General features: G+C 65.7%; 55 protein-coding genes, 1 tRNA gene and 2 riboswitches (1 of these 58 cut by a window edge). Of the genes, 17 read left to right on the top strand and 39 right to left on the bottom strand.

Going from position 1 to position 55772, the window contains the following annotated elements; all coding sequences use genetic code 11:
- Positions 1-112: 112 nt before the first annotated feature.
- Positions 113-186 (bottom strand) — tRNA-Gly (locus QX048_RS19155).
- Positions 187-416: 230 nt separating this feature from the next.
- On the opposite strand from QX048_RS19155, the gene QX048_RS19150 reads away from it, so the two are divergent.
- From QX048_RS19150 to QX048_RS19130, 5 genes are all read left to right on the top strand, one after another.
- Positions 417-836 carry an SPW repeat protein gene (locus tag QX048_RS19150; RefSeq protein ID WP_315827966.1) on the top strand — a complete coding sequence of 140 codons (420 nt, stop codon included), beginning with the start codon at positions 417-419 and terminating at the stop codon, positions 834-836.
- A gap of 222 nt (positions 837-1058) precedes the next feature.
- Positions 1059-1631, top strand: coding sequence for a methylated-DNA--[protein]-cysteine S-methyltransferase (locus QX048_RS19145; RefSeq protein WP_315827965.1), 573 nt, complete (start codon positions 1059-1061; stop codon positions 1629-1631).
- Between the two features lie 77 nt (positions 1632-1708).
- Positions 1709-2548 carry an AraC family transcriptional regulator gene (locus QX048_RS19140; protein WP_315827964.1) on the top strand — a complete coding sequence of 280 codons (840 nt, stop codon included), beginning with the start codon at positions 1709-1711 and terminating at the stop codon, positions 2546-2548.
- Positions 2549-2600: 52 nt separating this feature from the next.
- Entirely contained in the window at positions 2601-2960 is a 360-nt protein-coding gene (locus QX048_RS19135; RefSeq protein ID WP_315751247.1) for a VOC family protein, read from the top strand.
- 10 nt (positions 2961-2970) lie between these two features.
- A complete protein-coding gene (locus tag QX048_RS19130; RefSeq protein WP_315827963.1) occupies positions 2971-3372 on the top strand; it encodes an SRPBCC family protein in 402 nt (133 codons plus the stop codon).
- Between the two features lie 4 nt (positions 3373-3376).
- Here the strand turns inward: QX048_RS19130 and QX048_RS19125 are convergent, their stop codons facing one another.
- Positions 3377-4855 carry an MATE family efflux transporter gene (locus QX048_RS19125; protein WP_315827962.1) on the bottom strand — a complete coding sequence of 493 codons (1479 nt, stop codon included), beginning with the start codon at positions 4853-4855 and terminating at the stop codon, positions 3377-3379.
- A gap of 130 nt (positions 4856-4985) precedes the next feature.
- Complete coding sequence (locus QX048_RS19120) at positions 4986-6092, bottom strand: 2'-deoxycytidine 5'-triphosphate deaminase (RefSeq protein WP_315827961.1); 1107 nt, start codon at positions 6090-6092, stop codon at positions 4986-4988.
- Between the two features lie 112 nt (positions 6093-6204).
- Positions 6205-6284: riboswitch (SAM riboswitch) on the top strand.
- A 76-nt stretch (positions 6285-6360) separates the two neighbouring features.
- Between QX048_RS19120 and QX048_RS19115 the strand changes: the two genes are divergently transcribed.
- Positions 6361-7569, top strand: coding sequence for an O-succinylhomoserine sulfhydrylase (locus QX048_RS19115; RefSeq protein WP_315827960.1), 1209 nt, complete (start codon positions 6361-6363; stop codon positions 7567-7569).
- A 77-nt stretch (positions 7570-7646) separates the two neighbouring features.
- Here QX048_RS19115 and QX048_RS19110 read toward each other — a convergent pair whose 3' ends face one another.
- From QX048_RS19110 to QX048_RS19100, 3 genes are read right to left on the bottom strand one after another with little or no spacing between them, the layout of a single operon-like run.
- Complete coding sequence (locus QX048_RS19110) at positions 7647-8807, bottom strand: GDSL-type esterase/lipase family protein (RefSeq protein ID WP_315827959.1); 1161 nt, start codon at positions 8805-8807, stop codon at positions 7647-7649.
- Positions 8808-8820: 13 nt separating this feature from the next.
- The gene (locus QX048_RS19105) at positions 8821-9579 is read right to left on the bottom strand and encodes an SGNH/GDSL hydrolase family protein (RefSeq protein ID WP_315717147.1); all 759 of its coding nucleotides are present in this window, start codon (positions 9577-9579) and stop codon (positions 8821-8823) included.
- Positions 9579-10907 (bottom strand): OpgC domain-containing protein, encoded by a 1329-nt coding sequence (locus QX048_RS19100; RefSeq protein WP_315827958.1) that lies wholly within the window; start codon positions 10905-10907, stop codon positions 9579-9581. Before QX048_RS19100 ends, QX048_RS19105 begins: the two co-directional genes overlap by 1 nt.
- A gap of 324 nt (positions 10908-11231) precedes the next feature.
- On the opposite strand from QX048_RS19100, the gene apaG reads away from it, so the two are divergent.
- Complete coding sequence (apaG, locus tag QX048_RS19095; RefSeq protein ID WP_315717145.1) at positions 11232-11624, top strand: Co2+/Mg2+ efflux protein ApaG; 393 nt, start codon at positions 11232-11234, stop codon at positions 11622-11624.
- An 840-nt stretch (positions 11625-12464) separates the two neighbouring features.
- Here the strand turns inward: apaG and QX048_RS19090 are convergent.
- From QX048_RS19090 to QX048_RS19080, 3 genes are all read right to left on the bottom strand, one after another.
- Positions 12465-13460: an Hsp33 family molecular chaperone gene (locus tag QX048_RS19090; RefSeq protein ID WP_315717144.1), complete on the bottom strand. Its 996-nt coding sequence runs from the start codon at positions 13458-13460 to the stop codon at positions 12465-12467.
- A gap of 252 nt (positions 13461-13712) precedes the next feature.
- Positions 13713-14639: an ornithine carbamoyltransferase gene (gene argF, locus QX048_RS19085; protein ID WP_315717175.1), complete on the bottom strand. Its 927-nt coding sequence runs from the start codon at positions 14637-14639 to the stop codon at positions 13713-13715.
- A gap of 8 nt (positions 14640-14647) precedes the next feature.
- Positions 14648-15859, bottom strand: coding sequence for an aspartate aminotransferase family protein (locus tag QX048_RS19080; protein WP_315751238.1), 1212 nt, complete (start codon positions 15857-15859; stop codon positions 14648-14650).
- Between the two features lie 477 nt (positions 15860-16336).
- On the opposite strand from QX048_RS19080, the gene QX048_RS19075 reads away from it, so the two are divergent.
- Positions 16337-16852 carry a GcrA family cell cycle regulator gene (locus QX048_RS19075; protein ID WP_315717142.1) on the top strand — a complete coding sequence of 172 codons (516 nt, stop codon included), beginning with the start codon at positions 16337-16339 and terminating at the stop codon, positions 16850-16852.
- Between the two features lie 122 nt (positions 16853-16974).
- Here QX048_RS19075 and QX048_RS19070 read toward each other — a convergent pair whose 3' ends face one another.
- From QX048_RS19070 to QX048_RS19055, 4 genes are all read right to left on the bottom strand, one after another.
- Positions 16975-18282 carry an ATP-binding protein gene (locus tag QX048_RS19070; protein WP_315717141.1) on the bottom strand — a complete coding sequence of 436 codons (1308 nt, stop codon included), beginning with the start codon at positions 18280-18282 and terminating at the stop codon, positions 16975-16977.
- Positions 18283-18310: 28 nt separating this feature from the next.
- Positions 18311-19366 (bottom strand): lysylphosphatidylglycerol synthase domain-containing protein, encoded by a 1056-nt coding sequence (locus QX048_RS19065; protein ID WP_315751236.1) that lies wholly within the window; start codon positions 19364-19366, stop codon positions 18311-18313.
- A 502-nt stretch (positions 19367-19868) separates the two neighbouring features.
- Positions 19869-20174 carry a hypothetical protein gene (locus QX048_RS19060; RefSeq protein ID WP_315717139.1) on the bottom strand — a complete coding sequence of 102 codons (306 nt, stop codon included), beginning with the start codon at positions 20172-20174 and terminating at the stop codon, positions 19869-19871.
- 4 nt (positions 20175-20178) lie between these two features.
- Complete coding sequence (locus QX048_RS19055; RefSeq protein WP_315827957.1) at positions 20179-21573, bottom strand: OmpA family protein; 1395 nt, start codon at positions 21571-21573, stop codon at positions 20179-20181.
- 164 nt (positions 21574-21737) lie between these two features.
- Here QX048_RS19055 and QX048_RS19050 point away from each other — a divergent pair, with 164 nt between their 5' ends.
- Together QX048_RS19050 and QX048_RS19045 are read left to right on the top strand one after the other, a co-directional pair.
- Positions 21738-22796, top strand: coding sequence for a polysaccharide deacetylase family protein (locus QX048_RS19050; RefSeq protein WP_315751232.1), 1059 nt, complete (start codon positions 21738-21740; stop codon positions 22794-22796).
- A gap of 117 nt (positions 22797-22913) precedes the next feature.
- Positions 22914-23723 carry an SDR family oxidoreductase gene (locus QX048_RS19045; protein ID WP_315827956.1) on the top strand — a complete coding sequence of 270 codons (810 nt, stop codon included), beginning with the start codon at positions 22914-22916 and terminating at the stop codon, positions 23721-23723.
- Positions 23724-23837: 114 nt separating this feature from the next.
- Here the strand turns inward: QX048_RS19045 and boxB are convergent, their stop codons facing one another.
- From boxB to QX048_RS19025, 4 genes are all read right to left on the bottom strand, one after another.
- Positions 23838-25289 carry a benzoyl-CoA 2,3-epoxidase subunit BoxB gene (boxB, locus tag QX048_RS19040; protein WP_315751230.1) on the bottom strand — a complete coding sequence of 484 codons (1452 nt, stop codon included), beginning with the start codon at positions 25287-25289 and terminating at the stop codon, positions 23838-23840.
- A 118-nt stretch (positions 25290-25407) separates the two neighbouring features.
- The gene (gene boxC / locus QX048_RS19035; RefSeq protein ID WP_316200613.1) at positions 25408-27096 is read right to left on the bottom strand and encodes a 2,3-epoxybenzoyl-CoA dihydrolase; all 1689 of its coding nucleotides are present in this window, start codon (positions 27094-27096) and stop codon (positions 25408-25410) included.
- Positions 27097-27191: 95 nt separating this feature from the next.
- Positions 27192-27995 carry an alpha/beta hydrolase gene (locus QX048_RS19030; protein ID WP_316200612.1) on the bottom strand — a complete coding sequence of 268 codons (804 nt, stop codon included), beginning with the start codon at positions 27993-27995 and terminating at the stop codon, positions 27192-27194.
- Between the two features lie 136 nt (positions 27996-28131).
- Entirely contained in the window at positions 28132-29670 is a 1539-nt protein-coding gene (locus QX048_RS19025; protein ID WP_315751214.1) for a benzoate-CoA ligase family protein, read from the bottom strand.
- A 109-nt stretch (positions 29671-29779) separates the two neighbouring features.
- Between QX048_RS19025 and QX048_RS19020 the strand changes: the two genes are divergently transcribed.
- From QX048_RS19020 to QX048_RS19010, 3 genes are all read left to right on the top strand, one after another.
- On the top strand, positions 29780-30700 hold the full coding sequence (locus tag QX048_RS19020; protein WP_315751213.1) for a helix-turn-helix transcriptional regulator: 921 nt from the start codon (positions 29780-29782) through the stop codon (positions 30698-30700).
- 129 nt (positions 30701-30829) lie between these two features.
- Positions 30830-31180 (top strand): PilZ domain-containing protein, encoded by a 351-nt coding sequence (locus QX048_RS19015; protein ID WP_315751212.1) that lies wholly within the window; start codon positions 30830-30832, stop codon positions 31178-31180.
- Between the two features lie 4 nt (positions 31181-31184).
- Positions 31185-31442 carry a hypothetical protein gene (locus tag QX048_RS19010; RefSeq protein WP_316200611.1) on the top strand — a complete coding sequence of 86 codons (258 nt, stop codon included), beginning with the start codon at positions 31185-31187 and terminating at the stop codon, positions 31440-31442.
- A 2-nt stretch (positions 31443-31444) separates the two neighbouring features.
- Here the strand turns inward: QX048_RS19010 and QX048_RS19005 are convergent, their stop codons facing one another.
- The 5 genes from QX048_RS19005 to QX048_RS18985 form a co-directional block, all read right to left on the bottom strand.
- On the bottom strand, positions 31445-31813 hold the full coding sequence (locus tag QX048_RS19005; RefSeq protein ID WP_316200628.1) for a hypothetical protein: 369 nt from the start codon (positions 31811-31813) through the stop codon (positions 31445-31447).
- Positions 31814-31917: 104 nt separating this feature from the next.
- Entirely contained in the window at positions 31918-33123 is a 1206-nt protein-coding gene (locus QX048_RS19000; protein WP_316165610.1) for an agmatinase family protein, read from the bottom strand.
- 41 nt (positions 33124-33164) lie between these two features.
- On the bottom strand, positions 33165-33938 hold the full coding sequence (locus QX048_RS18995; protein ID WP_315827952.1) for an ABC transporter ATP-binding protein: 774 nt from the start codon (positions 33936-33938) through the stop codon (positions 33165-33167).
- Entirely contained in the window at positions 33938-34759 is an 822-nt protein-coding gene (locus QX048_RS18990; protein ID WP_315717126.1) for an ABC transporter permease, read from the bottom strand. Before QX048_RS18990 ends, QX048_RS18995 begins: the two co-directional genes overlap by 1 nt.
- Before the next feature lie 150 nt (positions 34760-34909).
- Positions 34910-35980 carry a putative urea ABC transporter substrate-binding protein gene (locus tag QX048_RS18985; protein ID WP_315717125.1) on the bottom strand — a complete coding sequence of 357 codons (1071 nt, stop codon included), beginning with the start codon at positions 35978-35980 and terminating at the stop codon, positions 34910-34912.
- Positions 35981-36054: 74 nt separating this feature from the next.
- A riboswitch (guanidine-I (ykkC/yxkD leader) is annotated at positions 36055-36156 on the bottom strand.
- 220 nt (positions 36157-36376) lie between these two features.
- Between QX048_RS18985 and QX048_RS18980 the strand changes: the two genes are divergently transcribed.
- A complete protein-coding gene (locus QX048_RS18980; RefSeq protein WP_315827951.1) occupies positions 36377-36712 on the top strand; it encodes a hypothetical protein in 336 nt (111 codons plus the stop codon).
- 341 nt (positions 36713-37053) lie between these two features.
- Here the strand turns inward: QX048_RS18980 and QX048_RS18975 are convergent, their stop codons facing one another.
- The 8 genes from QX048_RS18975 to QX048_RS18940 all read right to left on the bottom strand — a co-directional run bounded on the left by QX048_RS18975 (position 37054) and on the right by QX048_RS18940 (position 44976).
- Positions 37054-37758, bottom strand: coding sequence for an ABC transporter ATP-binding protein (locus QX048_RS18975; RefSeq protein WP_315751202.1), 705 nt, complete (start codon positions 37756-37758; stop codon positions 37054-37056).
- A 16-nt stretch (positions 37759-37774) separates the two neighbouring features.
- On the bottom strand, positions 37775-38545 hold the full coding sequence (locus QX048_RS18970; protein WP_315717123.1) for an ABC transporter ATP-binding protein: 771 nt from the start codon (positions 38543-38545) through the stop codon (positions 37775-37777).
- Complete coding sequence (locus QX048_RS18965) at positions 38538-39485, bottom strand: branched-chain amino acid ABC transporter permease (RefSeq protein WP_315827950.1); 948 nt, start codon at positions 39483-39485, stop codon at positions 38538-38540. Before QX048_RS18965 ends, QX048_RS18970 begins: the two co-directional genes overlap by 8 nt.
- A complete protein-coding gene (locus tag QX048_RS18960) occupies positions 39482-40399 on the bottom strand; it encodes a branched-chain amino acid ABC transporter permease (RefSeq protein ID WP_315801618.1) in 918 nt (305 codons plus the stop codon). Before QX048_RS18960 ends, QX048_RS18965 begins: the two co-directional genes overlap by 4 nt.
- Positions 40400-40543: 144 nt before the next feature.
- Positions 40544-41713: an ABC transporter substrate-binding protein gene (locus QX048_RS18955; protein WP_315827949.1), complete on the bottom strand. Its 1170-nt coding sequence runs from the start codon at positions 41711-41713 to the stop codon at positions 40544-40546.
- A gap of 416 nt (positions 41714-42129) precedes the next feature.
- Complete coding sequence (locus tag QX048_RS18950) at positions 42130-43350, bottom strand: ABC transporter substrate-binding protein (protein ID WP_315717119.1); 1221 nt, start codon at positions 43348-43350, stop codon at positions 42130-42132.
- Between the two features lie 70 nt (positions 43351-43420).
- Positions 43421-43744, bottom strand: coding sequence for a 2Fe-2S iron-sulfur cluster-binding protein (locus QX048_RS18945; protein WP_315717118.1), 324 nt, complete (start codon positions 43742-43744; stop codon positions 43421-43423).
- Between the two features lie 8 nt (positions 43745-43752).
- The gene (locus QX048_RS18940) at positions 43753-44976 is read right to left on the bottom strand and encodes a cytochrome P450 (protein WP_315827948.1); all 1224 of its coding nucleotides are present in this window, start codon (positions 44974-44976) and stop codon (positions 43753-43755) included.
- Between the two features lie 77 nt (positions 44977-45053).
- Between QX048_RS18940 and QX048_RS18935 the strand changes: the two genes are divergently transcribed.
- From QX048_RS18935 to atzF, 3 genes are all read left to right on the top strand, one after another.
- Positions 45054-45560 (top strand): MarR family winged helix-turn-helix transcriptional regulator, encoded by a 507-nt coding sequence (locus QX048_RS18935; protein WP_315717116.1) that lies wholly within the window; start codon positions 45054-45056, stop codon positions 45558-45560.
- A 349-nt stretch (positions 45561-45909) separates the two neighbouring features.
- Complete coding sequence (locus QX048_RS18930) at positions 45910-46449, top strand: DUF805 domain-containing protein (protein ID WP_409999279.1); 540 nt, start codon at positions 45910-45912, stop codon at positions 46447-46449.
- A gap of 246 nt (positions 46450-46695) precedes the next feature.
- Positions 46696-48483: an allophanate hydrolase gene (gene atzF / locus QX048_RS18925; protein ID WP_315827946.1), complete on the top strand. Its 1788-nt coding sequence runs from the start codon at positions 46696-46698 to the stop codon at positions 48481-48483.
- Between the two features lie 111 nt (positions 48484-48594).
- Here atzF and QX048_RS18920 read toward each other — a convergent pair whose 3' ends face one another.
- From QX048_RS18920 to QX048_RS18880, 9 genes are all read right to left on the bottom strand, one after another.
- Positions 48595-49326, bottom strand: a complete 732-nt coding sequence (locus QX048_RS18920) for a GntR family transcriptional regulator (RefSeq protein WP_315827945.1) — start codon at positions 49324-49326, stop codon at positions 48595-48597.
- A gap of 2 nt (positions 49327-49328) precedes the next feature.
- Positions 49329-49721 carry an oxalurate catabolism protein HpxZ gene (gene hpxZ / locus QX048_RS18915; RefSeq protein WP_315827944.1) on the bottom strand — a complete coding sequence of 131 codons (393 nt, stop codon included), beginning with the start codon at positions 49719-49721 and terminating at the stop codon, positions 49329-49331.
- Positions 49702-51102: an AtzE family amidohydrolase gene (locus QX048_RS18910; protein WP_315828018.1), complete on the bottom strand. Its 1401-nt coding sequence runs from the start codon at positions 51100-51102 to the stop codon at positions 49702-49704. The genes hpxZ and QX048_RS18910 overlap by 20 nt, the downstream gene beginning before the upstream one ends.
- Before the next feature lie 10 nt (positions 51103-51112).
- Positions 51113-51292 carry a DUF4089 domain-containing protein gene (locus tag QX048_RS18905; protein ID WP_315717108.1) on the bottom strand — a complete coding sequence of 60 codons (180 nt, stop codon included), beginning with the start codon at positions 51290-51292 and terminating at the stop codon, positions 51113-51115.
- Positions 51293-51318: 26 nt separating this feature from the next.
- Entirely contained in the window at positions 51319-53133 is a 1815-nt protein-coding gene (locus QX048_RS18900) for an ABC transporter ATP-binding protein (RefSeq protein WP_315717107.1), read from the bottom strand.
- Positions 53130-53306: a hypothetical protein gene (locus QX048_RS18895; protein ID WP_315751188.1), complete on the bottom strand. Its 177-nt coding sequence runs from the start codon at positions 53304-53306 to the stop codon at positions 53130-53132. The genes QX048_RS18900 and QX048_RS18895 overlap by 4 nt, the downstream gene beginning before the upstream one ends.
- A gap of 4 nt (positions 53307-53310) precedes the next feature.
- Entirely contained in the window at positions 53311-54213 is a 903-nt protein-coding gene (locus QX048_RS18890) for an ABC transporter permease (RefSeq protein WP_315827943.1), read from the bottom strand.
- A complete protein-coding gene (locus QX048_RS18885; protein WP_315773716.1) occupies positions 54210-55223 on the bottom strand; it encodes an ABC transporter permease in 1014 nt (337 codons plus the stop codon). The genes QX048_RS18890 and QX048_RS18885 overlap by 4 nt, the downstream gene beginning before the upstream one ends.
- Before the next feature lie 195 nt (positions 55224-55418).
- On the bottom strand, positions 55419-55772 hold the 3' portion of the coding sequence (locus QX048_RS18880) for an ABC transporter substrate-binding protein (RefSeq protein WP_315827942.1). The gene runs 1269 nt beyond the window's last position; only the last 354 of its 1623 coding nucleotides appear in the window; its start codon lies off the right edge, out of view; its stop codon occupies positions 55419-55421.

The raw sequence follows: 55772 nt of genomic DNA, 5'->3' as shown, positions 1-55772 counted from the left end.
CATCCCAGGATGATCTCTTAGCCTCGCTAACTGTCCTTCCCTGGACAGCAAAGAATCGGAAAACAGCGGTGCCTATTGATGCCTGGCAGTTCTCGTCTTTTTGGCTAGGCATTGGAGCGGGCGAAGGGAATCGAACCCTCGTATGCAGCTTGGGAAGCTGCCGTTCTACCATTGAACTACGCCCGCGCTCGCCAATGCTTAGCCGAGACCATGCGTTTCGCCAAGCGGCTTGTTGCCGCGAGACCGCCAAGGCCGCGGGGGGCAGACGCAAGAGTTCGACCACCGGCCTGATCTCCCGATCGTGATCGGCCGCAACCGCGGGCTCCGGAACGGATCGGGCCGATCGCGCTTTTGCCCGTTGGAAGCGGCGCCTCTCCCTGTTTCGCCACGCCGTGAAGGTCCTGGGAGCTCACACCATGCAAAGCCACAGCCCCGCGTCTCAGACCGCCCCCTCGAAAGCCCTCGCCGTCATGTCGGGTCCGTCGGCGCTCGACCTTTACACCCTCGGCTGCGGTCTGTTCCTGGCCGTCGCGCCCTGGCTGTTCGGCTTCGTCGGCAGCGTCGGCCGCATCAACGCTGAGTTGGCGGGGGCTGCCGTCATCGTGCTCTCGCTCGGCGGCCTTCTTGCGTTTGCCGATTGGGAGGAGTGGCTGAAGGTCGCGCTTGGCGTGTGGCTGATAGCAGCGCCCTGGCTGCTCGGGTTCGTGCATACGTCGGCGATGCATGTCAGCATCGCCATCGGGATCGCCGTGACCTTCCTGAGCCTGCTCGAACTGTGGCTCGCGCATGATCCTGATTTTGCTGGCGATGGCCCTGCATTGGTGAGCCGGCCGTAGCGGCTTGGCCGATCGCGCGTCGCCCGCGCGCAGCGCCTCCTCCCGCGATCGCGTTGCGATGACAGAGATCGCAGACGCGGGATCGCAACGCAACGCTTGACAACCATCACCCAAATCAGGGCAAACCCGCCCCGGTCAGGTCACGCTGTTAACACTTTGTAAACAAAGTTGATGCGGGCGATCGTGACGATGATATGATGTGGTGTGGGTTGGGGTGGCGTCATGGGGCGTGGGTATACGATCTTTGATACGGCCCTCGGCCGTTGCGGCATTGCGTGGAGCGATGTCGGAATCACCGGCGTACAATTGCCGGAAGCACGGGAAATCGAGACGCGGCGGCGCCTGTTTCGCCAGTTTCCCGACGCACGGGAGCAGCGCCCGTGTTCGAATACTGAACTCGCCATCGAAGGCATCGCGGCCATGCTGCGCGGGCAGGACGTCGACTTCTCCGACGTTGCGCTCGACCTCGACGGCGTCACGCCCTTCAACCAGCGCGTCTATGATTGCATTCGCGCCATTCCGCGCGGCGAGACGCGCACCGCCGACGCGATCGCAGACGAACTGCACGTTCCCAAGGCGCTAAATTCGATCGCGCAGGCGCTGAGTAGGAATGCGCTCGTGCTGATCGTTCCCTGTCACCGCGTGCGTGACATCGGCAACGGACTCGACAAGCCGTCGCCCAACAGCGGCATCGTCTCCAAGCGTCGGCTGCTGTCGCTCGAAGGCGCAAAGCCTCATGCGGGCCTGACGTTGTTCGACGCGTTTCTCGCCATCGACAGGCCGCGCGCATTGTAAGCCCGCCTTCGCGCGTCGCGCGATATTATCTCGCACGACGCCCTCCTCTTTCCGCCGCAATGCGCTAGATTTACAGGATGACCACCACCATCCTGTTCGAAAGCCGCGACGTCACCGTGTCCGAGTTCCGCTGTGCAGCGGTCCCTGGCGAGCGTCCCTATGTCGAGCAGTATGCCGGCTACTCGCTGTCCTATGTGCGCAAGGGCAGCTTCGGCTGCCGGCACCGCGGCCGCTTCTTCGAGCTGGTCACCGGCTCGCTGCTGGTGGGCCATCCCGGCGATGAGTTCATGTGCACGCACGATCACGTCTGCGGCGACGAATGCCTGTCATTCTTCTTCGATGATGCGCTCATCGACGAGATCGGCTGCGACAGCCAGGCCTGGCGGGCTGGCGCGATGCCGCCGCTGCCGGAGCTCATGGTCCTCGGTGAGCTCGCGCAGGCCGTCGCCGCGCGCGAGCAGGACCTCGGTCTGGACGAGGTTGGACAGATCATCGCCAGCCGCTTCGTCGCGACCGCCACGGGCCGGCAGGAACGGGCGGCGACGCCGAGCCTGCGCGATCGCCGGCGCGCGGTGGAGAGCGCATTGTGGATCGACGACAATGCGGAGCGCGACATCGACCTGGCGGCTGCGGCGCACGAAGCCGGCGTCAGCCCGTTCCATTTCCTGCGGCTGTTCGCGGCGACGATCGGCGTGACGCCGCATCAATATTTGATCCGCTCCCGCTTGCGGCGCGCCGCGCGGCGTCTCAGCGAGGAGGACACGCCGGTCACCACCATCGCCTATGATTCGGGCTTTGCCGATCTGTCGAATTTCACCCGCACCTTCGCGCGCGCTGCCGGCGTGTCGCCGGCGAAGTTTCGCAAGGCCTCGCGCGGCGAGCGCAAGATTCTCCAAGACCATCTGAGCCGCCATTGATTGGATGATCCCAGCGCGTGCGGCAGCCGCATGCGAAGCATGGAGATCATCGATGTACGATCATATCGGCCTCAAGGTCGGCAATCTGGACGCCAGCGTCCGCTTCTACACATCGGCGCTGGCGCCGCTCGGCCACATCCTCTGCTCCAAGGACGAGGCGTCGGCGGGCATCGGCCCGAAGGGGGAGCCGGCGCTGTGGCTGTATGTCGACAAGGGCGCCAGCAAGGGCGCCGCTCATATCGCGTTCCGCGCCCAGGACCACGCGGCCGTCGCCAGATTCCACAGCGAGGGGCTGAAGGCCGGCGGCAGCGACAATGGCGGCGCCGGGCCGCGCGCGGACTACAGTCCGACCTACTACGCCGCCTTCCTGATCGATCCCGACGGCAACAACATCGAAGCCGTGTGTCCGTGAGGTCGGCGCCATGGCATCCATCCAGAAGGACATTCCGATCGCAGCCCCGGCGGGTGCAGTGTGGGACGCAGTGCGGGATTTCGGCGCTGTTCATACCAGGGTGGCGCCCGGCTTCGTCACCGGCACCACGCTCGACGGCGACGTCCGCATTGTCAGCTTCGCCAACGGCAGCGTGGTGCGCGAGCAGCTGGTCGACTGCAACGATCAACGCCGGCGCCTCGTCTATGCCATCAAGAACGAACGCATCAGCCAGCACAGTGCGTCGTTTCAGATCATCCCGGAAGGAGAGGAGCGCTGCCGGGTGATCTGGACCACCGACGTGCTGCCGCACGAGATCGCGCCCTATATCGATCAGCAGATGGAGCTCGGCGCGCGCGCGATGCAGGACACGTTGGGCAGGCTGCGCGGATAGCGGCTCAGCCGATACGCGCCGGCGGCGGCCCGCGCGAGTCAAGGCCGCGTCCGGCCGTCAGCACGGCCGGGCGCAGCTCCAGCGCTGCGGCCGGCTTCGGGCCCCAGCGGGTGAGCATGAAGCTGGCGAGCGTCAGCACCCCGAGCAGGACCATCGAGGACGCCGCCAGCATGAAGAAGTCGCCCTCGGTCGCGGCACGGCTCAGCAGATAGCTGCCACCCGCAGCGATGAACACCAGCCGCACCGTCTGTGCCAGCACCGGACCGAGCACCCTGGCGGCGCCCTGCGAGGAGAAATACATCGAGATCGCCAGGCCGATGAAGGCATACATCGGCGCCGCGACCTGGAGATAGTGCCGGCCCGCGCTGCGCGCGCTCTCGTCCTGGGTGAAGATGTCGACCCACAATTGCGGGACGATCGCGATCAGCGTCGACAGCGCGCCCACCGACGCGAACGACACCAGTCCCGCCGTCCAGGCGATGCGGCGGGCGCGCGCGATTCTCCCCGCACCGATCGCCATGCCGACCATCGGCACCGAGGCCATGCCGACGGAGAATGCGACCGTGGTCATCATGAACTCGAGCCGCGCGCCGATGCCGTAGCCGGCGAGCACGGCGGTGCCGAACGACGCCAGCATATGCGTGAAGATCGCGATCGACAGCACGGATTGCAGCGGCGAGAAGCAGGCGACGGCGCCGACCTTGAGAATGTCGGCGAACATCGCGCCGCTGATCTTCAGGCCCCGCAGCTTCGGCCGCACGCGCGCGCGGCCGGAGAACAGGTACCAGCCCATCACCGAGATGCTGACGCAGAACGCCAGCAGCGCGCCGGCGGCGACGCCGCGCATGCCGAGCCCGAGGACCAGGCTGAGCGTGCCGCCCAATACGATCTGCAGCAGCGCCGAGCTGAGGATCATGAACGACGGCAGCTTCATGTTGCCGGTGCCGCGCAGGATGCCAGCCATCGAGTTCATCAGCCAGGGCAGGATCGCGCCGCCGAAGAAGATCTGCAGATAGGCCGTGGCATGGCTCAGCACCGCGCCGCGGCCGCCGAGCACCTCCAGCAAGGCAGGGCCGAACGCCAGCATGCCGATCATGAAGGTCGCGCCGAACAATAGCGCGATCAGCAGCGCGTGCGTGGCGAGCGTCGAGGCCCGCTCGGCGTCGCCGGCGCCGAGCGAGCGCGCGATCGCCGAGGCCACGCCGCCGCCCATCGCGCCGCCGGACATCGTCATGGTCAGGATCACCAGCGGAAACACCAGCGCCATCGCCGCCAGCGCCTCGATACCGAGCCGGCCGATATAGGAGGTCTCGGCGATGACGACGCAGGTGCCGGCCGTGTTCGCGATGATGTTGGGCCAGGCCAGCGACAGCAGGGTGCGCAGGATGGGTCCGTCGACGAGCTTATTCCGGACCGGCTTCTCGGGGGGCGGCAACGCACGCCCCTCGCCGACCGGATTGTCGGCCAGGCCGATCTCGGACATCTCAGCTCCCCGCTCGGCCGCGCAGGCCGCGGCCGTGTTATCGTTCGATTGCTCTCGCTTTCCTAGCACGGCGCTGGCGCGCGCCCTGTGCGGCAGGCGCATTGGGGGTGCGCGGCAGACGCAGCCGCGCTCAGAGACGGAAATGCTTGGAGAGCTTCAGGCCCTGGGCCTGGTAGTTGGAGCCGATGCGGCTGCCATACATCGCATTCGGCCGCGCCAGCATCTTCTCGTAGACGAGACGGCCGACGATCTGGCCGTGCTCGAGGATGAACGGCACCTCGCGCGAGCGCACCTCTAGCACCGCGCGCGAGCCCTGCCCGCCGGCGCCGGCATAGCCGAAGCCGGGATCGAAGAAGCCGGCGTAATGAACACGGAATTCACCGACCAGCGGATCGAACGGCACCATCTCCGCGGCATAGTCCGGCGGCACCTGCACGGCCTCCTTGGAGGCCAGGATGTAGAACTCGCCGGGATCGAGAATGAGGCTGCCGTCGGGACGTGCCTTGATCGGCTCCCAGAACTCCTCGACCGGATAGCCGGCGCGGCGGTCGACGTCGACGACGCCGGTGTGGCGCTTGGCGCGATAGCCGACATTGCCGTTCGCATTGCTGCCGGACAGGTCGACGGAAAGCGCGACGCCGCCGGTGAGATCGGCATCGTCGCGATCCACCAGTCGCTCGGCCTGGTGCAGCGCGATCAGTTCGTCCTCCGACAGGACCGCGTCGCGATAGCGGAAGCGAACCTGGGACAGGCGCGAGCCCTCGCGCAGCAGGACCGGGAACGTCTTCGGGCTGATCTCGGCATAGAGCGGGCCGTGATAGCCCGCGCCGATCATGTCGAAGCGTCGCGTGCCGTCGGCGATCACGCGGGTGAACACGTCGAGCCGCCCGGTCGAGCTTTTCGGATTGGCGGCCGCGACGATGTCCTTGGGCAGCGCCAGGCTCTCCAACAGCGGTACGATGTAGACGCAGTTGGTCTCCAGCACCGCGCCGTCGGCAAGTGCGAATTCGTGCAGCTTGAGCTCGTCGATGCGCTCGGCGACCGTCGCGCCCGGCCCGGGCAGGAAGCTCGCACGCACGCGATAGGCGACGTCGCCGAGCCGCAGATCGAGGCTCGCCGGCTGGATCTGGCTCTCGACGAAATCATATTCGGGGATGATCAGGCCAGCCTCCGTCATCGCCACGATCATGCGATCGGGGAGGATGCCGTGGGCGTCGGGGCTGAGCGAAAACGGCAAGACCTGATCCTTTGCAGGCGCCGGAACGGCGGCTTATGGAGCCAATATAGGGTCTTTTGACCGGTTATCCGATGGCTGGCTTGACGGAAAGGCCGGTTGCGACTATGAGCACGACTTATCCCGTGGTGATTTGAGCCGGCCGGCTTGCAGCCACGTTAAATAAGTCGCTAAACAGGCCGGGGACGATTGTGATCCCGGCCGTGAGGAGTTTTCCCAGGCCGGTTTTTTTGTGCCCATCGCCCGAGGCGGTGGCCACGATGGAGGTCACATGTCGAAGTCCCCCGCGAAGGCGCCGGCGTCGTTCGCCCACTATCGTCCCGAAACGAGGCTGGTGCATTCCGGCACCTTGCGCTCCGAATTCGGCGAGACCGCCGAGGCGCTCTATCTCACCCAAGGGTTCGTCTACGCCACCGCCGAGGAATGCGAGGCGCGCTTCAAGGGCGAGGATCCCGGCTTCATCTATTCGCGCTTCTCCAATCCCACCACGGCGATGTTCGAGCGCCGCATGATCGAGCTCGAGGGCGCCGAGGCCTGCCGCTCGGCCGCAACCGGCATGGCCGCGGTCACCACGGCAATCCTGGCTCCCCTCCGTGCCGGCGACCACGTTGTCGCGGCCAAGGCGCTGTTCGGCTCGTGCCGCTACGTGGTCGAGGATCTCTTGCCGCGCTACGGCATCGAGTCGACCCTGGTCGATGGGCTCGACCTCGACCAATGGCAGAAGGCGGTCAGACCCAACACCAAGTCGTTCTTCCTGGAGAGCCCGACCAATCCGACGCTCGACGTGATGGACATCCCCGCCATCGCCGAGATCGCGCACGCCCATGGCGCGCGGCTGATCGTCGACAACGTGTTCGCCACCCCGATCTGGCAGAGCCCGCTCGCGCTCGGCGCTGACGTCGTGGTGTATTCCGCGACCAAGCACATCGACGGCCAAGGCCGCTGCCTCGGCGGTGTGATCCTGTCGTCGGAGGCGTTCATCGCCGAGCACATCCACAATTTCATGCGCCAGACCGGCCCGTCGATCTCGCCGTTCAACGCCTGGGTCCTGCTCAAGGGCCTGGAGACCCTGGCGGTGCGCGTGCGCGCGCAGACCGAGACGGCGGCGAAGGTGGCCGACTTCCTCGCCGCGCATCGGAAGATCTCGCGGCTGATCTATCCGGGCCGCGAGGACCATCCGCAGGCGGCAACCGTCCGCAAGCAGATGCGCGCCGGCTCGACCCTGGTCGGCTTCGAGGTCAAGGGCGGCAAGGCGGCTGCGTTCCGTACGCTCAACGGCCTGAAGCTCGCGCGCATCTCCAACAATCTCGGCGACGCCAAGACGCTGGTCACGCACCCGGCGACGACGACGCATCAGCGGCTGACGCCGGAGGCGCGCGCCGAGCTCGGCATCAGCGAGGGCTTCATCCGCTTCTCCGCCGGACTCGAGCATGCCGACGATCTGATCGAGGATCTCGACGCCGCCCTCAGCGCGGCGTAGCGAATGGCGAATAGAGAGTAGCGAGTAGTAGGATCTCTTTCCCTATTCGCTACTCGCTGTTTCCCACTCGCGCTCGATCACATCGGCCGATAGGTCGGCACCTCGGCCGGTGCGTTGATGCCGAGCTTGACCTGGCCGACCGAGCGGATGATGTCGTCGCCGAGCAACTGGGCGAAGCAGGCATAGCCCCAATCGCTCATGTGCAGGCCGTCCGAGATCACGAACTCGTTGATCGGGATCGCCTGGCGCTCGTGCCAGTCGCGCATCACCTCGAAGCGCGGGAAGATGCCGGCGTGATGCAGCTCGGCAATACGCCCGAGCAGCTTGTTCATGCGGCTGGCGTTCTCCGAGCGCTCGTTGACGCGCGGCGAATATTGCAGGTCGACCAGCACGACATCGGAGGCCGCCGCCTGGATCTTGGCGACGCCATCCTCGACCAGCCTGGCGGTCTCGGCCGGATCGAGATCGCGCAGCACGGCATTGGTGCCGACCTGCCAGATCACGAGATCCGGACGCCGGTCGATCACCGACGTCTCCAGTCGCTTCATCATCTCCGGCGCATCCTCGCCGCCGACGCCGGCATTGATGACGCTGATGTCGACCATGGGATATTGCCGGCGCAACTGCGCGGCGAGCCGGTTCGGATAGGTGTAGTCCGGCGCGCTCGCGCCAAAGCCCTGCGTCGACGATGAGCCGAAGGCGACGATCACGACCGGCAGGCCGGAGGCGAGCTTGTTGGCGACGTGCGGCAGCGAAATGAAGTTCTTCTTGGCGACACCCTTCGGCGGCAGGCACGGCACGCGGTTGAAGATGTCGGTGGCCGATTTGGCGACCTGCTTGACCTTGTCGATCGCCCGCTCGGTGATGCTGCGCGATTGCGGCGGCGTGGCCGCGACGGCCTGCCCGGCTGCAGCCGGCGGCTGTGCATCGGTCATGGCCGGCGCGGTCGTCGCCGCGGGCGGCGAGGTCGTGGCCGCCGGGCGCACCGCGGCGATCGGCCCGCGCATCTGATCGTTCGCCTGCGCCAATGTGATGTGACCGATGCTCGGTCGCAGCTCGCTGATCAACGGAGGCTTCGGACCGGAGCTCTCCACATCGGAAAGCGCGGCGGGTGCAGCCGGCGCTGCGCTCTGCGCCCGTACCTTCTGCGGGCTCAGCGCGAGGGCGATGGCAATGACCGCAACGGCCGAAAGCTTCTCCCATGTCCCGGATACGCGGTGACACTCATTCGACGTCATGAACGACATAATCCTAGTTCTGCTGCGCCGGCCCGATATGCGCCGCGTCGATGATGAACTTCGACAGCGCCCGGCCGATGCAGTCATGAACCTGCCTGGCCAGCTCGACCCCGTGCGTCGGATTGAACAGGTCGAAATCGCCCTGCTCGTTCCACTGCCGCATGATGGCAAACCGATCGAACAGCGGGATGTCGCGCTGCTGCGCCACCACACGCATGTTGTCGACATAGGGCGGCACGGAGATCAATGTTTCCGTCCGCGGACTGTATTGCAGGTTCATCAAGACGACGTCAGCTCCCGCCTTCTGCAGCGTCGCCACACCGTCGTCGACCGCCTGCCGGAACTCATCAGGATCGATCGACCGCATGGCGTCGACCGTGCCGGTCTGCCAGATGACCAAATTAGGCCGTTTTCCTTCCACCAGTTTAACGAGATTGCCCGCGACCTCCTCGGCCGTCTTCTTGGGCTGCAGCTCGACGCTGAGATTGACGGTGACGGCCGGCAGCTTGTCCTTCAGCGCCGCCTGCAGACGGGCGGGGTAGGCATTTGCGTCGGAGGTGCTGACAATGGAGGATGAGCGGCTTCCGACGACGAGAATATCCAGCGTGCGGCCATTCTTGACGGCGTCTGCAACCTTCGGGAGCGGGCTCTCGGTTGTCAGCAGGTAGGCCGGCACCTCGCAGTTCTGCGGCGCGTCTTCCGCGCGCGCGGAGGCCGCCAGCGAAACAGCCAGCGCTGCGATACCCAACCTTAACCACGAGACGGACTTCATCAGCCCCCTCCCGCCAGATCGGCGTTGCTGCGCGCACCTTTTCGCGCGGCCCCCTTATCGGCCTCACGCTTGTACCACGAAATCAACGACGCCACCCCCCACATGATGAGGATGCCGCAAAGGCTGATCACCGCGTGCATCATGGCGCCGCCGGACACTTCGGCAAGGACGAAGTGGCCCGCAAACGCCAGAAACACGCCAAGACAGAAGATCTCGAGCGAGTGTTGCCCACAAACAATCAGCGGACGCAGCCACGGCGACTTCAAGAGCGGCCAATCCTTGCGCAAATAGTGCACGGTGAGTGCTGCGAGTGCGAGAAAATGCGCGAAACGCAACACGTCAAGGTCGGTCTTGTCGATCGGATACATCCACTGCTCGATTCGGCGCGGCATCAGATGGCCGAGCTGCGGAATGTACCAGGTCAGGGTCACGCAGAAGGCCGCGACCAGATAGGCGACGCAGAGCCCGAGCGTGATCGGTGAGTTGATGATGCGCGACATGCGCTGGGCGCCCCCGAGCGCGCACCAGGCCCCGAACACGAACAGGAGCTGCCAGGCGAACGGGTTGAACGCCCAGAAGCCGTTCGGATAGGCCGTCAGATAGAGATCGAGCTCCCAGGTGAGTGCGTAGAGAACGACCGAGAGCCCGAGCGTGACGTCAGGACGCCAGCGCATCAGCCACAGGATCAGCGGCAGGAACAGCATCAGCACGATGTAGAGCGGCAGCACGTCCATGTTGACGGGGCGGAAGCGCAGGATCAGCGCCTGCACGATCGTCACGTCCGGCTGCTTGAGAAAGTCCATGATCCCCATCTCTTCGGTGTAGAGCGGGTTCTCGAAGCTGGTCGCGACGTAGGAGATCTCGGCAAGGAAGATCGTGAACAGGAAGACGTGGGCGACGTAGATCTGCCAGACGCGGCGCAGGATGCGCGCGGTGGCGACGATGAAGCCGGCATCCTGCATCGCCCGGCCATAGACGAATGCCGCCGTGTAGCCGGAGATGAAGATGAAGATCTCGGTGGCGTCGGAGAAGCCGTAGTTGCGGATCGTGAACCAGGTCAGCAGGTTCGGCGGCAGGTGGTCGATGAAGATCAGCCAGAGCGCCAGCCCGCGAAACAGGTCGAGCCGCAGCTCGCGCTCGCCGACCGCCGGGAAGGTGATCGCAGGAGCAGCGGTGGTGCCGGGTGCAGCGGTGACGGCCGGCGCCGCCGCGACGGCAGATGCAGATGCAGCCGCGCTCGCCGCGGCGGCAGTCTCCGCAGCCGGCGCGGGTGCGGCGCTGGCGGCGGGGGCGGACGGTCCGGCAGGGCGATCGACAATCGACGTCATCAGGCACCGCGTCAAGGCTGCCAGCCTTCGAGGCCCGGCAGGGGAAATGTAGGGCTGCGCAGATTTTACGCAAGCGATGAAGGACTTATCAGCTGGGCCGCGCCCAGTTTTTCGACCTTGGCGGACGGTTGGTGGGCGATCGCACGACGCAGGACAGGTCGATCGCCCCCAGGGTGCTGCCTGCCGCGCCCGATCCGAGTCCAAGGAACGGATCGCGCGTACGGCCGACAAAGTCCGCGATTCTTGTGCCATAATGCGGAACTGTGTTGAAAGCACGATGGCGTCGCGATTGGTTCCGGCGCGGGTTTCCGCTACAATGCCACCATGTATCGCGCCGTGACTCGCCACATCGAAGTGACCGTCGAACCGAACTTCCTGCCTGAGAAGTCGTCGGTGGCCGATGGCCGCTGGTTCTGGTCCTATACCGTCGTCATCACCAACAGCGGGGAGGAGACGGTGCGGCTGCGCAGCCGGCACTGGATCATCACCGATGGGATCGGCCGGCAGCAGGAGGTCCGCGGCGAGGGCGTGGTCGGCGAGCAGCCGGTGCTCGCGCCGGGCGAGCGCTTCGAATACACCTCCGGTGTCCCGCTCACCACCGCGTCCGGCTTCATGGCCGGCTCGTATCAAATGGAGAGCGAGAGCGGCGAGCACTTCGACATCGCCGTGCCGGCCTTCTCGCTCGACAGCCCCGAGGGCAAGCGGGTGTTGAACTAGCTGAGAAGGCATGCAGTCCGACTGCCCCAAGTCTCGTCTGCTCGCTGTCTCTTGTGCTGCAATACGACAGATCCTGCACCCGCGCCGCACGAAATCGTTCTCGCGACGCATCCCGCGCCCGAGCCTTGTCCATTCACCCGCCCTCTGCAAATAGAGGGCGCAGGGAAGGCCGGGCCTCGGCTGAGGCCTGCGGCCCGCCTGCAGAAAAAAAATGCAGGCGGCAGGTACCACAGGTCCAGCCGGAACGACCCGGCCCTCCCTGCGCGACGGTTTTAACGGCTGCTTCGCGTTCTCCCTGGTGCGCCGGGCTTGTTGGCCACCATCCTCAACGCGAAGCGGAGCTTCAGCGTGAGTTGATATCAGCATCGGGATATCAGGACCGCGCGACTTGACCGTACGTGCATCGCCGTTCGTCCGCGCAGACTGACTACGCTGCGGCCATGCACGCCCATCGCATCCCGCTGCCAACGGTCCGTGACGGTCGCGAAACGCCCCTCGGGCGGCAGCAAGACGCGCGGAAATGTGCCAGTGATTTGCCCGACGGCACAAGCGGTTTGTTGCTGCGACCAATCAACGCGACGGGCATGGATGTGGCGTCGATCAGCGAGAAAGCCGATTTTCAACAACGAACTAATCGAGATCGCCGGCGCACACGAACTCCCGACGTTTTCTCCGATGCCGTGCGACGCAGCCTATCAAGCGTCGTCGCGAGGAGCGAAGCGACGACGCGATCCAGAACTGTCGAAGCGACTGCGGATCGCGTCGCTGCGCTCGCGATGACGTACGGAGGGTTGTCGCTCGACCACGATCGGTACGACGCGCGGAGCGAGCGCAACAGAGTCAGTTCTCCGTCACGCCGGCTTCGTGCGGGGTGAAGTGATAGACCGAGGAGCAGAACTCGCAGGTGACGACGACCTTGTCGTCCTTGACCATGTCGGCGCGGTCCTGGGGCGAGAAGCTCTTCAGCATGTTGGCAACCGCATCGCGCGAGCAGGAACAGCGCGCCTGCAGCGGCACGAGGTCGAACACGCGCACGCCGCGCTCATGGAACAGGCGATACAGCAGCCGCTCGCCCGACAGCGCGGGATCGATCAGCTCGATATCCTCGACGGTCGCGACCAGCGACTGGCCCTCGACCCAGGCCTCGTCCTCCTCGATCGCATGCAGCTCGGTGCCTTCGGGCGCATCGCCGGGATGCAGGTCGGCTTGGCGCAAGCGCTCCGGCGCCTGCGGCAAAAATTGCGTCAGGAGGCCGCCGGCACGCCAGCGGTGCTTGCCGCCGCTCCACTCCTCGCCGACGGCGAGGCGCACGCGGGTCGGGATCTGCTCGGAGCGCAGGAAGTATTCATGAGCGGCCTCCTCCAGGCTGCCGCCGGTGAGCGCGACCAGCCCCTGGTAGCGGCTCATGTCGGCGCCCTGGTCGATGGTCATCGCCAGATGCCCCTTGCCGAGCAGGCCGCCGGAATCCTTGGCCTCCGCCAGCCGGGCTTCGTCGAAGCGGGCATAGGCACGCAGGCGATCGGGTGCCTGGAAGTCGACCACCAGGAACGACACCGGGCCGTCGGTCTGGGTCTGCAGGATGAAGCGGCCGTCGAATTTCAGCGCGGAGCCGAGCAAGGTCGTCAGCACGATGGCCTCGCCGAGCAGCTTGCCCACGGGCGCGGGATAAGCGTGCTTGGTGAGAATGTCGTCGAGCGCCGGGCCCATGCGGGTCAGTCGCCCACGCAGATCGAGCGCCGCGACCTCGAACGGCAGCACGGCGTCGTCGACCGGCACCGCCGAGGGGGCGCGGCTGGTATCGAGGTTGATGTCGGTGTCGGGGGGATTGGTTGTCATGGGGCGTATTTGGGGATGATTGAAACGAATGGAAGGGCATCCCAGGCTGTCGTCCCGGCGTTGAGCCGGGACTCATACCGCGGATGCTATCGAGGAACGCCGGTGGTAGTCGCCGACGCTAAGCCGTAACCGACGAACCACGATCGCTCCAACTACGCCGAGCAACGGCCACAGCTGCAAATCAGTTCGATCACGCGGTATGGGTCCCGGCTCAAGGCCGGGACGACACCGGTGAAATTGCGCCGTCGAACCCTAAGCCCGCTCGCCGAAGCACCAGGCCAAGATGCCCTTCTGCGCATGCAGGCGGTTCTCGGCTTCGTCGAACACCACCGACTGCGGGCCGTCGATCACCTCGTCGGTGACCTCCTCGCCGCGGTGGGCCGGCAGGCAGTGCATGAACAGCGCCTCGGGCTTCGCCAGCGACATCAACTTGGAATTGACCTGATAGGGCTTGAGCAAATTGTGCCGATGCTCGCCATCCTTGTCGCCCATCGACACCCAGGTGTCGGTGACGACGCAGTCGGCGCCGGCGACAGCGACTTCCGGATCGTGGCCGAGATGGATGTCGGCCCGGGTGGCGCGGATGAAATCCTTCATCGGCTTGCCGGGCGACAGCTGCGGCGGGGTGGCGACGTTGAGCCGGAACTTGAAGCGCTCGGCGGCATGGGCCCAGGAGGCCAGCACGTTGTTGTCGTCGCCGGTCCAGGCCACGGTGCGGCCCTCGATGGAGCCGCGATGCTCCTCGAAGGTCATCACGTCGGCCATCACCTGGCAGGGATGCGAGCGCCGGGTCAGGCCGTTGATCACGGGCACGGTGGCATGCGCGGCAAGCTCGAGCAGCGCCTCATGGCTGAGGATGCGGATCATGATGGCGTCGACATAGCGCGACAGCACGCGCGCGGTGTCGGCGATGGTCTCGCCGCGGCCGAGCTGCATCTCGGTGCCGGTCAGCATGATCGCCTCGCCGCCGAGCTGGCGCATGCCGACGTCGAACGACACGCGCGTGCGCGTCGACGGCTTGTCGAAGATCATCGCCAGCACCTTGCCCTCGAGCGGCTTCTTCGCCGGCTCGCGCGCCTTCAAGGTCTTCTTCATCGCGCTGGACAGCGCCAGCACGTTGCGCAGCTCCTCCACCGGCATCTCGGTGAGATCGAGGAAATGACGCGGCGTATTGCCCATGGTCTTGCTCATGATGCGGCCGCCTGCTTGGCAGGCGCGCCCGACAGCGCCGCACAGGCGCGATCGAGCATCTCGACCGATTGTTCGATTTCGGATTCGTTGACGATCAGCGGCGGCAGGAAGCGCACGACGTTGTCGCCCGCGCCGACGGTGAGCAGCTTCTGATCGCGCAGCGCCGTGACCAGATCGCCCGACGGCACCACCGCCTTGACGCCGATGAGAAGGCCCTCGCCGCGGATCTCGGAGATGATGTCGGGATGACGATCGAGAACGGCGGCGAGCTTCTGCTTCAACAGCAACGACATCTTGCGGACGTGATCGAAGAAGCCGGGCGCCAGCATCACGTCGAGCACGGCGTTGGCCGCGGCGACCGCCAGCGGATTGCCACCGAAGGTCGAGCCATGCGAGCCCGGCGTCATGCCCGACGCGGCCTCGGCCGTCGCAAGCACGGCGCCGATGGGAAAGCCGCCGCCGAGCGCCTTGGCCAGCGACATCACGTCCGGCGTGACGCCGAGCCAGCGATGCGCGAACAGATCGCCGGTGCGGCCCATGCCGGTCTGGACCTCGTCGATGACCAGCAACAAACCGTTGTCGTCGCAGAGCTGGCGCAGCGCCTTGTAGAACGGCAGCGGCGCGGTGCGCACGCCGCCCTCGCCCTGCACCGGCTCGACCAGGATGCCGGCGGTGTGCGGACCGATCGCCTTCTTCACTGCTTCGATGTCGCCGAACGGAACCTGATCGAAGCCGTCCATCGGCGGACCGAAGCCGTCGAGATATTTGGCCGAACCTGTCGCGGCGAGCGTGGCGAGCGTGCGGCCGTGGAACGCGCCTTCGAACGTAATGATACGATAGCGTTCGGGATGTCCCTTGGCGGCGTGATATTTGCGCGTGATCTTGATCGCGCCTTCCATCGCCTCCGCGCCCGAATTGGCGAAGAATACGTAGTCGGCAAAGCTCTGCTCGCACAGCCGCGCGGCAAGGCGCTCGCCATCCGGGCTCTTGAACAGGTTCGACATGTGCCAGAGCTTGGCCGCCTGCTCCTGTAGCGCCTTGACCAGATGCGGATGCGCATGGCCGAGCGAATTGACTGCGACGCCCGAGGTGAAATCGAGATAACGGTCGCCATTGGTCGCGATCAGCCACGCGCCTTCGCCGCGCTCGAACGAAAGATCGACCCGGGCGAATACGGGGAGGAGATGCGTAGCGGCAACACTGGTCATGGCGGATCACATGAGCTGACGGGCCGGCCGAGACACGCGCCACGCGGCGCCATCGCGCATCAGGGACCCCACCCTAGAAAACAAAATGTGCCGCCTTTTCAAGGCGGCACGTGCATCTATTGTATGCGGGCAGCGGTGGGAGTCAACTACGCGTCAGCTGATGCATGGGGGGCCGGCCCGTGAGATTCCGGACGCCTGACACGCCTCGAGACACGCCACAGGGAACCACGGAATGTGTGGACTGCGGCCGCCGACTCTTGCGCGGGAGTCACGCCATATTGTAGCGTTTTCAACGTCGAGTACGACATCTCGTGCGGCAGTTCTGATCCCTCTCGAAGTTCTCTGAGTTTGCGTAACGTCCGGGTGCCTTGCGCGTGCCCGGCGAGGGACAAGGGATTCTGCCGCCAGGGATTTTCTTGAGACAGCATCGCAGCGCCGTCCCGGAATTGGCCGGCGCAACGCGAAGGGAAAGGTTCGATGACCGTATTGACCTGGTCCGACGATCGCGTCGAGCAACTGAAAAAACTCTGGGAAGCCGGACTGTCGGCCAGCCAGATCGCCGCGGAACTCGGAAACGTGACGCGCAACGCCGTGATTGGCAAGGTGCACCGGCTGGGCCTGTCCGGCCGCGCCAAGAGCCCGGCCACCGCGGCACCGCGCCAGCGCAAGGCGGCCCGCCCGGCACAGCCGATGATGCGGGTGGCGCGCCCGGTGGCGCGCGGCAACACGGCGCTCGCACAGGTTTTCGAGGTTGAGGCGGAGCCCGATCCGGTTGCATTCGACAACGTCGTGCCGATGAACCAGCGGCTGTCGCTGCTGGAGCTCAACGAGGCGACCTGCCACTGGCCGGTCGGCGATCCCTCAAGCGCGGATTTCTTCTTCTGCGGCGGCAAGGCGCTTTCCGGTCTGCCCTATTGCGCGCAGCATTCGCGCGTCGCCTATCAGCCCGCGGCCGACCGCCGCCGCCAGCCGGCGAAGTCGACCACGCGCTGAGGAAGTTGGCCGCGACGGGCGATGAGGATGCTCCGCATCGCCCTGGGATCTCCGGCGGCCTCAACTCACAACGACCATGGACGTGAGCCCGGCCCGCGCCGGGCCGCAGATGCGACGGGCGATCAGGCGCCCCGCGCCGGCTTCGACTGCGGAAAGCACGCCGTGAAGGCGGCACCGTTGCGCGGCACGCTTTCGATCAGCAGCCGGCCGCGATGGCGGTTGAGGATGTGCTTCACCAGGGAGAGGCCGAGCCCGGTGCCGCCTTGCGCGCGGCTGTCGCCGACATCGACGCGATAGAAGCGCTCGGTCAGGCGCGGCAGATGCTCGGGCGCGATGCCGGGGCCGAAATCGCGCACCTTGACCCGGATCTCCGGCGCGTTCTCGGCGGAGACGGCCTGCTCCAGCGAGACGATCACGCGCCCGCCCGAGGCGCCGTATTTCAGCGCGTTTTCGATCAGGTTCTCGAACACGCGCAGCAGCTCCTCGCGGTCGCCGGCGATCGTCACCGGCACGTCCGGCAGGCTGGTCTCGATCACTACCTGGCGCTCGCGCGCCAGCGACTCCAGCCCGTCGGTGACCTGGCGGATGATGGGGACGACGTCGACCATGGCGTGGGGCTGGACATGCGCCGACAGCTCCACCCGTGACAGCGACAGCAGATCGTCGATCAGCCGCGCCATGCGCGTCGCCTGGATGTGCATGATGCCGAGGAAGCGCTCGCGCGCCTTCGGATCGTCCTTGGCCGGCCCCTGCAGCGTATCGATGAAGCCCGAGAGCGCCGCCAGCGGCGTGCGCAGCTCGTGGCTCGCATTGGCGACGAAGTCGGCGCGCATTTCCTCGACCCGGCGCAGCGGGGTCAGATCGTGGAACGTCATCAGCATGCATTTGTCCGTGCCGCCGAACGCCGTCGGCACCGGCACCGGCGTGATGATCAGCTCCATCCAGCGATCGACCGGAACGTGATCGTGATAGGTGGCACGGCGGATCTCGGTGGTGGCGATCGCCTCGCGCAGCGCAGTGATGATCTCCGGCGTGCGCAGCGCGAACTGGGCGAGCTCGCCCTTGCGCAGGGCCGGCGCGAGCTGCGCGGCAGCGGCATTGAGGTGGATGACTCGGCCGGCGCGGTCGAGCAGCACGGCGGGATCGGGGATGCCCTCGACCACCGCGCTGACGGCCGGCGCCTCGACCGGGTTGGCGTGGCGCTCCTCCTCGCGCTTGGCGACCGCGCCATGCAGCCGCCACGGCACCAGGGCGGCGGCGGAAATGCACAGGAATACCGCCAGGGCCCGCAGCGGCAGCAGCTCGTCCAGCAGCACGAGCCCGGCAAGCGCGAGCGCCGCAGCGAGCAGGATGATCGCGGAATGGCGCAGCCGGTCCGGCCAGGGGGTGAAGATCGAGAGCGGCGTGTCGGAGGGAGCGTCGAGGGCCATCTCGTCCTACTGTTCCCTTGAGCTGGCGTCAGGCACCGGAATCGCTGCGTTTCCTCACAAAAGCGGCTTCCGGTGGGGGGCCCGGATCGAGGCTGAGCGCGGCCTGCCGCAGCCGTTTCGACCGCGTGCTGATGATAACCTCGCGAAACGTCAGCAAGATTACAGAAATGAGGAACGGCGCCAAATAATACAGCATCCGGAACAGGAGCATTCCGGCCAGCAGCTCCTCGCGGTCCATCTGCCACAGCCCGACCAGCATCGCGGCGTCGAACACGCCGAGCCCGCCGGGGGAATGGCTGGCGAAGCCGAGCAGGGTCGCCGAGACGAAGATCACGGCCACCACGACGAAGCCGAGATTGGGCTCGTCCGGCACCAGCACATACATCGCCAGCGCGCAGAAACCGAGGTCGATGATGCCGATCGCGATCTGCAGCAGGGTCAGGGGGCCGCTCGGCAGCACCACGGTCCACGGCCCGCGGCCGACCACGCGCGGCTTGGTCCATACCCAGGCGACATACCCCAACAGACCGACCAGGATCGCGATCGCCACCATGCGGTTGACCCAGGGCGGCAGCTGGTCGATCGAGGCGGCTGCCTCCGGATGATAGCTGATGCCGAGCCCGAGCACGGCCGCATTGCCGAGCCAGAACGTCAGGCCGGCAAGGAAGCAGATCTTGGCGACGTCGATGGCGTTCAGCCCATGGGCCGAATAGACGCGGTAGCGCACGGCACCGCCGGTGAAGACGCTGGCGCCGACATTGTGGCCGATCGAATAGCTGGTGAAGGCGGCCAGCGCGTTGACGCGGTAGGGCACGTGGTCGTGGCCAATCGCGCGCACCGCGAACAGATCGTAGAAGGTCAGCGTGAAATAGCCGGCGGCGACGAACAGCGCGGCGAGCGCGATCTGATGCGGCTCCGTGCTCTTGATCGCCTCGAGCACCTCGTAGGTGTCGATGCCGCGCAGCATGTGGTAGAGGACGTAGCAGGCGACCGCGATCACAGCGATGCTGATCAGCACGCCGAGCTTGTGCAGGACTTGCTTCTCGCGCAGGAACGTGGCCGCTCTGCGTATGGCTTCAAGCATCTACACCTCTCACCGTGATCCGATCACGACGGCCGGGGACGCCGCGCCCCGGAGGCCGCAGCATCATGTGCGCATACAACGCCCTCGTAGCGCGTTTCGACGCATTGGGGAACACGGAGCGTGCGAACAAAAGCGTACACATGGATATACTTAGCAGGCTTTGCGGAAATGCGATGCACCGTTTTGCCGCACATGAGGCAAGACATCAGGCAAAGGCATCGGACAAGGCATCATGCAGGACGGCGGGGCAGCGCACGTCCCCGCCAGCCTGCAAACCCCAGGTTAAACTTTGGTGAGGAACGCGAATCTCCGGGGCTTCCGGGGCGCCCAGCGGTTCGGCGGGTCAGCATGGCTCAACGATAAGCGCGAGCCGCGCGTTTGACAGGTTCGCGCCTCGTCAAACCTTCGTGTCTCGCAGTTGCGATGACCCGGGGCACGCGGACGGCGGGCGCGCCGCCGCAGTCTCGGCAGATGGCGTCGGGTGCAGTCCGGGGCGGCGGTCTCAGGCCGCCGATTTCGTCCGCATGCTGCGGATCACCACCAGCGCCCGAAGCCAGGTGCCGATGGCGCAGCCGACGAGGTAGGGCACGAACATGATCAGCAGCAGCTCGAGCCAGTAGCCGGCCCGGCCGGGAATCAGGCAGGCCACGGCCGTCGCGACCAGGCCGGCGGCCAGCGCCGCCAGCAGCCAGGTCAGCCAGCCCGACACGCGCGGGGCGCGATGCACCACGGCGACCCAGCCCATCGCCAGCCCGATGGCGAATGCGCCGGCCAGCCAGCCCCAGTGAAAGGCAACGAGATAGGCCATGACGTTACCTCACCACGAATTCGATGCGCCGGTTCTGCGCCCGGCCGTCGGCGGTGTCGTTGGCGGCGACCGGCTGGGTGCTGCCATAGCCGATCGCGCTGAAACGGTCGGCCGGCAGTCCGGCCTTGACCAGATAATCGACCACCGCCTGGGCGCGCTTCTGCGACAGCACCTGATTGGCGGCAGAGTCGCCGTCGGCATCGGTGTGCCCGATGATCTCGACATTGGCGGAGGGGCAGCGGAACGCGATCTCGACGAGGCGGTCGAGCAGACCGGTGGAATCCCTGTCGAGGTCGCTGCGGCCGGTCTCGAACCGGATCTTGGCCTTGCCGAGCAGGTCGGAGAACAGCTGCTGGCACACCGTGGGATCGACCGGGGCGGCTGCCGGCTTCACCGTGATGTCGGCCTTCACCTGCCAGCCCTGTGGGACATCTTTGGCGAGCCCGGTCCGGATCTGGGCCGCTGCGGCGTCGTAAAGCGCATCACCGGAAATCTTGATGTCACGGTCGGACACCACCAGCGTGCCGGTCGACAGCCGTGACAAGGCGCCCAACGCCGGCACCACCGCATTCACGAAATTGGTTGGCGCGCCGAGGCTGTTCTTGAGATTGTCGACGACCTTCTCGCTGAAGAATTTGCGCGATGAAGAGCCGACGACGACGGCGTGGATGTTCTCGTCGGGAACGTTGCCTGCAAGCGTCACGGTGACCGCGACCGGGTCCTTGTAGGCCTGGAAGACATAGGGCGGCGCCTTGACCTCGTTGCTGGCGACCTTGAAGCCGTCCGGCAGCTTTCCGAGCGCGGCCGCGATCGCCTCGCGGCCGCCGAGCTCGCGCGCCATGCCGGACAATGTGACGTCGCCGTCGGAGATCGTGAACTTGCCGTCCTTCAGCTTGGCGATCTGGCCGATCAGCAGCAGCGCCACATCCTCGAAGCGCGCCGGCGCGCCGCGCGCCAGGCCCATCTGATCCGCGACCTCGACACCCGGCAGCGCGGCCCGGGCCGCGTCCATCAGCTTGCCCTTCAAGGCGGGCAGCGGCGCGCTGCCGCCCAGCGTCACCCGGACGACGTCGCGCTCGGCCGACCAGACGAAGGGCTTGGCCTCGGGGACCAGCCGCGTCTCGTCGTTGACGAGCCGCACGCCGGCCACGCCGTCGACCGCAGCAACCGCATCGCGGCGTCCGGCCTCGGAAAACGCATTGGCGCGCAGCGAGACATCGCGGCCGTCCACCGTGATGCTTGTCCTGTCGAGCACCGCCCCCGTCAGGACGGCCGAACTGCGTCCGGCGAGATCATTCTCCAGGGGAACGGTGCTGGTCCAGGCCGCGAGGCCCCAAAGCACGATCAGCGGAATGACGCCAGGCCACCATTTCCCGCTCCACCTGAAAAGTCCGCGCATTCGTCATCCGTCGCATCGAGGAAGCAGAGAGAAAACAAACCCTTGCATGCCTGTCAAACCGGAAATGAGGAGCGCCGCACGGTACGTTGTGACCGCAGGCTAAGGTTTTCTTCAATCATTCGTCGGTAACCTTGTCCCGACACTCACCGGGCCGCATATTTCAGATGAGGCGATTTCGCAAAACCTTTATCCGTGCCGGCCTGGAAGCGCTGTATCTGAGCGGCGCGCATGTCTGGCTGCGCCCGATCTTCTCGGGCGTGGGTGCGATCTATACGCTGCATCATGTGCGGCCGCACCGCGACGCCGATTTCCAGCCCAATTGTCACCTCGAGGTCACGCCGGATTTCCTGCGCGAGATGTTGTCGCACCTGCGCGACCACGACATCGAGATCATCACCCTCGACGAGTTGCACAGCCGGCTGGTGGCGAAGGACTTCTCGCGCCGCTTCGCCTGCTTCACCTTCGACGATGGCTATCGCGACAATCGCGACTTCGCGCTGCCTGTCATGCGCGAGTTCGATGCGCCGTTCACCATCTATGTGACGAGCGATTTCGCATCGGGACTGGGCCGGCTCTGGTGGGTGACGCTGGAGCGGCTGGTCGCGAAGACTGACGCGATCGACATCGAGATCGGCGGGCTGTCGCTGCAGCTCGATGCATCGACGCCGGCAGCCAAATGCGTGACGTTCCAGCGCCTGCACGACTGGCTGCGCGCACTGCCGGGCGAGCACGACGTCCGGCGTGAGATCAGCGCGCTGTGCGCGCGCTACGACGTCGACGAGGCCTCGATCTGCCGTGAGCTCTGCCTGTCCTGGGACGAGCTCCGGGCGCTTTCGACTGAGCCATTGATCTCGATCGGCGCGCATTCGATCAGTCACTGCAATCTCGCCAAGCAGACCGAGGAGACGGCGCGCATCGAGATCGCCGACAGCCGCACTCGGATCGAGAACGAGTTGCAGCGGCCGGTGCTGCACATGGCCTACCCCTACGGCGACCGCGCCGCCGCTTCCCAGCGCGAATTCGTGCTGGCGGCCGCGAGCGGCTACAAGACCGCCGTCACCACCCGGCCCGGCATGATCTTCGCGGAAAGCGCCGATCATCTCACGGCCCTGTCGCGCGTCTCGCTGAACGGCCATTACCAGGACGCCCGCGTGCTGCCGGTGCTGACCTCGGGCGCGGCCACCGCGATGTGGAACGGCTTTCGCCGCATCGACGCGGCATAGCCCCGCCATAACGTTGCCCTCCGATTGAATTGCGGCGAATTCGTGCGACTGCGTCTCACTTGACGTGCTGGCGCGTCCCGCTCACAAGCGCGCATGACATAAGGAAAGGGAGGCTTCATGCTCAGGAACTTGTTCTCACTCGAAGGACGCATCGCGCTCGTCACCGGCGGCTCGCGCGGCATCGGCAAGATGATCGCATCCGGCCTGCTCGCGCATGGCGCGGCGAGGGTCTACATCACCGCGCGCAAGGCAGGGCCCTGCGAGGCGACCGCCAAGGCACTGACGACCGAATATGGCGGCGAGTGCATCGCGCTGCCGATCGACATTTCGACGATGGCCGGCATCGAGACGCTCGCGGGCGAGATCAAGAAGCGCGAGCCCAAGCTCGACATCCTCGTCAACAATGCGGGCGCGGCGTGGGGCGCCGACTTCGACGAATTCCCGGAGAGCGGCTGGGACAAGGTGATGAACCTCAACCTCAAGACGCCGTTCTTCCTGACCAAGGCGCTCGCAGCTCCCTTGCGTGCGGCGGCCAGCGCCGAACGGCCGGCAAAGGTCATCAACATCGCCTCGATCGACGGCATCTTCGTCAACCCGCTCGAGACCTATTCCTATGCGGCGAGCAAATCCGGCCTGATCCATCTGACGCGGCGCATGGCGGCCAAGCTGATCAAGGACCACATCGTGGTGACCGCGATCGCGCCCGGACCGTTCAAGTCCGACATGAACAAGGCCGCGCGCGACAACGCCGACGAGGTCGCCTCGCGCGTGCCCGCTGGGCGCATCGGCACCGACGAGGACATGGCTGGCACGGCGATCTTCCTCGCCTCGCGCGCGGGCGACTACGTGGTGGGGAATACGATCGCGGTCGATGGCGGCATCGTCTACGCGAACCCGGGCATTCCGGGTGCGGGATGGGACAGCTGAGAAGGGCGAATAGCGAATAGCGAATAGCGAATAGCGAATAGCGAATAGCGAATAGCGAATAGCGAATAGGCTACTTCCCCTATTCGCTACTCGCAACTCGCTATTCGCCTCTCATCAAGTCTCGATCTTCACGTACTCGAAGTCACCCGGCTTGTTGTCGATCCCGACCTTCGGGGGCGCGATCCACGAGGCGTATTCGCCGATCTCGGTGACCGGCTTCATCAGCGAGGAGATGTAGGCGCCGTCGTCGGCCGACGGCAGCCAGTCGCCCTTGCGCTTCGCCCACGTGCCCTCGTCGATCAGGATGCCGTCGGGCGTCGCATGGACGTCCTTGAACTCGCCGATGGCGCGGTGGAAGGCGGTATGCGGCAGCTTGAGCTGGAAGTCGTAACCTGCGGTCGTGATGATCTTGTTCCAGCGCAGCAGGCCCTTGACGCAGTCCTGCGAATAGTCGTCGCGCAGGCGCATGTTGAGCGCGGTCAGCGCCGGCTCGTCGACCCGCTTGATCTCGCCGTCGACCAGCTTGAGCACCGGATAGGTCGAGTTCTTGAGCTGGTGATCGTCCTGGATCTGGGTCTCGTGATAGCGGCCCTTGATGCCGGCATTGAAGGCATTGGCCGCGTTGGTCGAGACCTCCGAGCCGAACAGGTCGAGCGACAGCGTGTAGTGCAGGTTCAACTTCTTCTGGATGGTCGGCAGGTCGATCACGCCCAGCGCGCGGACCTTGGCGATGTCGGTGGGATCGTCGATCCCGGCCTCGCGCATCGCCTCGACCGTGCGCTGGATGACGCGGCCGACGCCGGTCTCGCCGACGAACATGTGATGCGCCTCCTCCGTCAGCATGAAGCGGCAGGTGCGCGACAGCGGATCGAAGCCGGACTGCGCGAGCGAGTGCAGCTGCATCTTGCCGTCGCGGTCGGTGAAGTAGGTGAACATGAAGAACGACAGCCAGTCCGGCGTCTTCTCGTTGAAGGCGCCGAGCATGCGCGGGCTGTCCGCATCGCCCGACCGGCGGCGCAGCAGCTCGTCGGCCTCCTCGCGGCCGTCGCGGCCGAAATATTTCTGCAGCAGGTAGACCATCGCCCAGAGGTGACGGCCCTCCTCGACGTTGACCTGGAACAGGTTGCGCATGTCGTAGAGCGACGGCGCCGTCTTGCCGAGATGGCGCTGCTGCTCGACCGAGGCCGGCTCGGTGTCGCCCTGGATCACGATCAGGCGGCGCATCAGCGCGCGATATTCGCCGGGAACCTCCTGCCAAGCCGGTTCGCCATAGTGCTCGCCGAACGGGATCTTGCGATCCTCTTCCTGCGGAGCCAGCAGGATGCCCCAGCGATAGTCGGGCATCTTGACGTAATCGAACTTCGCCCAGCCGCGCGGATCGACCGAATAGGCCGTGCGCAAGTACACCAGCGACTGCTGGAAGCCCTCGGGGCCCATGTCGTTCCACCAATCGACGTAGCCGGGATGCCAGCCTTCCAGCGCCTTGAGGACCTGGCGGTCCTCGGCGAGATTCACGTTGTTCGGAATCTTGGTCGAGTAGTCGACGTTCATGATGTTCATGTTCATGGCGTGCCTCCCTGAAATCTTCCCGGTGGTCATGCCCGGCCTCGTGCCGTGCATCCACGTCGTTCGTGTCGATTAGCTCGCGGATGGCCGGGTCAAGCCCGGCCATGACGGATGATAACTACACGCGCGTCATGTCATATTGCGGCCGCTCGCCGGTGCCGTAGCGCCGGAGTGCGCCCTCCTCGCCGACCGCGTTGGGCCGCTGGAAGATCCAGTTCTGCCAGGCGGTGAGGCGGGCGAAGATCTTCGATTCCATCGTCTCGGGGCCGGCGAAGCGCAGATTGGCTTCGAGACCCGTGAGGCTGTCGGGCGAGAAGCTGGCGCGCTCCTCGAGGAAGACGCGGATCTCGTCCTCCCAATCGATGTCATCCAGCGCGAAGGTCACGAGGCCGAGTTCCTCGGCCTCATCGGCTTCGAGCGGCTTGCCGACCTGCTCACGCACACGCGCGAGATCGGTGGGATCGGCGAGGAAGCGCGACTCCAGCCGGGTCAGGCCGTGACTCATCGGATAGGGACCGAAATTCATCGCCGACAGTTCGATCGCCGGCGCCGGGCGGTTGTCGCCCTGGATGGTGCCGATCAGCATGTAGGAGCGGTCGGAAGCGAACACCAACTCGGCGAGCGTGCCGGCGAAGCAGGAACCGGGCTCGACCAGCGTGACCAGCGTGCGCGAGGTGACGTCGATGCGCTTCAGCACCCGCTTCCAGTAATGCCTGACCTCGTTGACCAGCCAGTGCGCCTTGTTGGCCTCAAGGAACGCGTCATGCGCGAGCACCTGGGCGCGATCGCCATGCGACTTGAACACCAGCATAGCGATGCCGAGCTCGTTGATGCGCAGATGCAGGATGGCGTCATCGAGTTCGCGCGCGACCTGCAGCGGCCAGAAGGAAGCGCCCTGCCCGATCATGCCGTCGATGTCCGCAGGTGGCGCGGCCTCGGGAGCCGAGATGGTGATCGTGGCGATGCGGGCCGTGCGGTCGATGTCGACATTGACGAAGCCGTAGCGCACGCTCGACGCATCGATGACGCGCTTCAGCGGCGTGAGCGCGACGCCCTTGCCGCTGCCGTTGCGCTTGGAGGCCGCCGCGAACTCCCTGGCGCGCTCAGCGACCTTGGCGTCGACCTTGGAGTTCGGCGCGATCTCGTCGACGAGGCGCCATTGCACGGCGCGCTTGCCCTTGACGCCCTCTTCCGTCGTGCAGAACGCGTCCGCACGGTCGCGGCGCACCTTGCGCTTGTCGACGACGCGCGTCAGGCCGCCGGTGCCGGGCAGCACCGCGAGCAGAGGCACCTCCGGCAGCGACACCGAAGACGAGCCGTCATCGGCGAGGATGATGTGATCGGTGGCGAGCGCGAGCTCATAGCCGCCGCCGGCCGCGGTGCCGTTCACCACGGTGATGAAGCGCTGACCGGAATTCTCGGATGAATCCTCGAAGCCATTGCGGGTCTCGTTGGTGAACTTGCAGAAGTTCACCTTGTGGGCGTGGGTCGCGCCCGCAAGCATGCGGATGTTGGCGCCGGCGCAGAACACGCGCGGCTTGGCCGAGCGCAGCACCACGACCTTCACTTGCGGGTGCTCGAAGCGCAGCCGCTGCACGGCGTCGGCGAGCTCGATGTCGACGCCGAGATCATAGGAATTGAGCTTGAGCTGGTAGCCCTCGAACAGGCCGCCATTCTCGTCGACGTCCATGGCGAGCGTCGCCACCTCGCCATCGATCGAGAGCTTCCAATGTTTGTAGCGGGAGGGATCGGTCTGAAAATCGATGAACGTCTTGCCTCCCGCGAGCACGCGGTCTTCCCCGGCCATGTGTCACCCTTCGTTGGAGTGCTTATCGTTGAGATGCACAATAATTCATGTTATGGCTGTCGTCTACGACAAAAAGCCGAAACATGCACTTTGTTTCATGTTCGTGATGCCGGGGCCGGCAAGGTCACGGCCGCGAACTCGGCAATGACCCGCAAGGTGGCGTCCGGCGCCTCGCGATGCGGGGAATGGCCGGTGTTGGGCAGCATCGTCACCTCGACCGGGCAGTAGCACTCCTCCTGGATGATCTCGACCTGGCGGATGGTGCCGTACTGGTCGTCGACGCCCTGGATCACGGCCACGGGAACGCGGATGTAGGCGAGGTCGCCGGTGATATCCCAGGCCCGGAATGCCGGATCGAGCCAGGCGCCGTTCCAGCCGTAAAACGCGTTGTCGACGTCCTTGTGCCAGCGGCCGAGCTTGGTGCGCAGCTCCGTGGTTTCGTAATTGGTCTTGATCGCGGCGATCGACGACACAGAAATGTCCTCAACGACCACATGCGGCGCGACCAGCACGATGCCGTCGAGGCGATGGTCGGCGTGGCTGCCCCCGTAGATCGCCGCGATCGACGCACCATCGGAATGGCCGACGAGAAGACCGCGCTGAAAGCCGATTTGATCGAGCAGCTTCGGCAGCACATCGCGCGCCTCGCGCTGCATGTAGTCGAGCGGCCGCGGCAGAGACACCGGGCTGGAGGCGCCGTAGCCCGCGCGCGAATAGACGAACACGGAAACGCCGGTGGCTTGCTGGAGCTTGTCGGGAAAGTCGCCCCACAACCCGACCGAGCCGAGCCCTTCATGCAGCAGCACGATGCACGGAGCGTCAGAGGGCTGCGGACCGATCAGGCGATATTCGAGATCGGCGGAATCGATGGTGAGGAAGCCGTTCGATGAAAGCTGCACGGGTCACTCTCTCCTTCGTCATGCCCGGGCTTGACCCGGGCATCCACGTCTTTCTTGTCGAGGCGGAATGGATGGCCAGGTCAAGCCCGGCCATGACGACAACCAAGAGTAGGACCACTCCGAGAGTGGGGGCCAACTACTGACCCGCTCCCTCACGCAGCTTGAAGCGCTGGATCTTGCCGGTCGCGGTTTTCGGCAGGCTGTCCACCACCTCGATCCAGCGCGGATATTTCCACGGGCCGATCTTCTGCTTGACGTGTTCCTTCAGTGCCTCGTGCAGGGTCGAGCGATCGACGCTCGGGCGCAGCACGACATAGGCCTTCGGCTTCAACAGCCCCTCCGGATCGGCTTCCGGCACCACGGCAGCCTCGAGCACCGCGGGATGCGTGATCAGCGCGCTCTCGACCTCGAACGGCGACACCCAGATGCCAGAGACCTTGAACATGTCGTCGGAGCGGCCGCAGAAGGTGTAGCGCCCGTCGGCGTCGCGGACATATTTGTCGCCGGTGCGCGTCCAATAGCCCTCGAACGTCGAGCGGGTCTTGTGGCGCTGATTCCAGTAGCCCTCGCCGGCGGACGGTGCATGCACCAGCATCTCGCCGACCTCGCCGTCCGGCACGTCCTGGCCTGCCTCGTTGACAAGACGAACCTGATAGCCCGGCACGGGGCGCCCCGATGAGCCGTATTTGATGTCCCCGGGCACGTTGGACAGGAAGATGTGCAGCAGCTCGGTCGAGCCGACACCATCGAGAATGTCGACGCCGAACCGCGCCTTCCAGGCATTGCCGACCGATTCCGGCAGCGCCTCGCCGGCCGAGGTGCAGATGCGCAGAGCGCTGCCGGCCTTCTCATGGCGCAGCGACTCATCGTGCAGCATCGCGGCGAACAAGGTCGGCACGCCGTAGAAGATGGTCGGATTGTAGCGGTTGAGGAGCTTGAACATCAGCGCCGGCGTCGGGCGCTCGGAGTTGAGGATCGTAGTTGCGCCGACCGACAGCGGGAAGGTCAGCGCATTGCCGAGGCCATAGGCGAAGAACAGCTTTGCGGCTGACAGACAGACATCGCTCTCGCGGATGCCGAGCACTTGGCTGGCATAGGTCTCGGCCGTTGCGGCGAGATTGCCGTGCAGATGGCGCACGCCTTTGGGCATGCCGGTCGAACCGGATGAATACAGCCAGAACGCAGGCTCATCCTCGTGGGTCGCGACCGTGTCGAACTGATCGCTCTCGCGCGCGAGCTCCTCGGTGAGCAGCTTGTGGCCGAAGGCATTGGCGCCGGACACGACGACGCAATCGAGATCCGGCATCCGGCCGACAATGTCCTTCACCACCGGATACAGCGCCTCGGACACGAACAGCACGCGGGCGCGGCAGTCGGCGAGCACATACGCGTATTGTTCAGAGGTCAGCAGCGTGTTGAGCGGCACCGGGACGACGCCCGCGCGCATGGCGCCAAGAAACACCGCGGGGAAATCCACCGTATCGAGCATGATCATCGCCACGCGCTCCTCGCGGCGGACGCCAAGGCGGCGCAGCATGTTGGCGACGCGGCAGGTCTGCTGTTGCAGACCGCGATAGGTCAGCTCCGAGACCGTGTCCGTGTAGGCGAGCTTGTCGCCGCGCCCCGCCTCGACATTGCGGTCAAGCAGCCACGATACCGCATTGTACGACTTCACGGCATTCTCCCCGGATTTTTGAATTATAATTCATACAAGGCCACCAACATCGCTTGCTGTCAATCCTCCCCGGCATTATGTTTCCTACTCAAAAGAGTACCTCAGGGATATGACGCCACACAGCGATGCCCCGCGCGACGACGGCCAGTCCGCGGCCGAGACCGATTTCCTCGACCAGCTGGGCCAGCGGGTGCGGCGGATGCGCGGCCTCGCCGGCATGTCGCGCAAGGTGTTGGCCGAGGTCTCCGGGATTTCCGAGCGCTACATCGCCCAGCTCGAGAGCGGCAAGGGCAATGTCTCGATCGTGCTGCTGCGCCGCATCGCCAACGCGATCAACGCGCCGCTCGACGACATCATCCCCGGCGGCGAGCCATCGCCGGACTGGCCGGTCATTCGCGATCTCCTGAAGAAGGCGAGCCCGAGCCAGATCGCCGAGGTCAAGGAGCTGCTTGCCGGGGGCGCATCGGCGCCGCTGCGGCGTTCGTTCTCAGGCATTGCGCTGATCGGCCTGCGCGGTGCCGGCAAGTCGACGCTCGGCAAGATGCTGGCGGAGCGGATCGGCTGGAGCTTCGTCGAGCTGAACAAGGAGATCGAGCGGCAGAACGGGCTTTCGGTAGCCGAGATCATCGCGCTCTACGGCCAGGAAGGCTTTCGCCGCATGGAGCAGGCCGCCCTGGTGCAACTGCTCGCGCGCAAGGAGCCGATGGTGCTGGCGACCGGCGGCGGCATCGTCTCCGAGCCGGTCACCTTCGACCTGATCCTGACCTCGTTCTACACCATCTGGCTCAAGGCCGAGCCGGAGGAGCACATGGGGCGCGTGCGTAAGCAGGGCGACCTCCGCCCGATGGCCGACGACCGCTCGGCGATGGCCGAGCTGCGCAACATCCTGGCGAGCCGCGAGCCCCTGTACGCGAGGGCCAACGCCGTTGTGGATACCGCAGGTCTATCAGTCGATGCGGCTGCCGCGCGGCTGGGCGAAGCGGTGAAGCCGGTCATCGCCAATGAGGCGCGCATGTTCGCGCGGGGGTGAACTCGCGCAACGTCAATGCCGGCACGTCGCGGCATCCGCGTTAACCACCGCCGTCATTTTCATACCGCCGATGGTGGCCACACACCCTCCGATTGCTTAATAGATCGTTAAGTGACTGGAGGACGCACCATGGACAATCGTCGCAGCGAGGCTCGCCAACGCGTCTATTATGGCGGCGTTCTGACATTCAACGCTGGCAGCTCGACGCTCGCCTGCATCGTCCGCAATTTCAACAACCGCGGCGTCAAGATCGAGCTGGACGGGACGGTGCTGCTGCCCGACCGGGTCGACGTCACGATCGAACGGCGCGGATGGTCACGTCAGGCACGCATGATCTGGCGCGACGGTGCCGGCGCCGGCCTTGCCTTCGACCAGGATAGCGAGGTCATCTCGCTGGAATGGGCGCGCAGGTTGCGCGAGCGCGAGCGCACCAACAAGCGGCTCAAATCCCGACTCGAACAGATGCTGTCGGGATACTGAGCGCATGTCCGAGGCCTCGCGAGAACAAGAGCACCTGCTGCTTGCAACTGCCGATGCGCCGCAGAGCCCCGCTCGCGCTGCCGAGCTTCAGCCGCGATCATCCTGGCTGCGGCGCGTCGCCCTCCTGCTCGCCGCTCAATATGTCATCGTGCTGCTGATCGGCATCGCGGCCGCGTCCATCGTGCGATCCTATGTGCTGCCGGAGGTCGTCGACCGTTTCGAGGCCGTCGCAGCGGCGCTCAAGCGAACGCCGCTGCCCTAAGCTCATTCCATCTCCCGCAGCTCCGCATAGGTCAGCGACGTCAGGCCGGCGCCGTCGAAATAGATGAAGCGGAGGCGGCGGCGGCGCGAGATGAAGTTCGACGGCAGCGGATCGTAGCGGAAGGTGCTGCCGCCGAGATGCGGGGTGAGGCTGCCGACATCGGTCAGCGCGTCGATCTCGACGCGCAGCAGCTTCAGGCTCGTGCCGTCGCGCAGGATCTCGAACGGGATGCGGGCCAGCCGTAGGAAGCTGGTCGGATCGGGCGCGGCGATGAAGCCGTCGACGAAGGCAGCTTCGACCTTGTCGAGATCGGGCTCGGCGACCGGCGCGGGCTTGGCGCCCTCAGGCTGATGCGGCGTCTGCCATTGCACCGGCGAACGGTGGCCGTGCGGATGGTTGTGGCCGGGGCCATGCGTCGGATGGTCGTGGTCGTGATGATGGTCGTGATGGTGGTGATGATGACGCATCGCGGACCTCAGTAGCTGACCGGCTTGTTGATGATATGCTTGTGGCTGCCAAGCTTGCCGTGGGCGACCATCGAGCCGAGCGCCTCGACGACGACACGGACGCCGATCAGCGCGGTAATGTCGGAGGTGTCGTAGGGCGGCGAGACCTCGACCACTTCGAGGCCGCACAGGCCCTCGGCGGCGACGAGGCCGAGCAGCTTGAGCGCCTCGCGCGGCAGGAAGCCGCCGGGCTCCGGCCAGCCGGTGCCGGGCACGAAGCCGCAATCGATGGAGTCGACGTCGAACGAGATGTAGACCGCGTCGGCATCCTTCCAGGCCAGCTCGAGCGCGATCTCGGCGGTCTTCTCCAGCCCGATCTTCTCGATATCGGCGATCGTCAGCACGTTGGTGTTGCGCTTGCGCGCGACCTCGACGCCCTCGCGCGGCACCTGCCAGCCGCCGATGCCGAGCTGCACCAGATTGGTCGGCGACACGTTCGGCAGGTTGGTCGCCCAATACCATGGCGTGGTGTGCATGCGCTCGTCGAGATCCTTCTCCTGGATGTCGATGTGGCGGTCGAAATGGATGATGCCGATCCTCTTGTCGGTGCACTGCGCGATGCCGCGCACGCAGGGAAAGCCGATCGAGTGATCGCCGCCGAGCATGATCGGCAGCGCGCCGGACGAGAACACATGCGCGACGCCGCGGCTGATCTGGTCAAAGCTCTTTTCCAGATTGGCGGGAATCGTGAAGACGTCGCCGGCATCGCACAAGGTCATCTGCTCGCGCAGGTCGACGCCCAGCTCGTAGTTGTAGGGCGTGTAGAGCGCGGAGATGCGGCGGATGCCCTGCGGCCCGAAGCGGGTGCCGGGCCGATAGGTGGTGCCGGAATCGAAGGGGATGCCGATCACCGCAGCGTCGTATTTGCCGACGTCGCGGACGTTCTCGACATACGGCGCCTTCATGAAGGTGTTGATGCCGGCGAAATGCGGCAGCTCGCCGCGGGCGAAGGTCGGGATGTCGCGGTCCGTCAGCGTGTCGGCGCCGGGCAGGCCCATGTCGAGCGCCCATTGTCGCTCCTTGCGCCAGCCGTTGGTCGGCAGCTTGCCCTCGGCCTCCAGCGCCTGCCAGCCTTGCGTGGCCATCTTGTCGAAGTCCGGATGGTGACGGCGCATGCACCGGCGCTGCGAGTGCAATCCGGCGCGGCGCGACCGGCGCATGAATGGGAATGACATGGGAGACTCTCCTTCGTTTCTTTCGACGTTTCTTGAACTGACTATTGCGTCGCCTGCAGGCTGGCGCGGATGAATCCGAGCACGGGCACGGCGCTGTCGCGGGTGAGATCGAGATCGTAGGTGATGCGCGCGCCGAACCGCTCCGGCGCCTGCGGATCCTTGCGCGGACGGTCGAGCGCGATCAGCCGCGTTGCGAGCCCGAACGCCTCCTTGATGTCGTGGGTGACCATCACGATGGTCATGTTGTGCTGGCGCCACAGCGGCTTGATCAGCGCATGCATCTGGGCGCGGGTGCCGGGATCGAGCGCGCCGAAGGGCTCATCGAGCAGCAGCACGCGCGGCTGCTTCGCCAGGGCCTGCGCGATAGCCAGGCGCTGCTGCATGCCGCCGGACAACGCGCTTGGATATTTGTCGCGATGCTCGGCCAGGCCGACGGCCTCGATCAGCGCGAGGCTCTTCTCCATCGCCGCCTTGCGCGCCGATCCGAACAGCCGCGCCGTGAACGGGCTGCCGGCAAGCTCGTAGCCGAGCAGCACGTTGCCGAGCACGGTCAAATGCGGGAACACCGAGTAGCGCTGGAACACGATGCCGCGGTCCGGTCCGGGCTCGGCCGGAAACGGCCGGCCGTCGAGCAGCACCGCGCCCTGGCTCGGCCTCTCCTGGCCGAGGACCAGGCGCAGGAAGGTGCTCTTGCCTGCGCCGGACGGGCCGACGATCGACAGGAACGTGCCGGAGGTGATCTCGAGATTGATGCGCTCGAGCACGACCTGGTTGCCGTATTCGACCCAGACGTTGCGGAAGGAGAGCGTGCTCATCAGCGGCTCCCTCGCGCATATGCCCACGGAAAGGCGTGCCGTCCGAACCAGACCAGCGCGTAGTCGAGGATGTAGGCAAGCAACGTGATCCAGACGACGTAGGGCAGGATCACATCCATCGAGAGATAGCGCCGGACCAGGAAGATGCGGTAGCCGAGCCCGACATCGGAGGCGATCGCCTCGGCCGAGATCAGGAACAGGAAGGCGGGCCCGATCATGAGCCGCAGCCCCTGGATCAGGCGTGGCATGATCTGCGGCAGCACAACGCGGATCGCGACCTGCCAGGTCGAGGCGCCCAGGGTCTGCGCCTTGATCAGCTGCTCGCGCGGCATGTTCTGCACCTCGAGCGAGAGGTCGCGCACCAGGGTCGGCGTGACGCCGATGATGATCAGCACCACCTTGGACAGCTCACCGAGGCCGAACACGATGAACAGAACCGGCAGCACCGCCATCGGCGGGATCATCGACAGCACCGCAATCAGCGTGCCGAAGCCGGCGCCGGCCACCGGCAGCAATCCGATGGCGAGGCCGAGCACGAGGCCGATGGCAGCGGAAATGCCGAGGCCGAGCGCGAGGCGCTGCAGGCTCGCCGACGTGTCGGACCACAGCACGTAGTCGCCGGAGCGGCGATCCGGCTCGGTCGCGAGCCGCTTGGAGGTCGCGACCATCTCGGAGACCGGCGGCAGCAGCTTGTCGTCGGGATTGTCCGCGCGCCGCTGCGCCGATCCGACCACGTAGATCAGCGCGATCAGCAGGAACGGCAACAGGGCCAGCAACAGCCGGCTGCCCCGGTTCGGAACGACGTTCATGGCACGCGGCATCAACAGGCTCCCTCAATCCTCATGGTGAGGGGCGCGTCAGCGCCGTCTCGAACCATGAGGCCCCGATGTGGGCCTCATCCTTCGAGATGCTTGCGCTCGCGCAAGCTCTTCAGGATGAGGGGTGGCACCGGCGGCGGTCCAGGAAGCGGATCAGAGCTTCCCTTCGGCCGCCATCTTCATGAAGGTCGGATCGAAGCGCAGCTTGACATTGCTGGCCGCGCCCAGCGCCTTCGTCGGCGTGGAGATGCCGACCGCGTCCTTCGACTTCACGTTCTCGCCAAGCAGGTTGTGATCGAAGCAGAAGGTGCGCACGAGATCCATGATCTTGGGCAATTCCGGTCCGGTCACGAAGGCGAGCGCGTCCTTCGGCTCGTAGTACATGAACGTCGTCTTGAGCTGGGTCTCGAAGCCGGCGAGATCGGTGCCCGACAGCTTGGCCATCGCCTCGCGCGCGGCCTTGCCCTTCTCGCTCTGGTCCTTCATCAGCGCGATGGTCTCGTACCAGATGCCGACCAGCGCCTTGCCGAGCTCCGGATTGTCCTTGAGCGTCGCGCTGTTGACGACCAGGAGATCCTCGATCTCGCCGGGGATCTTGCTGGAATCGAACACCAGCGTTGCCCCCGGCTCGGCCTTCACCTCCAGCAGTTGCGGATTCCAGGTGACCACGGCCGTCGTGTCCGGCGACTTCGCGGCGGCGACGATGTCGGCGTCGGAGGTGTTGACGGTCTTGATGTTCTTCTCGGACAGTTTCGCGGTCTCGAGGCCGCGCGCCAGCAGATAGTGCGACACCGAGAGCTCGACGAGGTTGACCTTCTGGCCCTTGATGTCGGCCATGGTCTTGCCCTTCTTCAGCACGACACCGTCATTGCCGTTGGAGTAGTCGCCCATGATGATGGCCGACGTGTCGACGCCGCCGGCAGCGGGGATGGTCAGCGCATCCATGTTGGTGACGGTGACGCCGTCGAACTTGCCGGCGGTGTACTGGTTGATCGACTCGACGTAGTCGTTGATCTGCGTGATCTTGATCGAGATGCCGTATTTGTCCGCCCACTTCTTGACGATGCCGGACTCGGCCGCATAGGGCCACGGCATCCAGCCGACATAGATCGTCCAGGCGATGTTGAATTCCTTCTTCTTCTCAGCTGACGCTGATGACAGCGATGCGGTCGCCAGCGTCGATGCAGCGAGCAGTGCAACAAACAGATTTCGCGCTTTTCCCATGTCCAGTCCCTCATCGGTTTTATGACCGCGGACTGGCATGAAGAACCTCGTGCCTGCCAAGCGCGGCCACTGAGGTCTCCCGGGTTTTTATCCCGCCGTGCACCAGGGCTCTCCCCTGGCGGCTGCTCTCGGACCAGCATTCTCGATGGAGAACCGGAACCCTAGCTGCCAACTCTGAGCAACGAGGGGAGCAATCCGCGTGCCAGGGAAAAATGCTTGCGATTCAACGGAACCAGCGGCACGCTGTGCTCAAAAATTCGGCACTCAGAATTCTTCTTGGGCGAGGTGGCGCATCAGCCGACGCCGGCCATGCAACGACAGCATGAACCGTCCGGTGCACGGGGGCGACATCATCAGGCAGGCCCGTCAGTCGCAGTGGCTTGGAGTCTCGTTGATATGATCAGGTCTTCCGGGATCGCATTGGCAACCATTCTGGCTCTCAGCCTCGCCGCCGAGGCAGCCTTCGCGCAGAGCGCGCCCGCTCCCGATACGCCGGCGCAACCTGCTCCCGCCGCGAGCCCCACCCCGACAGCCACTCCGGCACCAGCCGCCTCGGCCGAGAAACCTGGCGACGCCAAGCCGGCCAGCGAGGCGGCCGCGCCGAAGAAGAAGCGGACGAGGACCAGCACGCGCAAGGAAGTCGAGGACTCCCTGCGCAGCGGCACGGTGCCGTCGCGCTATCGCAGCCGGGTGCCGAAGGAGTACCAGAAGTACATCCCGTTCCATCGCTGAGGTCTAGAGTGGCGGTGTCATTTTCACGATGACTCCGACGATCAGCATGAAGGCGAGACACAGCCCCGTCTCAAGGTCGGAATGAACAGACCAGAAGCCGCGCAAGCCGGCCACGGCCTTCTGTGGTGATTCGATTCGGATACGAGGCGCACGCATTTGTTCAACCTCTGATAAAAGGAAAAACAAACCACTACCCTGGGAAAATAGTCCCTTCCAAGCCGCGCCTCAATGCGAAAAATCAGCGCATGCCGGGGCAGCTAGCAAAATCTACGCCCGACGCCCGACGCGATCTTGATTTGAGTCAATCCGCTTGCAGGTCGTGATGGCGGCAGCGCGCCGCCCTAGATCCCCAGATAGCGGTGCTGCAGCTCCGGCTCGGCCATCAGTTGCTCCGACGTGCCATGCCACACGGTGCGGCCACGCTCGATGATGTAGTGGCGGTCGCAGATGCGGGTCAGATGCTCGACGTTCTTGTCGATCACCAGGATCGACTGCCCGCGCGATTTCAGCAGCGACAGGCAGTTCCAGATCTCCTCTCGGATCAACGGCGCCAGACCCTCGGTCGCCTCGTCGAGAATGAGGAGTTTCGGGTTGGTCATCAGCGCCCGGCCGATCGCCAGCATCTGCTGCTCGCCGCCGGAGAGCTGGTTGCCCATGTTGCTGCCGCGTTCGGCGAGCCGCGGAAACAAGGCGTGGATCTTGTCGAGCGTCCAGGGATCGGACGCGCCGAGCCGGTTGGCCGAGGCCGCCACGAGATTCTCGGTGACGGTCAGATTCGGAAAGATCTGCCGTCCCTCCGGCACCAGGCCGATGCCGAGCTGAGCAATCCTGTAGGACGGCAGCTTTCGTGTCTCCTGACCGCTGAAGCGGATCAGGCCGGCGCGCGCCTGGGTCAGACCCATGATCGAGCGGATCGTGGTGGTCTTGCCCATGCCGTTGCGGCCCATCAGCGAGACCATCTCGCCGGGACGGATCGCCAACGACAGGCCGAACAAGACCTGGCTCAGGCCGTAACAGGTCTCGATGCCGTCGACCTCGAGCAGCATGGCGCTTGTCCCCAAATCAACCATGGCCGACCACCACATGCTGATCGCCGAGATAGGCGCGCTTGACCTCCTCGTTCTGCCGGATCTCGTCCGGTCTGCCCGAGGCGATGATGCGGCCATAGACGAGGACCGAGATGCGGTCGGCGAGCGCGAACACCGCCTCCATGTCATGCTCGACCAGCACGATCGACACTTCCTTGCGCAGCTCGTTCAGCAGCTTCACCATGCGCTGTGACTCGGTCACCCCCAGGCCGGCCATCGGCTCGTCGAGCAGCAGGAGCTGCGGCTTGGTCGCGAGCGCGACGGCGAGCTCCAGCTCGCGCTGCTCGCCATGGCTGAGCTTCGACACCAGCACGTCGGCGCGATGGCCGAGACCGACGCGCTCCAGCGCGGCCTGCGCGGCGGCACGCAGCGGCTTGTCCTTGCGCGCGGCGGCGAAGAAACGGAACGAGTGCTTGCCGTCATGGGCTTGCGCCGCAAGCGCGACATTGTCGGCCGCGGTGAAGTCGGTCAGCAACGAGGTGATCTGGAACGAACGCGCCAGCCCCAGCGCGCTGCGCTTATAGGCGGGGAAATGCGAGATGTCGCGACCCCCTAGGAAAATGCGACCCGCATGCGGCGCCAGGTGGCCGGTGAGCTGGCTGATCAGCGTGGTCTTGCCGGCGCCGTTCGGCCCGATGATGGCGTGGATCTCGCCCTTGGCAACGTCGAGACAGACGTGATCAGTCGCGACGATGCCGCCGAACCGGCGCACGAGATTGTCGACGCGAAGCAGAGGTTCAGCCACGGTTCAACCTCCCGAGCATGCCCATGATGCCGCCGCGGCCGAACAGCACGATCAGGAGCAGCAGCGGCCCCATGATCAGCGCCCAATATTCGGTGATCTGCGACAGCACCTCTTCCAGCACCAGGAACACGACCGAGCCGACGACCGGCCCCATCAGGGTGCCCATGCCGCCGAGGATGACCATCACCATGAGGTCGCCGGAGCGGGTCCAGTACATCACGGCAGGGCTGACGAAATCGGTGTTGTTGGCAAGCAGCGCGCCGGACAGGCCACAGAGCATGCCGGCGATGACGAAGCACGCCAGCTTGTAGCGCTTCGACGGGAAGCCGATCGCCTGCATGCGCTGCTCGTTGGAGCGCAGGCCCTGCAGCACGAGGCCGAAGCGCGAATTGACGATCCGCCAGATCAGGACCACGACGGCAAGCAGGCAGAACAGGCAGAGATAATAGAACTGCACGCGGTTGCCGAGATTGATCAGGCCGCCGAAATCGCTGCGCTTGTAGACGGTGAGCCCGTCATCCCCGCCGTAACGGGCGAGGCCGGACGCGACGTAGTAGGCCATTTGCGCAAAGGCCAGCGTGATCATGATGAAATAGACGCCGCGGGTACGCAAGGAGAGCGCGCCTATGACCAGCGCATAGAGCGCCGAAACCGCGATGGCGACCGCGAACTGGGCATAGCCGGAGCCGATGCCCTCCTGCGCCAGGATGCCGACGGCGTAGCCGCCGATGCCGAGATAGGCGGCATGGCCGAAGCTCATCATGCCGCCGTAGCCCATGATCAGGTTGAGGCTGACGGCCGCCAGCGCCAGGATCACGATGCGGGTGAACAGCGTGAGGATGAAGATGTTGCCGGAGAGGTTCGAATAGACCGGCAGCAGCACCAGGCCGGCCACGACGATGATGGCCACGATGGTCGAAACGTTGAGCGAGGATTTCATCTGCGGTTGGCCGGAAACAGACCTTCAGGCCGCGCCACCAGCACGATCGCCATCAGGAGGTAGATCAGCATCGACGACATCGCCGGCGCCGCAGTGGAAGCTGCTGCCGAGTTCAGCACCTGGCGCAGCAGATTGGGCAGGAAGGCGCGGCCCATGGTATCGATCAGGCCGATCATGATCGCCGCGATAAAGGCGCCGCGGATCGAACCAATGCCGCCGATCACGATGACGACGAAGGCGAGGATCAGGATGTTCTCGCCCATGCCGATCTGCACCGTGAGGATCGGCGCCTGCATCAGCCCGGCCAGGCCGGCGAGCGCGGCGCCGAGGCCGAACACCAGCGTATAGAGCAGCTTGATGTTGATGCCGAGCGCACCGATCATCTCGCGGTTGGAGGCGCCGGCCCGGATCAGCATGCCGATCCGCGTCCGCATCACGCCGAGATAGAGCAGCAGCGCCACCAGCAGCGCCACGACGATGATCGCGAGCCGATAGGCGGGATATTGGATGCCGGGCAGGATCGTGACCGGGAAGGCGAGCCAGGACGGCAGCGGCAGCGCCAGTCCCGCCGGGCCCCAGATCAGCCGGACGGCCTCGTTGAAGAACAGGATCAGGCCGAACGTCGCGAGCACGTGATCAAGGTGATCGCGCCCATAGAGATGGCGCAGTGCCGTGAATTCGAGCACGATACCGAGCAGAAGCGTGGCTCCCAGTGCCATGACGGCGCCGAGCACGAAGCTGCCGGTCCAGGCCACGAAGGTCGCCGCGAAATAGGCGCCCATCATGTAGAGCGAGCCGTGGGCCAGGTTCACGAAGTCCATGATGCCGAACACCAGCGTCAGGCCGGCGGCCAGCAGGAACAGCAGCAGTCCAAACTGCAGCCCGTTCAGGAATTGTTCGACGACGAGAAGCATGCCCCTCACTTCACGCTCAAAAAGACGGCGGCAGAACCCGTTCCAGGCGCTGCCGCCATGTCCGTCCCGATCTTAGGCCGGAGATGTTTTAAGCTTCAAGCAAATTCCAGGCCTGTTTCGTCCCTGGCTCGGAATTCTTTTCGCTCACTTCATCGGGCACTTGTCGTGGAAGCGGTCCTGGTCGTTCTCGACGATGGTGGCGACCGTCTTCAGCGAGAGCTGGCCCTCGGTGTCCTTGACCACGTCCTGCAGGTAGAAGTTCTGGATCGGGATGTGATTGTTGCCGAACTTGAAGGAGCCGCGCAGCGACTTGAAGTTGGCCTTCTCCATCTCGGCCTTCATCGCGTCCTTCTTGGACGTGTCGCCCTTGACGGCAACCACGGCGCTGTTGATCAGCTGGGCCGCGTCGTAGGCCTGGGCGCCATAATAGGTCGGACGCAGGCCGGTGTATTTCTTGCGGTAGTCGGCGACGAACTTCTTGTTCTGCTCGTTGGGCAGGTCGTTGACCCATTCCTGGGCGCCGGGCACGCCGATCGCATTGTCCTTCTGCAGCGGCAGCGACAATTCGTCGACGGTGAAGGCGGTGTAGAGCGGCATCTTCTCCTTGAGCCCGGCCTGCGCGTACTGATTGAGGAACTGCACGCCGGCCGCACCTGGATAGAACACGAAGATCGACTCGGCGCCCGAGGCGCGCGCCTTGGAGAGCTCGGCGGAGAAGTCGAGCTGGCTCGGCCACACCGTATATTCCTCGCCGACGACCTGGCCCTTGAACGTGCTCTTGACGCCAGCCAGCATGTCCTTGCCGGCCGCATAGTTCGGCCCGATCAGGAACACCGACTTGACGCCCTTCTGGTTCATGTAGAGGCCCATCGCCGCCGGCGTCTGGTCGTTCTGCCAGGAGGTCGAGAACACGTAGGGCGAGCACAATTCGCCGGCCAGCTGCGACGGGCCGGCATTGGCCGAGATCAGGAAGGTCTGGGAATCCACCGCGGTCTTGAGCGAGGCCAGCAGCACGTTCGACCAGATGTAGCCGACGATGAAGTCGACCTTGTCGGACTGCACCAGCTTCTCGGTTTTCTGCTTGCCGACGTCAGGCTTCTGCTGGTCGTCCTCGTAGATCACCTCGACCGGCTTGCCGTCGATCTTGCGGCCGAGATGGTCGAGCGCGAGCTCGAACGAGTTGCGCATGTCGTTGCCGATCACGGCGGTCGGACCGCTGAACGTCGAGACGAAGCCGATCTTGATGGTGTCGCCGGCAAAGGCGGTGCTCGAAAACAGCAGCGCCGCGGCGCTCGCCAGCCAGAAGCTCTTCATGGTCTCCCTCCCCTCAAACAAATCGTTCTTATCGTTGTTTTGTCGCCGCCACGCAGCAGCACGACCAGCGGCGGCGTTTCGCCGCAGCATTCGTCGCGCGTGCTGATCCTACGCGCCATCGATCCATGCACCATAATTCCCGGAAACGGGCAAAGGCAAGAACTATAGTGCGTGTTAAGGATACTGCAGCACAGCAGACGGCAGGGTCGGGAAGAAGGTCATGAGAGGAAGTCGCCTTCCCCGCGCCGTCATGGCCGGCCTGTCCCGGCCATCCACGCGGCTCGATAGTCGCCGCTCGACGTGGATGCCCGGGACAAGCCCGGGCATGACGGAGCAACTGAAGAGCAGCGGCTCTCGCGGCATCTACTTCTAGATGTCACTCGTGGATATCACTTGCTCGCTACCCCACGAACGCATCACTTCACCAGCGCACACCCGCCATCGGCGATCGGGCGGAACGCCTGCTCGGCCGGAATCGTCGAGACCAGACGATAGTAGTCGTACGGATATTTCGACTCCTCCGGCTTCTTCACCTCGAACAGATACATCGGGTGCACCACGCGGCCGTCGGCCCGGATCGTCACATCGCCGAATAGTTTGTCCTTGCCCTTCACCGTCTTCATCTGCGGCACGACGTCCTTGGCATCATCGCTGCCGGTGGCGGCGACCGCGTTGAGATAGGCAAGCGTCGAGGCATAGACGCCGGCCTGGTTGCCGCTCGGCATCTTGCCGTTCATGCCGGGGCGCGCCGCGAAACGCTTGGCGAAGGCGCGGGTATCGTCGTCCATGTCCCAGTAGAACGCTTCGAGCAGTTGCAAGCCCTGCGCCGCCTTCAAGCCCATGCCGTGGATATCGTTGATGAACAGCAGGAACGCGACCAGCGACTGGCCGCCCTGCTGGATGCCGAACTCGGACGCCTGCTTGACCGCATTGATGGTGTCGCCGCCGGCATTCGCCAGGCCGATCACCTTGGCCTTCGAGCCCTGCGCCTGAAGCAGGAACGAGGCGAAGTCCGTCGTGCCGAGCGGATGCTTCGCCGAGCCCAGCACCTTGCCGCCGTGCTTCTCGATGTAGTTGGTGGCCTCCGCCTCGATGCCCTGGCCGAGCGCATAGTTGACCGTGATGAAGTACCAGTCCTTGCCGCCGCGGCCCATCATCGCAGCCGCCGTGGTGTTGCCGGTCGCCCAGGCGTCGTTGACCCACTGGATGGTGTTCGGCGAGCAGGCCTTGCCGGTGAGATCGGAGCTCGCGGTCGACGACGCCAGGAACGTCATCCGGCTGTTGCGCAAGAGCTCGTTGACGGTGAGGCCCACGGCCGAGTTGGGCACGTCGACGACGGCATCGACCTTGTCGACATCGAGCCATTTGCGCGTGATCGCCGAGCCGACATCGGCCTTGTTCTGGTGATCGGCATAGACGATCTCGACCTTGATGCCTTTACCGCCGCCGTTGAAATCCTCCGCCGCCATGCGCGCGGCCTCGACCGAGCCCATGCCGTTGGTGTCCTGGAAGATGCCGGAGATGTCGTTGAGCACGCCGACGCGTACGACATTGTCCGAGATCTCGCCGGCCCGCGCCGCGCCTGCAAGGCAGACTATTGCGACCAGCGCCAGCGCGCACGAATTCAGCTGCTTCATGATGTCCTTCCCCGTGTGTTGCTTGTTTGATTGTTGTCGTTGCGGCTGGAGGTCGTCTCCAGTTGCGAAATCAGCTCTGCCGATCCGGAATGCGCACCACCAGTCCGGCCAGCGCCGGCTGCACCTTGATCTGACAGGACAGCCGGCTGTTCGGCCGCCGTTCGGCTGCGGTGCCGTCCAGCAGCGCATCCTCATCGTCGGACACGGGATCGAGCTTCCCGGTCCAGGCGTCGTCGACATAGACGTGGCAGGTGGCGCAGACGGCGTTTCCGCCGCATTCGGCGACGATGCCGTCGATGCCGTGGGTCAGCGCCGCCAGCATGACGCTGGCGCCGTCCTCGGCCTCCACGCTTTCGCTGCGGTTGTCGGGATGGATGAAGGTGATCGTGGTCATGGTATAGCTCAGGCTGGAGTAAAGGTGACCGGCAGGCTCTCCAGCCCGCGCAGCGTGTTGTTGTAGCGGCGCTTCGGCTCGCCGCTCATCGTGACGCTCCCGACCTTGCGGGCGAGCGCCGTCAGCACCGCCTCGCCTTCGAGCCGCGCGACGAGCTGGCCGACGCACATGTGGATGCCCGAGCCGAAGCCGACATGACCTGAGACTTTTCGGGTGACGTCGTAGGCGTCGGGCTGCTCCCAGCGGCGCGGGTCGCGATTGGCGCTACCTAAGAACATCAGCACCTTCTCGCCTTCGGGAATCGTGACGCCGCCAAGTTCGACGTCACGCGTGGTGGTGCGGAAGAAGGTCTGCACCGGGCTTTCGAACCGCACGGCCTCCTCGAACGCGTTGCGCGCCAGCGACGGATCGGCGCGCAGCCGCGCCCATTGACCGGGGAAGCGCGCCAGGCAATACACCGCGGCGCCGATGCCGTAGACGGTGGTGTCGAGGCCGGCCGACAGCAGCGAGCGCACCAGCAACGGCGCCTCGGCCGGCGTGATCTCGCCGCTGTCGCTGAAGGCGTGGATGCAGGAACCGAAGCCGCCGGGCGTGAGATTGTCGCGCTGGCACTGCTCCGTGACATAGGCCTGGTGTGGCGCCGAGCGCTCGATCGCCTGCTGGCGCAGCTCATTCGGCGGACCGAACGCGTTGAACACCAGGCTCGCATAGGGAATGAGATGCTCGCGCCCCTCCGGCTTCAGCCCGAGCGCATCGGGAAACACCGACAGCGGATAGGCCTCGGCGAGATCGGGGATGGCATCGAACGAGCCCCGGCCTACAAGCTCGTCGATCTTGGCCTCGGCCGCCACCATGAAGCCGTCGCGCAGCCGCTTCATGACGGCGGGCGACAGCACCTTGCTCAGCACGGCGCGGGTGCGCGTATGCGCCGGCGGATCCGCCTCAAGGATCAGGCTCGGCGGCCGCCACGGCTTCTCCTTGGCGAAGTCGCTCAAGCCCACGCCGCGGCTGGAGCAGAACGTCTGGGGATCGTTGAGGACGGCATAGACCTCGGCGTAGCGGGCGACGCCGTAGACGTTCCACGCGTCCAGATGGATGACGGGGCCGGCCTCGCGCATCTCCTGATGCGCTGGATAGGGATCGTCGAAGAATTCATATGAGAACGGGTCGATGGCGAGGTGCGGGATGACCGGCGCCACGCCGGCAGCGGGGGAAAGACCTGTTGGGTTCATGCGGAGCTCCCGAAGTTTGGCCTTGTCATGCGGCTTTTCGTATCCGTATGAGTGGCGATGCATGGACGCTGGGGATCATGAGCGAGAAATCCGGGACGCCGCGCAAGGCGCAGCCGCGCGAAGCTGAGGGGCACGGCCTCACGCTCGATCTCGACCGCTATGTGCCGGCCTTCATCACCTTCATCGCCAACAAGCTGTCGAACAGCGCCACCGCGTTCTATCAGCGCAATTTCGGCGTCAACGTCACCGAATGGCGGATCATGTCGCTGCTGGCGATCGAGCCGGGCATCCCGGCCTCGCGCATCTGCAGCGTGATCGGCTTCGACAAGGGGCCGGTCAGCCGCACCCTGGCGCTGATGAAGAGCCGCGGCCTGATCGCGATCCGCAACGACCCGGAGGACGGCCGCAGCCATTCGATTTCGCTGACGGCCAAGGGCCGCGCGACGCACGACAAGGTCATCGTCGCCGCGCTGGAACGCGAGCGGCGCCTGCTCGCCTGTCTCGACAAGGATGAGCGGGAAGTCCTGATCACCCTGCTGCGCCGAATCCACGACAATCTCGACGCCGTCACGGGCGCGAGCTGAGCCGCTCAGGCACGAGCCGCCGAACGGCTGCCCCGTCTGCTGCGGCAATCTGTTGGCGCGCGCGCAAGCGGCCGCGCCTGCGGCGAGCAGGCTGCGCATGACGTTCCCGTCCCTTCTTCGAGACGCGGATCATCCCGCGCCTCCGTTGCTGATCGGGTCGATCGTTCCACAGATTAGTTGCTTTAGCAACGATATATTTTCGACCGCATGAGATCCCGCAGCGCGAAAGCGCCGTCGCACTCGGTCCTTCAAATTCTAACTATCGGCGAAGGCGCGCAGCAATTTCGCCCTGATATGCCGTGTCGGCTGCGCTCCCGATTGCGGCGTGGCCTGCGGGGAGAGGCGGATGTTGGGGTTCATTTTCGGTTTCAATGCGCGTCTCGGCCGTCTGCAATATTTTCTCGCCTCGCTCGGTCTTGCGCTGGTTTCGGTGGTCCTGATCGTGGTCGTGGCCGTCGGTCTTGCCGCCCTCGCCCCGCAGACGTCGGAGCTGACGGTGAGCCTGCCGATCGTGGTGCTGATCGGCCTGTGCCTGGTGGCGAACCTGATGCTGCAGGCGATGCGCTTTCGCGACATCGGCTGGGACCCGGTCTGTGTGATCCCGGCCTGGATCGCCGTCATGGTGCTGGACTACGTGATCGCCGGCCGATTTCCCGAATACGCGGCGACATCATCGCACCATGGCACGTGGGTGGGCGCCCTGGTCAATCTCGGCCTCAGCGTTGCGCTGCTGTTCTTCCCCAGCGGGGCTGACGACGCGCCGTCGTCGGGAGCCACGGTGAGCCGCCCGACGTCTGCGTCGTTCCGGACAGCCCGTGGCACCGGCTCGGCCACCGAGGCACGACTTGCGCGCATCACGGGCGGGGATGCCGATCGGCGCGGGTACTAGGCGGCTACGGCGCCCGGCCTGCTCACCAATTAGGCAAATCGCCTTCGGCAACCACATCCGACCGCCCGACGGCCTGTCGGTGACACAGCAACCCACTGACTCTCAAGATTTTTCCTTATCAGGCCCGCATCCTCGCCGTGTACACAATGGCACATGGCTTGCTACGTTCGCAGCCGGATTGGGCGAAGCGGAGCGCAAGGAAATGGCAGGCCAGAGTTTGGGCTCGGACGAGACGCGGAGCGCCGCGTGACCGAGACCATTGCCGAGATCGTCGCCGCCCATCGCGCCGGCCTGACAACGCCAAGCGACACGATCGCGCGCTGCTACGCCCGGATCCGCGCGCACAACGACCCCGCCATCTTCATCAGCCTGCGCGGCGAGAAGGACGCGCTCGCGGAGGCCGAAACCCTCGCCGACCGGGACAGATCGCTGCCGCTCTACGGCGTGCCCGTCGCGGTGAAAGACAATATCGACGTGGCGGGCCTGCCGACCACCGCCGCCTGCCCCGCCTTCGCCTACACGCCATCTCGCGATTCCACCGCGGTGGCGCGGCTGCGCGCGGCCGGCGCGATCATCATCGGCAAGACCAATCTCGACCAGTTCGCCACCGGCCTCGTTGGCGTGCGCTCGCCCTATGGCATTCCGAAAAATCCGGTGCGCGCCGATCTCGTTCCGGGCGGATCGAGCTCGGGCTCGGCGGTCGCCGTCTCCGCGGGTCTCGTGCCGCTCGCACTCGGGACGGATACTGCGGGCTCCGGCCGCGTGCCGGCAATGCTCAACAACATCGTCGGCCTGAAGCCGAGCCTCGGCATGATCTCGACGTCCGGCTTGGTGCCGGCCTGCCGCACGCTCGACTGCATTTCGGTGTTCTCGCTGACGGTCGACGACGCCGTCGCGGCGCTCTCGGTGCTGGCGGCGCCGGATCCGCTCGATCCGTTCTCGCGCGACCGGCCGCTTGGGGCCGTGACGGCATTTCCCGAGGGCGTGAAGCTCGGCATTCCCCGCCCCGGGCAATTGATCTTCTTCGGCGACAAGGCGGCGGACGCCGCCTATGGCGCTGCCGCCGCGCGCTTCGTCAAACTTGGCGCCGAGCTGGTCGCGTTCGACCTCGAGCCGTTCTACGAGACCGCGCGGCTGCTCTATGAAGGCCCCTGGGTCGCCGAGCGCTATCTCGTGATCCGCGATCTGCTCGCCTCCGATCCCGATGCGATCCACCCCGTGACGCGCGAGATCACCATCGGCGGCGCGCGCGGCAGCGCGGCCGACACCTTTGCCGCGCTTTATCGTCTGCAGGCGCTGCGCAAGGTGGCCGAGCGTACCTTCGCCGATATCGACGCGCTGGTGCTGCCGACGGCGCCGACCGCCTACACCACCGCGGATGTGCTCGCCAATCCGATCGAGCTCAACAGCCGGCTCGGCACCTATACCAACTTCGTCAACCTGCTCGATCTCTGCGGGCTTGCGGTGCCGGCTGCGATGCGCAGCGACGGCGTCCCGTTCGGCATCACCCTACTGGCGCCAGCCGGCCGCGATGCGGCGCTCGCCAGTCTCGGGCGCGCCTTCCATGCCGACACGGCGCTGCCGGTCGGCGCCAAGCCGGTCCCGCTGCCGCCGCTCGCTCCCGTGTCTCCCGCACTGCATGGCGACGAGATCGCCGTCGTCGTCGTCGGCGCGCATCTCTCAGGGATGGCATTGAACCACGAGCTGACCAGCCTCGGCGGACGTCTGCTCGAGGCGACGACCACCGCGCCTGACTACAAGCTCTACGCGCTGTCGACCACGCCGCCCAAGCCCGGCATGCTGCGGATCGGCGACGGCCAGGGCACGGCAATGGCCGTCGAGCTCTGGGCGCTGTCGGCCGCGAGCTTCGGCAAATTCGTCAACCTCATCCCGCCGCCATTGTCGATCGGCACCATCCGGCTCGCCAACGGCCGCAGCGCCAAGGGCTTCCTTGTCGAGCCTGCCGCCCTCGATGGCGCGCGCGACATCTCGAAGTTTGGCGGCTGGCGCGCGTATATGGCGCAGAAAAGCTGATCGCCTCGCGACTTCGTCACTGCGAGCGCAGCGAAGCAATCCCAGAGCTGCGGTCGGGCCTCTGGATTGCTGCGCGGGCAATGATGGCAACCCGGCAGACGCCGAGCTTAGCTATACCGACACCGCGTAGATCTCGTATTCGCCGCGCACCAGCTCGATGTGCGCCTTCATGGCACTCGCCGCGCCGGCCTTGTCGCCGCGCAGGATGGCGACGACGACGCGGTCGTGCTCGGCATGCGACTTGGCGAGGCGGCCGAGATTGCGGAATTGGGCGCGGCGGAACGGCTGCACGCGCACCCGCGTCGCCAGGGTGATCTCTGCGATGTAGGCATTGTGCGCGCCGGCATAGATCGCGTTGTGGAAGCGCTCGTTGACCTCGTGGAAGCGCTCGGGGTTGCCGGCGTGGCTGAGATTGCGCAGCTCCTCGTGGATGGCTTCCAGCCGCTGCCGCTCGATCGGCGTCATGCGCTGCGCCGCGAGGCCGGCGCACAGGCCCTCGAGCTCGGCCATCGCCTCGAACATGCCGGTGAGACGGTCGGCCGACGGTCGCGCCACCACGGCGCCGCGATGTGCACGCGCCTCGATCAGCCCGGAAGTCGCCAATTGACGCAGCGCTTCGCGCACCGGCGTGCGCGAGACGTTGAAGCGCTTGGCGATCTCGGTCTCGTCCAGCGGCGCGCCCGGCGCCAGCGCGCCGCGCACGATCTCGTCGGCCAGCTGCAGGCGCAGCTCCTCCGCGCGCGTGATTTTCGCGACGGCAGGCGGCGCGCGGTCGATGCGCTTGATCTCCGAGTCGCGGGCGGACCGCTGGCGCGTTCGCGGCGGTAGATCGTCCAGGCTCATCCTCAGCCGCCCTTTGCTTCATCGATGATGCTGACATGGGCAGCGACGATTCTCCAGCCTTCCGGAAACCGGACCCAGGTCTGCATCTGGCGTCCGACCTTGCCGGGCGCGGTGTCGCGATAGAACAGCGTCGAGGCAACCGCGGCGTCACGGCCGTAAGTGGTGATCACGGTGCGCGCGGTCCGCCGCATCAGTCCAGCCGGCGAGCGCGCGGCGCGAAATGCAGCGATCTCGCCGTAGCCATAGAGGTTCTCGCCGATGCCGTAGCGCAGCGTACGGGAGTCCTGCTTGAACAGCTCGTCGAGCACGGCAACGTCGTTGCCGACCAGCGCCTGTTCGTAGCGCTGGAAGTGCGCGGTGACTTCCGCGACGACGTCAGGCAGATCGACTTCCATTCTCCAGAACTCCTCGCGGGGCCGACGCAGCGGCGACGCCAAGCTGTTGCAAGGCGTGGGCCACACGCAATGCGACATGTTCGCACCAGGGCGCCGCGATGATCTGCACGCCGATGGGCATCGGCGCGAGCGGAATCGGAACGGCGACGACGGGAAGCCCAATGAACGAGATCGGCTGGGTATGAATGCCGATATTGGCACGCACCGGCAGCTCGACGCCGTCGAGCACGAAGGTCGCCTGCCCGAGCTTGGGTGCAACGCAGGGCGTTGCGGGCGCGATCAGCACGTCGACGGACTTGAACAGCTCCAGCACCCGGGCGCGGTACCAGCGGCGAAACTTCTGCGCGCGGTCGACCATCGGTGCCGGAATCATCGCACCCGCAATCAGCCGATCGCGCACCGCCGGATCGAAATCCTGCGGCTGCTTGCGCAAGCGGTCGAGATGCAGCGAGGCGCCTTCGGTCGTGCTGATGACATAGGCCGCGGCGCGAGCACGCGCGGCTTCGGGCACCGCGACGACGTCGGTCGCCTTGAGCGCGGTCGCCACGCGGCTGACCGCCTCGGCGGCCTCCGGAAACAGGTACTTCTGAAAGTGGCCGCCGGCAATGGCGATGCGCAGGCCATCGAGCCCTTGCGACAGCGAAGCTGAGACCGGCTCCGGCGCACGCGTGGTGCACGCGGCATCGTCGGCATCGGGCCCCTGCATCACGTCGTAGGCAAGCGCGAGATCCTCGACCGAGCGTGCGAACGGACCGAGATGATCCAGGCTCATGACGAACGGAAACGAGCGCGCCCGCGACAGCCGGCCATAGGTCGGCTTGAGGCCGAAGATGCCGCAGAACGACGACGGCACACGGATCGAGCCGTTGGTGTCGGAGCCCAGCGCGATCGGCACCAGGCCGCCGCCGACGGCGCTGCCCGAGCCGCCCGACGAGCCGCCGCTCATCCGCGTCGGATCATGCGGATTGCGCGACGGGCCGTCGTGCACGTTTTCGCCGGTGAAGTCGTAGGCGTATTCGCCCATGTTGAGCGCACCGACGAGGACGGCGCCGGCCGCCTCCATGCGCTCGATCAGCGTCGCGTCGCGCGTCGCGGGCGCTCGATCACGGTTGATCTTGGAGCCGGCGCGGGTCGGCAGCCCCGCGACGTCGAACAGGTTCTTCACCGCGAACGGCACGCCGGCGAGCGGGCCGATGGGCTTGCCCGCAGCGATGTCGGCATCCACCGCACGCGCCTTCGCACGCGCCCGCTCGGCGGTCACATCCGTGAACGAGTTGAGCACGCCATCGCGGGCCACAATCCGCGCCAGCGCGGCGTCGGTAGCCTCGACGGCGGTGAGCTTGCCGGTGGCGACCGCGGCGGCGATGGCGCTCGCGGTCATCTCGGGAGAACTAAGCGGTGAAGACACTGGCAGGCTCGGCTTCATCAGGCAGGGAGAATTCGTCGACCAGCTTCGCCATCTTCAGCGAGACCTCGAGATTGGCGCGGATGGCCGGGCGCCACGCGTCCTCGATCGGCAGAGCCAATGCACGCCCGACGGCGTCGATGTAATCGTCCAATGGCTCCGCCATCAGCTTTTCTCCTCAAGCTTTCACGCTCAATGCGCCGGCAATGGCGGGTGCGGAATCGCCGTCAGCAACTCCCGCGTATAGTCATCCTGCGGATGACCTAGCACACGTTCGGAGGTGCCTTCCTCGACGATTCGGCCCGACCGCATCACGATCACACGATCGCACAACAGCCGCACGACATTCAAATCATGGGAGACGAACAGATAGCTCATACCTAACTGCCGCTTGAGGTCCTGCAGCAGATTGAGCACGACCGCCTGCACGGAGACGTCGAGCGCCGCCGTGGGCTCGTCGAGGATGACGAGCTTCGGGTGCAGTGCGATGGCGCGCGCGATACCGACGCGCGCCTTCTGGCCGCCCGACAATTGGTGCGGAAAGCGATCGAGCAGATTGAGCGGCAGGCCGACCATGGTGGCGAGCTCCTCGCAGCGGGCACGAAGCGCGTCGCGGCCCTTGATGTCGCCGAGCTGCAGGATCGGGTCGGCGATGGCACGCGCCGCGGTGAAGCGCGGATTGAGGCTGTCGGTCGGATCCTGGAACACCATCTGGATCCGGCTGCGCAGCGGAAGCCGGGCAAAGGCCTGCGGCAGGATGTTGCCGATCTCCTCGCCATCGAAGCTGATGCGCCCCGAAGTCTGGTCGAGCAGCCGCATCACCATCATCGACGTCGTCGACTTGCCGCAGCCGGATTCGCCGACCAGGCCAACGCTCTCGCCATGACCGACCGTGAAGCTGATGCCGTCGACGGCGCGGAACATCTCCGGCTCGACCGCCGGCCTCCGTCCGAACAGTTTCGACAATGTCGCCGAGGCGCCCTGGCGCGGATATTCCTTGACCAGCTTGTCGACGAGGAGAAGCGGCTTGGCGCTGCTCGCACTCCGCTCGCCCTCCGCACTCCGCTCGTCACCCCCGGGCTTGACCCGGGGGTCCATCACCTGGAGCGACTCTTGCGAAGATGGATGGATGGCCGGGTCAAGCCCGGCCATGACGGAGGCTGTGTGTGGCGGGGCTGCCACATCCTCCTCCGGCAGCAGATCGCGCAAGGACACGCCGAGGCGCGGTGTCGCGCGCATCAGCTTGCGTGTATAGGGATGCTGCGGGTTGGCGAAGATGTCGGCGGCCCTGGCGGTCTCGACCACCCGGCCCTTCTCCATCACCACGACGCGATCGCAATAGGCGGCGGCGAGACCCAGATCATGCGTGATCAGGATCGTCGACATGCCCCGGCTCTTGGTCAGCTCGACGACCAGGTCCATCACCGCCTTCTGCGTGGTGACGTCGAGGCCGGTGGTCGGCTCGTCGGCGATCAGGAGCTGCGGGTTGCAGGCCAGCGCCAGCGCGATGACGACGCGCTGGCACATGCCGCCGGACAATTCGAACGGATAGGCGTGGTAGCGCTCGCGCGGGCGGGCGATCTTGACCTGCTCGAGCGCGGCGATCGCCTTCTCGGCGCGATCGGTCGCGGCCGCCTGGACGTGCTGCTTCAGCACATCCTCGATCTGCTGGCCCACTTTCCGGATCGGATTGAGGGCCGCGCGCGGGTTCTGGAAGATCATCGAGATCTCGCGGCCGCGCAGATCGCGCATCGCGCTTTCCTCGGCCGCCCTGACGTCCACGCCGGAGAACATCACCGATCCCTCGGCGATGCGCCCGGCGCGGTCGAGGATGCGCATCACCGCATAGGACGTCACCGACTTGCCCGAGCCGGATTCGCCGACGATCGCGAGCGTCTCGCCCTTGGCGACGGAGATATCGATATGCTGCACCGCCTTGACGATACCGCGGCGGGTGGAGAATTCGACCGTGAGATCGCGGACGTCGAGCAGCGGCTGGGCGGTCATCCGTGGCTCCGCTTGTTACGACCGTCATGCGCGGGCTTGACCCGCCTGCGGGGCCGAAGCCCCTTCGGCGCGGCGAAGGCCCGCGCATCCATCACACTGACGAAGGTGTTCTTGAAGGGATGGATTGCCGGGTCAAGCCCGGCAATGACGGAGTCGTTTTGTGGTGCGCTCATCGCCTTACGTCCTGCGCTGCGGGTCGACGATGTCGCGCAGGCCATCGCCGAGCAGATTGAAGCAGAACACCGCGATCATCAGCGCGAGACCCGGGAACAGCGCGATCCACCATTCGCCCGACACCATGAAGGAGGCGCCCTCGGCGACCATGATGCCCCATTCCGCCGTCGGCGGCCGCACGCCGAGGCCGATGAACGACAGGCCTGCGGCATTGAGGATGGCGTAGCCCATGGTCAGCGACATCTGCACGATCATGATCGGCATGATGTTCGGCAGGATGTGGCCGAGCAGGATGCGCAGCTCGCTGTTGCCCGACAGCCGTGCCGCCTGCACGAAGCCGGCGTTGCGGCGGACATTGGCCTCGGCGCGTGCCACGCGCGCATAGAGCGGGAAATTCACGATCGCGGTGGCGATAATGATGTTCTGCACGGTGTTGCCGAGCGCGGCGACGATGCCCATCGCCAGTACGAACAGCGGGAACGCCATGATCGTATCGGCAATACGACCGACGATGCGGTCGGTCCAGCCGCCGAAGAAGCCGGCGGCGACGCCGGCAAGCCCGCCCATGAAGAACACCAGCGTCACCGAGGCGACCGCGATGAAGGTGTCCAGCCGGGTCGCGACCACGACGCGGCTGAAGATGTCGCGGCCGAGCTGATCGGTGCCGAACCAGTGCGCCACCGACGGCGGCTTCAGCGCCGAGGCGGTGTCGCTGGCCAGCGGATCATAGGGCACGATCCACGGGCCGAAGATGGCTGCAAACAGGATCACGACCAGGAGGCCGAAGGCGAAGCCCGTCACCTTGTTCTCGGCCAGGACATAGCGCGTGTGGCCGATCAGGGCTGTCAGTCCCATCGTCCGCGAGGGAACGGCGGCAGGCTCGACGGTCGGCGCGACAGTGCTCATCCTTCCAGCCTCACGCGGGGATCGATGACGCCATAGAGAATGTCGATGACGAGGTTGAGGACGACGTACATCACGGCCATCGTCAGCACGAAGCCCTGCACCGGCGCGAAGTCGGAGGCGATCAGCGCCTCGACCGCATAGGAGCCGATGCCGGGCCAGGCGAACACCTTCTCCACCAGCACGTTGGCGCCGAGCAGGAAGGAGAACACCATCGACAGCGTGGTGATGACCGGCAGCATGGCGTTGCGGAACGCATAGGTCACGGTGACCGTCGCGGGCGACAGGCCCGAGGCGCGCGCCGTGCGGACGAATTCCGACGACAGCACCGACAGCATCGAGGCCCGCGTCATGCGCGCGATCGGAGCCAGCGAGAAGATCGCCAACGTCGCGGCGGGCAGGATCAACTGGCTCAGCGCCGAGCGGAACGCCTCGCCGTCACGCGCGATCAGCGTATCGATGAGGTAGAAGCCGGTCACGGGGTCCGGCGCGCTATAAAACACGTCGAGCCGGCCAAGCGGCGCCGGTGACCAGCCGAGCCGGAAGTAGAACACATACACCAGCACCAGCCCGGTGAAGAACACCGGCAGCGAGACGCCCGCGGTCGTGACGATACGGCAGGTATGGTCGATCCACGACCCCGGCCGCGTCGCCGCGAGCACACCGAGCGGCAGCGCGATCGCGACGGATACCAACAGACCGAGCAAGGTCAGCTCGGCCGAGGCCGGGAGTCGGTTGCGAATCTCGCTGGCGACCGGCTGGCCTGTGGTCAGCGAACTGCCGAGATCGCCATGAGCGAGATCGACGGTGTAGCGGAAGAACTGCTCGACCAGCGGCTTGTCGAAGCCGAGCTTCTTGCGGATCTGCTCCACCGCCTCCTTGGTGGCGGCGGGGCCGGCAAAATACGCCGCGGGATCGCCGGGCAAGGCGCGCGTGAGCAGGAAGGTGACGATCACGACGCCGATCAGCGACGGGATCGCGAACGCGAGGCGCTTGGCGATGAGGCTCAGCATGAGCAGCCCCCTGCCCGAATTGGCCCAGACCTGTCCGCGCGGCGCACTCGGCTCCCTCCCCCCTTGTGGGGGAGGGCTGGGGAGGGGGGTGGACCCAGACGGCAGTGGGTGTGGCTACCCCCCTCCCTGCCCCTCCCCCACAAGGGGGGAGGGAATGAGAGAGCTCGGCCCATATTACATCCCCCCATCACTGTCTCACCCCTTCACCAGAGCCCGATAGTCGAGCCTACGGTGGAACCAGTACTGATAGCCGGAGATGTTCTTCTGCATCGCGACGTTGACGAACGGCTGATACAGCGGAATGCGTGGCACCTCGGCGAAGGCGAGATCGACGAAGCCCTTCACGTCGGCATCGTACGTCGCCTTGTCCCCGGCCGCGGCGGCGTCACGCGCGCCGTTGATGAGCTTGTCCATCTCGGGCGACTTGTAGCTCATCGTGTTGAACACGGAATTGTTGCCGTGATAGCACCAGTAGAAGAAGTATTCGGGGTAATCGAGCCAGCCCGAGAAGATGTTGGTGAAGAGCGGCATCTCCTTCTTGTTCAGCTC

Source organism: Bradyrhizobium sp. SZCCHNS30572, from assembly GCF_032484415.1.
GTDB lineage: Bacteria > Pseudomonadota > Alphaproteobacteria > Rhizobiales > Xanthobacteraceae > Bradyrhizobium.
Note: the sequence above shows the minus strand (reverse complement) of the source record. Positions and strands in the feature narration are given on the sequence as shown.

Excerpts from the sequence above, each read along its gene's own strand:
- QX048_RS19150 (WP_315827966.1), top strand. The coding sequence starts at position 417 with ATGCAAAGCCACAGCCCCGCGTCTCAGACCGCCCCCTCGAAAGCCCTC.
- QX048_RS19080 (WP_315751238.1), bottom strand. The coding sequence starts at position 15,859 with ATGACCAGTGTTGCCGCTACGCATCTCCTCCCCGTATTCGCCCGGGTC.
- QX048_RS19070 (WP_315717141.1), bottom strand. The coding sequence starts at position 18,282 with ATGGCCCTCGACGCTCCCTCCGACACGCCGCTCTCGATCTTCACCCCC.
- QX048_RS19110 (WP_315827959.1), bottom strand. The coding sequence starts at position 8,807 with ATGACGTCGAATGAGTGTCACCGCGTATCCGGGACATGGGAGAAGCTT.
- QX048_RS19100 (WP_315827958.1), bottom strand. The coding sequence starts at position 10,907 with ATGACGTCGATTGTCGATCGCCCTGCCGGACCGTCCGCCCCCGCCGCC.
- QX048_RS19065 (WP_315751236.1), bottom strand. The coding sequence starts at position 19,366 with ATGCTTGAAGCCATACGCAGAGCGGCCACGTTCCTGCGCGAGAAGCAA.
- QX048_RS18945 (WP_315717118.1), bottom strand. The coding sequence starts at position 43,744 with ATGACCACGATCACCTTCATCCATCCCGACAACCGCAGCGAAAGCGTG.
- apaG (WP_315717145.1), top strand. The coding sequence starts at position 11,232 with ATGTATCGCGCCGTGACTCGCCACATCGAAGTGACCGTCGAACCGAAC.
- QX048_RS18960 (WP_315801618.1), bottom strand. The coding sequence starts at position 40,399 with ATGCTTCTCGTCGTCGAACAATTCCTGAACGGGCTGCAGTTTGGACTG.
- QX048_RS19090 (WP_315717144.1), bottom strand. The coding sequence starts at position 13,460 with ATGACAACCAATCCCCCCGACACCGACATCAACCTCGATACCAGCCGC.
- QX048_RS18895 (WP_315751188.1), bottom strand. The coding sequence starts at position 53,306 with ATGAGCGCACCACAAAACGACTCCGTCATTGCCGGGCTTGACCCGGCA.
- QX048_RS19125 (WP_315827962.1), bottom strand. The coding sequence starts at position 4,855 with ATGTCCGAGATCGGCCTGGCCGACAATCCGGTCGGCGAGGGGCGTGCG.
- QX048_RS19135 (WP_315751247.1), top strand. The coding sequence starts at position 2,601 with ATGTACGATCATATCGGCCTCAAGGTCGGCAATCTGGACGCCAGCGTC.
- QX048_RS18965 (WP_315827950.1), bottom strand. The coding sequence starts at position 39,485 with ATGAAATCCTCGCTCAACGTTTCGACCATCGTGGCCATCATCGTCGTG.
- QX048_RS19140 (WP_315827964.1), top strand. The coding sequence starts at position 1,709 with ATGACCACCACCATCCTGTTCGAAAGCCGCGACGTCACCGTGTCCGAG.
- QX048_RS18905 (WP_315717108.1), bottom strand. The coding sequence starts at position 51,292 with ATGGCGGAGCCATTGGACGATTACATCGACGCCGTCGGGCGTGCATTG.
- QX048_RS18900 (WP_315717107.1), bottom strand. The coding sequence starts at position 53,133 with ATGACCGCCCAGCCGCTGCTCGACGTCCGCGATCTCACGGTCGAATTC.
- QX048_RS18975 (WP_315751202.1), bottom strand. The coding sequence starts at position 37,758 with ATGCTGCTCGAGGTCGACGGCATCGAGACCTGTTACGGCCTGAGCCAG.
- QX048_RS19020 (WP_315751213.1), top strand. The coding sequence starts at position 29,780 with ATGACGCCACACAGCGATGCCCCGCGCGACGACGGCCAGTCCGCGGCC.
- QX048_RS19105 (WP_315717147.1), bottom strand. The coding sequence starts at position 9,579 with ATGAAGTCCGTCTCGTGGTTAAGGTTGGGTATCGCAGCGCTGGCTGTT.
- QX048_RS18995 (WP_315827952.1), bottom strand. The coding sequence starts at position 33,938 with ATGAGCACGCTCTCCTTCCGCAACGTCTGGGTCGAATACGGCAACCAG.
- QX048_RS19000 (WP_316165610.1), bottom strand. The coding sequence starts at position 33,123 with ATGTCATTCCCATTCATGCGCCGGTCGCGCCGCGCCGGATTGCACTCG.
- QX048_RS18950 (WP_315717119.1), bottom strand. The coding sequence starts at position 43,350 with ATGAAGCAGCTGAATTCGTGCGCGCTGGCGCTGGTCGCAATAGTCTGC.
- QX048_RS19055 (WP_315827957.1), bottom strand. The coding sequence starts at position 21,573 with ATGCGCGGACTTTTCAGGTGGAGCGGGAAATGGTGGCCTGGCGTCATT.
- boxC (WP_316200613.1), bottom strand. The coding sequence starts at position 27,096 with ATGGCCGGGGAAGACCGCGTGCTCGCGGGAGGCAAGACGTTCATCGAT.
- QX048_RS18890 (WP_315827943.1), bottom strand. The coding sequence starts at position 54,213 with ATGAGCACTGTCGCGCCGACCGTCGAGCCTGCCGCCGTTCCCTCGCGG.
- QX048_RS19015 (WP_315751212.1), top strand. The coding sequence starts at position 30,830 with ATGGACAATCGTCGCAGCGAGGCTCGCCAACGCGTCTATTATGGCGGC.
- hpxZ (WP_315827944.1), bottom strand. The coding sequence starts at position 49,721 with ATGGAAGTCGATCTGCCTGACGTCGTCGCGGAAGTCACCGCGCACTTC.
- QX048_RS19045 (WP_315827956.1), top strand. The coding sequence starts at position 22,914 with ATGCTCAGGAACTTGTTCTCACTCGAAGGACGCATCGCGCTCGTCACC.
- QX048_RS18885 (WP_315773716.1), bottom strand. The coding sequence starts at position 55,223 with ATGCTGAGCCTCATCGCCAAGCGCCTCGCGTTCGCGATCCCGTCGCTG.
- QX048_RS19075 (WP_315717142.1), top strand. The coding sequence starts at position 16,337 with ATGACCGTATTGACCTGGTCCGACGATCGCGTCGAGCAACTGAAAAAA.
- boxB (WP_315751230.1), bottom strand. The coding sequence starts at position 25,289 with ATGAACATGAACATCATGAACGTCGACTACTCGACCAAGATTCCGAAC.
- QX048_RS18940 (WP_315827948.1), bottom strand. The coding sequence starts at position 44,976 with ATGAACCCAACAGGTCTTTCCCCCGCTGCCGGCGTGGCGCCGGTCATC.
- QX048_RS19130 (WP_315827963.1), top strand. The coding sequence starts at position 2,971 with ATGGCATCCATCCAGAAGGACATTCCGATCGCAGCCCCGGCGGGTGCA.
- QX048_RS18955 (WP_315827949.1), bottom strand. The coding sequence starts at position 41,713 with ATGAAGAGCTTCTGGCTGGCGAGCGCCGCGGCGCTGCTGTTTTCGAGC.
- QX048_RS18990 (WP_315717126.1), bottom strand. The coding sequence starts at position 34,759 with ATGCCGCGTGCCATGAACGTCGTTCCGAACCGGGGCAGCCGGCTGTTG.
- argF (WP_315717175.1), bottom strand. The coding sequence starts at position 14,639 with ATGGGCAATACGCCGCGTCATTTCCTCGATCTCACCGAGATGCCGGTG.
- QX048_RS19145 (WP_315827965.1), top strand. The coding sequence starts at position 1,059 with ATGGGGCGTGGGTATACGATCTTTGATACGGCCCTCGGCCGTTGCGGC.
- QX048_RS19060 (WP_315717139.1), bottom strand. The coding sequence starts at position 20,174 with ATGGCCTATCTCGTTGCCTTTCACTGGGGCTGGCTGGCCGGCGCATTC.
- QX048_RS19115 (WP_315827960.1), top strand. The coding sequence starts at position 6,361 with ATGTCGAAGTCCCCCGCGAAGGCGCCGGCGTCGTTCGCCCACTATCGT.
- QX048_RS19050 (WP_315751232.1), top strand. The coding sequence starts at position 21,738 with ATGAGGCGATTTCGCAAAACCTTTATCCGTGCCGGCCTGGAAGCGCTG.
- QX048_RS18920 (WP_315827945.1), bottom strand. The coding sequence starts at position 49,326 with ATGAGCCTGGACGATCTACCGCCGCGAACGCGCCAGCGGTCCGCCCGC.
- QX048_RS19010 (WP_316200611.1), top strand. The coding sequence starts at position 31,185 with ATGTCCGAGGCCTCGCGAGAACAAGAGCACCTGCTGCTTGCAACTGCC.
- QX048_RS18910 (WP_315828018.1), bottom strand. The coding sequence starts at position 51,102 with ATGACCGCGAGCGCCATCGCCGCCGCGGTCGCCACCGGCAAGCTCACC.
- QX048_RS18980 (WP_315827951.1), top strand. The coding sequence starts at position 36,377 with ATGATCAGGTCTTCCGGGATCGCATTGGCAACCATTCTGGCTCTCAGC.
- QX048_RS18985 (WP_315717125.1), bottom strand. The coding sequence starts at position 35,980 with ATGGGAAAAGCGCGAAATCTGTTTGTTGCACTGCTCGCTGCATCGACG.
- QX048_RS18935 (WP_315717116.1), top strand. The coding sequence starts at position 45,054 with ATGAGCGAGAAATCCGGGACGCCGCGCAAGGCGCAGCCGCGCGAAGCT.